This window comes from Pseudomonas tensinigenes (assembly GCF_014268445.2).
GTDB classification, from domain to species: Bacteria; Pseudomonadota; Gammaproteobacteria; order Pseudomonadales; family Pseudomonadaceae; genus Aquipseudomonas; species Aquipseudomonas tensinigenes.
Genome location: NZ_CP077089.1, coordinates 286394 through 341529 on the forward strand (window position 1 = coordinate 286394; position 55136 = coordinate 341529).

At 59.7% G+C, this 55136-nt stretch carries 55 protein-coding genes (2 of these 55 running past the window's edge); 21 read left to right on the plus strand and 34 right to left on the minus strand.

All coding sequences use genetic code 11. The features are described from left to right. The 3 genes from HU718_RS01285 to HU718_RS01295 form a co-directional block, all read right to left on the minus strand. Positions 1-254 carry the 5' portion of an inhibitor of vertebrate lysozyme family protein gene (locus HU718_RS01285; RefSeq protein WP_016986435.1) on the minus strand. The gene continues 211 nt to the left of window position 1, outside the view, so the window shows 254 of its 465 coding nt (coding positions 1-254); its start codon is at positions 252-254; its stop codon lies off the left edge, out of view. Between the two features lie 2 nt (positions 255-256). Continuing rightward, positions 257-421, minus strand: a complete 165-nt coding sequence (locus HU718_RS01290) for a DUF1328 domain-containing protein (RefSeq protein ID WP_003177151.1) — start codon at positions 419-421, stop codon at positions 257-259. A 73-nt stretch (positions 422-494) separates the two neighbouring features. Further along, a complete protein-coding gene (locus HU718_RS01295) occupies positions 495-779 on the minus strand; it encodes a hypothetical protein (protein WP_150708328.1) in 285 nt (94 codons plus the stop codon). Positions 780-1206: 427 nt separating this feature from the next. Here HU718_RS01295 and algB point away from each other — a divergent pair, with 427 nt between their 5' ends. Both algB and HU718_RS01305 read left to right on the plus strand, forming a co-directional pair. Further along, positions 1207-2553 (plus strand): sigma-54-dependent response regulator transcription factor AlgB, encoded by a 1347-nt coding sequence (algB, locus tag HU718_RS01300; protein ID WP_025112294.1) that lies wholly within the window; start codon positions 1207-1209, stop codon positions 2551-2553. A gap of 10 nt (positions 2554-2563) precedes the next feature. Further along, on the plus strand, positions 2564-4354 hold the full coding sequence (locus HU718_RS01305; RefSeq protein WP_186613148.1) for an ATP-binding protein: 1791 nt from the start codon (positions 2564-2566) through the stop codon (positions 4352-4354). Here the strand turns inward: HU718_RS01305 and HU718_RS01310 are convergent. The 7 genes from HU718_RS01310 to HU718_RS01340 all read right to left on the minus strand — a co-directional run bounded on the left by HU718_RS01310 (position 4351) and on the right by HU718_RS01340 (position 11655). Then, positions 4351-5964: an EAL domain-containing protein gene (locus tag HU718_RS01310; protein WP_150708330.1), complete on the minus strand. Its 1614-nt coding sequence runs from the start codon at positions 5962-5964 to the stop codon at positions 4351-4353. The two genes, HU718_RS01305 and HU718_RS01310, sit on opposite strands and share 4 nt — an antisense overlap. Before the next feature lie 76 nt (positions 5965-6040). Next, entirely contained in the window at positions 6041-6823 is a 783-nt protein-coding gene (locus HU718_RS01315; protein WP_150730894.1) for an N-acetylmuramoyl-L-alanine amidase, read from the minus strand. A 101-nt stretch (positions 6824-6924) separates the two neighbouring features. Next, a complete protein-coding gene (locus HU718_RS01320; protein ID WP_186613146.1) occupies positions 6925-8991 on the minus strand; it encodes a GGDEF domain-containing protein in 2067 nt (688 codons plus the stop codon). Next, positions 8988-9866 (minus strand): endonuclease/exonuclease/phosphatase family protein, encoded by an 879-nt coding sequence (locus HU718_RS01325; protein ID WP_095119648.1) that lies wholly within the window; start codon positions 9864-9866, stop codon positions 8988-8990. Before HU718_RS01325 ends, HU718_RS01320 begins: the two co-directional genes overlap by 4 nt. A gap of 14 nt (positions 9867-9880) precedes the next feature. Then, the gene (locus HU718_RS01330) at positions 9881-10522 is read right to left on the minus strand and encodes a thiol:disulfide interchange protein DsbA/DsbL (RefSeq protein WP_016986442.1); all 642 of its coding nucleotides are present in this window, start codon (positions 10520-10522) and stop codon (positions 9881-9883) included. 187 nt (positions 10523-10709) lie between these two features. Continuing rightward, positions 10710-11321, minus strand: coding sequence for a c-type cytochrome (locus HU718_RS01335; RefSeq protein ID WP_016986443.1), 612 nt, complete (start codon positions 11319-11321; stop codon positions 10710-10712). Positions 11322-11364: 43 nt separating this feature from the next. Beyond that, complete coding sequence (locus HU718_RS01340; protein WP_016986444.1) at positions 11365-11655, minus strand: c-type cytochrome; 291 nt, start codon at positions 11653-11655, stop codon at positions 11365-11367. A gap of 191 nt (positions 11656-11846) precedes the next feature. On the opposite strand from HU718_RS01340, the gene yihA reads away from it, so the two are divergent. Next, positions 11847-12488: a ribosome biogenesis GTP-binding protein YihA/YsxC gene (gene yihA, locus HU718_RS01345; RefSeq protein WP_007911767.1), complete on the plus strand. Its 642-nt coding sequence runs from the start codon at positions 11847-11849 to the stop codon at positions 12486-12488. A 409-nt stretch (positions 12489-12897) separates the two neighbouring features. On the opposite strand, the gene polA is transcribed toward yihA, so the two are convergent. Continuing rightward, on the minus strand, positions 12898-15702 hold the full coding sequence (polA, locus tag HU718_RS01350; protein WP_186613145.1) for a DNA polymerase I: 2805 nt from the start codon (positions 15700-15702) through the stop codon (positions 12898-12900). Between the two features lie 74 nt (positions 15703-15776). Here polA and HU718_RS01355 point away from each other — a divergent pair, with 74 nt between their 5' ends. Together HU718_RS01355 and HU718_RS01360 are read left to right on the plus strand one after the other, a co-directional pair. After that, on the plus strand, positions 15777-16073 hold the full coding sequence (locus HU718_RS01355) for a DUF2782 domain-containing protein (RefSeq protein ID WP_008081231.1): 297 nt from the start codon (positions 15777-15779) through the stop codon (positions 16071-16073). A gap of 61 nt (positions 16074-16134) precedes the next feature. Further along, positions 16135-17088 (plus strand): homoserine kinase, encoded by a 954-nt coding sequence (locus tag HU718_RS01360; protein ID WP_186613143.1) that lies wholly within the window; start codon positions 16135-16137, stop codon positions 17086-17088. A 91-nt stretch (positions 17089-17179) separates the two neighbouring features. Here the strand turns inward: HU718_RS01360 and HU718_RS01365 are convergent, their stop codons facing one another. Continuing rightward, the gene (locus HU718_RS01365; RefSeq protein ID WP_127925312.1) at positions 17180-18100 is read right to left on the minus strand and encodes a zinc ABC transporter substrate-binding protein; all 921 of its coding nucleotides are present in this window, start codon (positions 18098-18100) and stop codon (positions 17180-17182) included. A 66-nt stretch (positions 18101-18166) separates the two neighbouring features. Here HU718_RS01365 and HU718_RS01370 point away from each other — a divergent pair, with 66 nt between their 5' ends. Genes HU718_RS01370 through HU718_RS01385 form a run of 4 tightly spaced genes read left to right on the plus strand, consistent with a single transcriptional unit; the run spans position 18167 to position 20966 of the window. Next, entirely contained in the window at positions 18167-18649 is a 483-nt protein-coding gene (locus HU718_RS01370) for a Fur family transcriptional regulator (protein WP_007911760.1), read from the plus strand. Then, positions 18649-19434, plus strand: coding sequence for a zinc ABC transporter ATP-binding protein ZnuC (gene znuC / locus HU718_RS01375; RefSeq protein ID WP_007911759.1), 786 nt, complete (start codon positions 18649-18651; stop codon positions 19432-19434). Before HU718_RS01370 ends, znuC begins: the two co-directional genes overlap by 1 nt. Next, entirely contained in the window at positions 19427-20215 is a 789-nt protein-coding gene (znuB, locus tag HU718_RS01380; protein WP_007911758.1) for a zinc ABC transporter permease subunit ZnuB, read from the plus strand. Before znuC ends, znuB begins: the two co-directional genes overlap by 8 nt. A gap of 37 nt (positions 20216-20252) precedes the next feature. Beyond that, positions 20253-20966: a PA5502 family lipoprotein gene (locus HU718_RS01385; RefSeq protein ID WP_186613141.1), complete on the plus strand. Its 714-nt coding sequence runs from the start codon at positions 20253-20255 to the stop codon at positions 20964-20966. Between the two features lie 81 nt (positions 20967-21047). Here the strand turns inward: HU718_RS01385 and katE are convergent, their stop codons facing one another. After that, positions 21048-23189, minus strand: a complete 2142-nt coding sequence (gene katE, locus HU718_RS01390) for a catalase HPII (protein ID WP_186613415.1) — start codon at positions 23187-23189, stop codon at positions 21048-21050. Positions 23190-23449: 260 nt separating this feature from the next. Between katE and HU718_RS01395 the strand changes: the two genes are divergently transcribed. The 3 genes from HU718_RS01395 (at position 23450) to HU718_RS01405 (ending at position 25978) form a co-directional block, all read left to right on the plus strand. Next, positions 23450-24457: a methionine ABC transporter ATP-binding protein gene (locus tag HU718_RS01395; protein ID WP_186613139.1), complete on the plus strand. Its 1008-nt coding sequence runs from the start codon at positions 23450-23452 to the stop codon at positions 24455-24457. Further along, the gene (locus HU718_RS01400; protein WP_016986455.1) at positions 24457-25131 is read left to right on the plus strand and encodes a methionine ABC transporter permease; all 675 of its coding nucleotides are present in this window, start codon (positions 24457-24459) and stop codon (positions 25129-25131) included. Before HU718_RS01395 ends, HU718_RS01400 begins: the two co-directional genes overlap by 1 nt. Before the next feature lie 76 nt (positions 25132-25207). After that, entirely contained in the window at positions 25208-25978 is a 771-nt protein-coding gene (locus HU718_RS01405) for a MetQ/NlpA family ABC transporter substrate-binding protein (RefSeq protein WP_102902569.1), read from the plus strand. A 340-nt stretch (positions 25979-26318) separates the two neighbouring features. On the opposite strand, the gene HU718_RS01410 is transcribed toward HU718_RS01405, so the two are convergent. From HU718_RS01410 to HU718_RS01430, 5 genes are read right to left on the minus strand one after another with little or no spacing between them, the layout of a single operon-like run. Continuing rightward, positions 26319-26954, minus strand: coding sequence for an SCO family protein (locus tag HU718_RS01410; RefSeq protein ID WP_008081211.1), 636 nt, complete (start codon positions 26952-26954; stop codon positions 26319-26321). Continuing rightward, positions 26951-27850 (minus strand): heme o synthase, encoded by a 900-nt coding sequence (cyoE, locus tag HU718_RS01415; protein WP_077575206.1) that lies wholly within the window; start codon positions 27848-27850, stop codon positions 26951-26953. Before cyoE ends, HU718_RS01410 begins: the two co-directional genes overlap by 4 nt. Further along, the gene (locus HU718_RS01420; RefSeq protein WP_186613137.1) at positions 27838-28917 is read right to left on the minus strand and encodes a COX15/CtaA family protein; all 1080 of its coding nucleotides are present in this window, start codon (positions 28915-28917) and stop codon (positions 27838-27840) included. Before HU718_RS01420 ends, cyoE begins: the two co-directional genes overlap by 13 nt. 10 nt (positions 28918-28927) lie before the next feature. Further along, positions 28928-29521: a PA_0111/PP_0108 family redox-active disulfide protein gene (locus HU718_RS01425; protein WP_095119897.1), complete on the minus strand. Its 594-nt coding sequence runs from the start codon at positions 29519-29521 to the stop codon at positions 28928-28930. Then, the gene (locus tag HU718_RS01430; protein ID WP_186613135.1) at positions 29487-30227 is read right to left on the minus strand and encodes an SURF1 family protein; all 741 of its coding nucleotides are present in this window, start codon (positions 30225-30227) and stop codon (positions 29487-29489) included. Before HU718_RS01430 ends, HU718_RS01425 begins: the two co-directional genes overlap by 35 nt. A 71-nt stretch (positions 30228-30298) precedes the next feature. Here HU718_RS01430 and HU718_RS01435 point away from each other — a divergent pair, with 71 nt between their 5' ends. Next, positions 30299-30502: a twin transmembrane helix small protein gene (locus HU718_RS01435; RefSeq protein WP_102902573.1), complete on the plus strand. Its 204-nt coding sequence runs from the start codon at positions 30299-30301 to the stop codon at positions 30500-30502. 55 nt (positions 30503-30557) lie between these two features. Here the strand turns inward: HU718_RS01435 and HU718_RS01440 are convergent, their stop codons facing one another. From HU718_RS01440 to coxB, 4 genes are all read right to left on the minus strand, one after another. Continuing rightward, positions 30558-31445, minus strand: a complete 888-nt coding sequence (locus HU718_RS01440; protein ID WP_095119637.1) for a cytochrome c oxidase subunit 3 — start codon at positions 31443-31445, stop codon at positions 30558-30560. Between the two features lie 25 nt (positions 31446-31470). Continuing rightward, positions 31471-32022, minus strand: coding sequence for a cytochrome c oxidase assembly protein (locus tag HU718_RS01445; protein ID WP_102902574.1), 552 nt, complete (start codon positions 32020-32022; stop codon positions 31471-31473). 126 nt (positions 32023-32148) lie between these two features. Then, positions 32149-33735 carry a cytochrome c oxidase subunit I gene (gene ctaD / locus HU718_RS01450; RefSeq protein ID WP_095119635.1) on the minus strand — a complete coding sequence of 529 codons (1587 nt, stop codon included), beginning with the start codon at positions 33733-33735 and terminating at the stop codon, positions 32149-32151. Positions 33736-33817: 82 nt separating this feature from the next. Beyond that, the gene (coxB, locus tag HU718_RS01455; RefSeq protein WP_150708342.1) at positions 33818-34945 is read right to left on the minus strand and encodes a cytochrome c oxidase subunit II; all 1128 of its coding nucleotides are present in this window, start codon (positions 34943-34945) and stop codon (positions 33818-33820) included. Between the two features lie 369 nt (positions 34946-35314). Here coxB and HU718_RS01460 point away from each other — a divergent pair, with 369 nt between their 5' ends. Continuing rightward, positions 35315-35965: a hypothetical protein gene (locus HU718_RS01460; protein WP_150708343.1), complete on the plus strand. Its 651-nt coding sequence runs from the start codon at positions 35315-35317 to the stop codon at positions 35963-35965. A gap of 135 nt (positions 35966-36100) precedes the next feature. Here HU718_RS01460 and HU718_RS01465 read toward each other — a convergent pair whose 3' ends face one another. Both HU718_RS01465 and HU718_RS01470 read right to left on the minus strand, forming a co-directional pair. Next, positions 36101-37627, minus strand: a complete 1527-nt coding sequence (locus tag HU718_RS01465; RefSeq protein WP_016983437.1) for a SulP family inorganic anion transporter — start codon at positions 37625-37627, stop codon at positions 36101-36103. Positions 37628-37717: 90 nt separating this feature from the next. Continuing rightward, complete coding sequence (locus HU718_RS01470; RefSeq protein WP_007911720.1) at positions 37718-38446, minus strand: carbonic anhydrase; 729 nt, start codon at positions 38444-38446, stop codon at positions 37718-37720. A gap of 473 nt (positions 38447-38919) precedes the next feature. On the opposite strand from HU718_RS01470, the gene HU718_RS01475 reads away from it, so the two are divergent. Beyond that, positions 38920-39249, plus strand: a complete 330-nt coding sequence (locus tag HU718_RS01475; RefSeq protein WP_016983438.1) for a hypothetical protein — start codon at positions 38920-38922, stop codon at positions 39247-39249. Between the two features lie 102 nt (positions 39250-39351). On the opposite strand, the gene HU718_RS01480 is transcribed toward HU718_RS01475, so the two are convergent. The 4 genes from HU718_RS01480 to HU718_RS01495 form a co-directional block, all read right to left on the minus strand. Beyond that, a complete protein-coding gene (locus HU718_RS01480; RefSeq protein WP_150730885.1) occupies positions 39352-40410 on the minus strand; it encodes a PA0069 family radical SAM protein in 1059 nt (352 codons plus the stop codon). 74 nt (positions 40411-40484) lie between these two features. Next, a complete protein-coding gene (locus HU718_RS01485) occupies positions 40485-41786 on the minus strand; it encodes a c-type cytochrome (protein ID WP_186613133.1) in 1302 nt (433 codons plus the stop codon). 12 nt (positions 41787-41798) lie between these two features. Beyond that, entirely contained in the window at positions 41799-43583 is a 1785-nt protein-coding gene (locus tag HU718_RS01490) for a GMC family oxidoreductase (protein ID WP_016983441.1), read from the minus strand. A gap of 2 nt (positions 43584-43585) precedes the next feature. Further along, the gene (locus HU718_RS01495; RefSeq protein ID WP_102902581.1) at positions 43586-44332 is read right to left on the minus strand and encodes a gluconate 2-dehydrogenase subunit 3 family protein; all 747 of its coding nucleotides are present in this window, start codon (positions 44330-44332) and stop codon (positions 43586-43588) included. A 302-nt stretch (positions 44333-44634) separates the two neighbouring features. On the opposite strand from HU718_RS01495, the gene HU718_RS01500 reads away from it, so the two are divergent. Beyond that, on the plus strand, positions 44635-45279 hold the full coding sequence (locus HU718_RS01500; RefSeq protein ID WP_186613131.1) for a dual specificity protein phosphatase family protein: 645 nt from the start codon (positions 44635-44637) through the stop codon (positions 45277-45279). Here the strand turns inward: HU718_RS01500 and HU718_RS01505 are convergent. From HU718_RS01505 to prlC, 3 genes are all read right to left on the minus strand, one after another. Next, the gene (locus HU718_RS01505; protein ID WP_186613129.1) at positions 45266-47311 is read right to left on the minus strand and encodes a M3 family metallopeptidase; all 2046 of its coding nucleotides are present in this window, start codon (positions 47309-47311) and stop codon (positions 45266-45268) included. The genes HU718_RS01500 and HU718_RS01505 overlap by 14 nt on opposite strands. A 111-nt stretch (positions 47312-47422) precedes the next feature. Next, complete coding sequence (locus tag HU718_RS01510) at positions 47423-47713, minus strand: YheV family putative zinc ribbon protein (protein WP_016983445.1); 291 nt, start codon at positions 47711-47713, stop codon at positions 47423-47425. Then, a complete protein-coding gene (gene prlC, locus HU718_RS01515; protein ID WP_186613127.1) occupies positions 47710-49761 on the minus strand; it encodes an oligopeptidase A in 2052 nt (683 codons plus the stop codon). The genes HU718_RS01510 and prlC overlap by 4 nt, the downstream gene beginning before the upstream one ends. Positions 49762-49849: 88 nt before the next feature. On the opposite strand from prlC, the gene HU718_RS01520 reads away from it, so the two are divergent. After that, positions 49850-50395: a gamma carbonic anhydrase family protein gene (locus HU718_RS01520; RefSeq protein WP_186613125.1), complete on the plus strand. Its 546-nt coding sequence runs from the start codon at positions 49850-49852 to the stop codon at positions 50393-50395. A 29-nt stretch (positions 50396-50424) separates the two neighbouring features. Further along, positions 50425-51075, plus strand: a complete 651-nt coding sequence (locus HU718_RS01525; RefSeq protein ID WP_150708352.1) for an HAD family hydrolase — start codon at positions 50425-50427, stop codon at positions 51073-51075. Positions 51076-51168: 93 nt separating this feature from the next. Here HU718_RS01525 and HU718_RS01530 read toward each other — a convergent pair whose 3' ends face one another. Continuing rightward, the gene (locus HU718_RS01530; RefSeq protein ID WP_186613123.1) at positions 51169-52251 is read right to left on the minus strand and encodes an aminopeptidase; all 1083 of its coding nucleotides are present in this window, start codon (positions 52249-52251) and stop codon (positions 51169-51171) included. 59 nt (positions 52252-52310) lie between these two features. On the opposite strand from HU718_RS01530, the gene HU718_RS01535 reads away from it, so the two are divergent. After that, positions 52311-52733 carry a PA0061/PA0062 family lipoprotein gene (locus HU718_RS01535; RefSeq protein ID WP_150708354.1) on the plus strand — a complete coding sequence of 141 codons (423 nt, stop codon included), beginning with the start codon at positions 52311-52313 and terminating at the stop codon, positions 52731-52733. 40 nt (positions 52734-52773) lie between these two features. Next, a complete protein-coding gene (locus tag HU718_RS01540; RefSeq protein WP_150708355.1) occupies positions 52774-53193 on the plus strand; it encodes a PA0061/PA0062 family lipoprotein in 420 nt (139 codons plus the stop codon). Between the two features lie 6 nt (positions 53194-53199). On the opposite strand, the gene HU718_RS01545 is transcribed toward HU718_RS01540, so the two are convergent. Further along, positions 53200-53439 carry a DUF1161 domain-containing protein gene (locus tag HU718_RS01545; protein ID WP_186613121.1) on the minus strand — a complete coding sequence of 80 codons (240 nt, stop codon included), beginning with the start codon at positions 53437-53439 and terminating at the stop codon, positions 53200-53202. Positions 53440-53680: 241 nt separating this feature from the next. Continuing rightward, positions 53681-54112: an OsmC family protein gene (locus HU718_RS01550; RefSeq protein WP_034152273.1), complete on the minus strand. Its 432-nt coding sequence runs from the start codon at positions 54110-54112 to the stop codon at positions 53681-53683. Between the two features lie 241 nt (positions 54113-54353). Here HU718_RS01550 and HU718_RS01555 point away from each other — a divergent pair, with 241 nt between their 5' ends. Beyond that, positions 54354-55136, plus strand: the 5' portion of a protein-coding gene (locus HU718_RS01555) for an LLM class flavin-dependent oxidoreductase (RefSeq protein ID WP_186613119.1). It continues 219 nt past the right edge of the window; 783 of the gene's 1002 nt are visible here — the first part of the coding sequence; its start codon is at positions 54354-54356; its stop codon lies beyond the right edge, outside the window.

Consider the following 55136-nt stretch of genomic DNA (forward strand, 5'->3'; position numbering starts at 1 on the left):
TCGCAGAGCGGTCCGACCAGATATTGATCGCCATCTTCAGTCACGGCATTCATCTGCTGGTCAGGCGTGCCGGACAGGTTCATCACCCATTCCGGCAGGCGTTCTTCCTTCTTCACCACGCCTTCCCAGGTTTCGCGATATTGCGGGTCGGAACTCAGGAGTTCGTTGACCCGCGTCTGGCCGTCATTGGCCGCCATCGCCATGGCACTGCCGCCCAGAAGCAGGGCGGCTGCCAGTGTCTTTAACGCACTCATCGTTAACCTCGGCCGCGACGGCCAAAGAAGAAGGAAGCGATGAACATCACCAGGAACACGACAAAGAGAATCTTGGCGATACCCGTGGCGGTGCCCGCGATACCACCGAAGCCCAGTACTGCAGCGATGATGGCAATGATCAAGAATGTAATTGCCCAGCTCAACATGGTGATTCTCCTTACTTCTCTATTTGGGGGTGTTACGTGTTCCGACGCGTTGCGTCTGAATCTGTTCAATCAATTAGAAAACCCAGCGCTCTTCACGTGGCATCTGATCCTGTGGTTGCACTTGATCGACGTCCATCATGCGCATCGAGGTGCTTTCGGTATGGCTGCTGCTGACGGCGCTGAAGTGCACTTGTGTCGCATGCTGCACCGAGATCAACGGCTCTGAGCGCTGACTGTTTTCCCAGCTCAGGTACTGCTGGCAGGCAATCAGGGTGATCAACAGCGCAAGTACGCCGAACAGACCTTGCTGGATGTGCAGTGGCGAGATACGCACTTGGGCGGCACGTTGGCGAGTCATCCTGGGTTCCTCACTCTTATTCGGTTGGGGCAGTTCTGATCTGCCCGGGATGAGTGAGGTATTGCAGCCTGCATGCCAGTTTTTTATTTGAAAAATATTCAATAAAATCAATGACTTGTAAGCAAGATGAAAAAAGTCCGCGACGCATCCTGCACGATGGGTCATCTGGGATCGTGCGCAATGCACGATTTTTTCGTAGGAGATTTCAATCTTATGGAATTGAGAGCAGGGCGCAGATGTCAGAAAAGTACGCAGGGAATGCCCTGCAAATCGGTGATTGTTTAAAAAATCAACAAAACCAATAACTTGGCTGTAAAGGCAGGAGAGAGCTACCCTCCTATGGCTGGCATCGTTCAGAATCAACCATGCAACTTGCCCGATTTCTCCGGGACTAACATAAGACCAATCACTATGGAGCGTAGGAAAAATGGAATCTGCCACTGAGCATCAAGGCCGCATTCTGCTGGTGGACGATGAGTCCGCCATCCTGCGTACCTTCCGTTATTGCCTCGAAGATGAAGGCTATACGGTTGCCACAGCCAACAGCGCGGCTCAGGCTGACGCCTTGTTGCAACGCCAGGTCTTCGACCTGTGCTTCCTTGATTTACGCCTGGGCGAAGACAATGGGCTCGACGTGTTGGCGCAGATGCGCATTCAGGCGCCGTGGATGCGCGTGGTGATTGTTACCGCGCATTCGGCTGTCGATACTGCCGTCGATGCGATCCAGGCAGGCGCTGCCGACTATCTGGTCAAGCCGTGCAGCCCGGATCAACTGCGTCTGGCCACCGCCAAGCAACTGGAAGTGCGCCAACTGTCCGCGCGTCTTGAAGCGCTTGAAGGCGAGATACGCAAACCGAAGGACGGTCTCGATTCCCACAGCCCGGCGATGAAGGTCGTACTGGAAACGGCTCGCCAGGTTGCCAGCACTGACGCCAACATTCTTATCCTCGGCGAGTCCGGCACTGGTAAAGGTGAGCTGGCCCGGGCTATTCACGGCTGGAGTAAACGCGAGAAGAAATCCTGCGTGACCATCAACTGCCCGTCGTTGACCGCAGAATTGATGGAAAGCGAGTTGTTCGGCCACAGCCGTGGTGCGTTTACCGGTGCCAGCGAAAGCACCTTGGGTCGAGTCAATCAGGCCGACGGCGGCACACTGTTTCTCGACGAGATCGGCGATTTTCCCCTGACCTTGCAACCGAAGTTGCTGCGTTTTATTCAGGACAAGGAATACGAACGGGTAGGGGATCCCGTCACCCGTCGCGCCGACGTACGCATTTTGGCGGCGACCAACCTCAATCTGGAGGACATGGTCCGTGACGGCCGCTTCCGTGAAGACTTGCTCTATCGACTGAACGTCATCACCTTGCACTTGCCGCCACTGCGCGAACGTGCCGAGGACATTCTCACCCTGGCCGACCGTTTCCTCGCGCGCTTCGTCAAGGAATATGCACGTCCGGCGCGCGGCTTCAGCGACGAGGCCCGTGAAGCGCTGCTCGGTTACCGCTGGCCGGGCAACATTCGTGAGCTGCGCAACGTGGTCGAGCGGGCGAGCATCATCTGCCCGCAGGAGCGCGTGGAGATCAGCCATCTCGGCATGGCCGAGCAACCGGCCAACAACGCGCCACGAGTGGGCGCGGCATTGAGTCTGGATGAGCTGGAGAAAGCTCACATCGGTGCAGTTCTGGCCACCGCCGGAACCCTGGACCAAGCAGCCAAAACCCTGGGCATTGACGCCTCGACCCTGTATCGCAAGCGCAAGCAGTACAACCTGTGAGTGCCGGGCGATGAAACTGGCGATGAAGTTGCGGACCCGGTTGTTTCTGAGTATCTCCGCACTGATCACCGTGGCCTTGCTCGGGCTGTTGCTCGGGCTGGTCAGCGTGATGCAGATGGCCGGAACGCAAGAAGCTTTGGTGCGCAGCAACTTCGTCACTTTGGATCTGGGGCTCAAGTTGCGGCAGACGCTGGGTGATCAACTGATCATCATGCTCGCGGAAAAGCCTGATCCCGTGGCGTTCGAAGCGTCGAAGCAGCATTACTTCGAGTTGCTGGACCAAGGCATCGCCCAAGAACAAGAGGGCGATGGCCGGCTATATGGCTTCAGTCGGGCAAAAGCGGATTATCTGAGCTTTCTGGAAGCATTCGATTTGTCGCGTGACCCGGCCGGCTCCATAAGCAGCAGCGCTGACTTCAGGGAGCGCTTCAACACGCTGCGCAACGGACTGATCACCGAGCACAAGCATGCACTGGACAACATCAACGCGGTACAGAGTGAGGCGCGTGACCGAGCCTTGTTGATTGCGGGTCTGCTGGGATTTGTCGGATTGGCGGTGCTGATCATCGGTTTCATCACGGCCCACGGCATTGCCCGGCGTTTTGGCGCGCCGATCGAGGCTCTGGCGAAAGCGGCGGACAATATCGGCCAAGGCAATTTTGAAGTAACCCTGCCGATTTCTTCGGCGATGGAGATGAATCTGCTGACCAAACGCTTCGGCCTGATGGCCGAGGCACTGCGCGAGCATCAGGCGACCAATGTCGACGAATTGCTCGCCGGTCAGCAACGCTTGCAGGCGGTGCTCGACAGTATCGATGACGGTTTGCTGATGATCGACCGACAAGGGCATCTGGAGCACCTCAATCCGGTCGCCCAGCGACAATTGGGCTGGGAGGATGATCGTCTCGGTCAGGGGCTGGGCACGGCGCTGGAGCGCCCAGAGCTGGATGCGCAGCTGCAACTGGTGCTGCGTGGCGGCACCCTCGAGCGGGCGCCGGAGGATTTGAGTATCGAGGTCGACGGCGAATCCCGCCTGCTGACTTATAGCCTGACCCCGGTCAGTCACACCCAAGGCCATATCCTCGGCGCGGTGATGGTGTTGCACGACGTCACCGAGCAGCGCGCCTTCGAACGGGTACGCAGTGAATTCGTCTTGCGCGCCTCCCATGAACTGCGCACGCCGGTCACCGGCATGCACATGGCGTTCGGTTTGTTCCGCGAACGGGCGAAGTTTCCAGCGGAGTCGCGCGAGGCTGATCTGCTCGACACTGTGAACGAGGAAATGCAGCGCCTGATGCAGTTGATCAATGACCTGCTCAACTTCTCGCGTTATCAGAACGGCCTGCAGAAACTCACGCTGGCGCCGTGCTCCATCGAAGATTTGCTCGAGCAGGCGCAATTGCGCTTTGCCGATTCGGCGGCGGCCAAGGGCATCGCCCTGAATGTCGAAGTGCAGGGGCCGCTGCCACGTTTGCAGGCGGATCAGGCGCAGCTCGATCGCGTGCTCGACAACCTGATCGACAACGCGCTGCGTCATACCGCCAGCGACGGTCAGATCCGTTTACAGGCGCGTCGACATGGCGAGCGGGTGATCATCAGCGTCGAGGACAATGGCGAAGGCATTGCCTACGGCCAGCAAGGCCGAATCTTCGAGCCGTTCGTGCAGGTCGGCCGCAAAAAGGGCGGTGCCGGGCTTGGTCTGGCGCTGTGCAAGGAAATCGTCCAGCTGCATGGCGGACGTATGGGGGTTTATTCGCGGCCGGGGCAGGGCACGCAGTTCTATATGGCGCTCGCCGTTTAGGCTTCGTCGTCCATGCGCCTTCCCGCGAGGCGTCGGCCACGGGTGATCAACTCAATGAATTGCACCGCGCTCAGCGCATGGGCGAACAACCAGCCCTGACCGAACTTCACTCCTTCGCTGCTGAGCAATTGCGCCTGTGATTCCAGCTCGATGCCTTCGGCAATCACTTTCAGATCCAGCGCCTGGGCCATGTGAATGATGTGCGGGGCGACGCCGCTGCTCGCCGCGTCGTGGCCCAGTGCATCAATGAACGCCTTGTCGATTTTCAGGCAATCGACCGGCAAGGTCTGCAGGTAGGCGAGGCTGCAATAGCCGGTGCCGAAGTCATCAATCAGCACTTGATGGCCGACATCGCGCAAGGCTTGCAGGTTTTCCCGCGCCACCACCACATCAATCAACCCGCGTTCGGTGACCTCGAAGGCAATCTGCCGCGCGGCGACTCGATGCAATGTGAGCAAGCGCGCCATGACCAGACCGATGCGCGGCACCATCACGTCGCAGGCTGCGAGGTTGACCGAGATATACAGCTGCGGATTGGCACGCAGCAACTGGCCCAATTGCTCCAGCAGACGCTGCAGGACGAAATCGGTCATCTGGCGGATTTGCCCGGTATTTTCCGCCATGGGGATAAACAGGTCAGGGCTGGTCAGTGTGCCGTCCGGGCGGCGCCAGCGCAGCAGGGCTTCGGCGCCCACGCAGTTGCGGCTGTCGAGATCGAAGATCGGCTGATAGAGCACCTGCAACTCACCGCGACGAATCGCGCCGTGAAGCTCGGCGTCCATCGACTGACGCTGGCGCACCAGCAGGAAAACGAAGAATCCCGAAAAGGCGCCAAGCAGCACACAAGCCGGGACCATCCACCACCAGATGGCAGGAATATGCATACCGGTTCTGGGTGTGATCAGCACCAGCTGATATTCCGGGTTGTCGGTGGGCATGCGATAGATCAGCCGGGTTTGTGTGACTTGCAAGGCATCGCGGCTTTTCGGTGGCCATTGTTCCGTGGGTGGCCAGGCTTGCGCCAGGCCGAGTACCGGAATGGCCCGGGTGCCGTGATCGAGTACTACCAAAAGGCTGCTGCCGGGCGACAGATCGACCATGTCGGTCAGGTGCCCGCGCGAAGTGGCTACGCGGAAATTGCCGCGCCCCAGCATCAGCGCCGCGCGGTTTTCATCGGGTTCGGTGGTGGTGTTCAGCCAATAGCTGTAAGTCGGCCCTTTGATATCCGGCGCCCGCACTACCGACACGCCTTCCTGACGCGGACGGTTGGAGCAGATCCGTGACGCGTCCATATAGGCCGCTTCATAGACAAAGCGATAGTTGAAGGTGACTTGCTGCAGGGTGGCGATCATTTCATCGTCACAACTGCGGAGCGGCTGGGCTTCGAGGTCGTCGAGACTTTCACGCAACTGGCCGAATAATTGTTCGAGGCGGGCGAGGAAACGCTCGCCTTGCGCGTTCATTTCCTGACTTTCGCTTTGCTCGACCTGACGCATTGCCACGAACATACCGCCGGCGATCAGCAGGCTGGCACTGAGGACAGCCGCGATCATCGCCAAAAACCAGGGGCGATAAAACCAGCTACGCAGCGTCTCTCGGGTAGCAACCATTATGGAATATCCGAAGAATTACCAATGAGTTATAGCTGCTGATTGCGATTTCGCCCTGACCGTCGGGCGGGCGTCATTATTTTGTCTGGTTCAGTACCAGCAACAGCGCTGCCGTTTGCGCATCCGGCGTGCCATCGAAGCGCGAAGGGCGGAAGTGCATCTGGAAGGCCGCGAGGACATGGCGCGTTGCGACATCCAGCTCGCCGGTCTGCGGCGTGTCGTAACCAAGGTGCGCCAATTGCGCCTGGAACCAACTGATGCTCGGCAGCTCGCCGTTGTTGAAGAGCATTTGCTGGCGCGCCACGGCTTGTTCATTTGGCCACAGGCCCAAACCCTCGGCGGCGAGGCGTTTCCACGGGAACAACGGCCCTGGATCAAGCTTGCGAAGAGGCGCGATGTCGCTATGGCCGATGATGTGCTGCGGGCTGATGCCGTTGCGTTTGCTGATGTCCTTGAGCAGTACGATCAGCGAATGAATCTGCGCTTCGCTGTACGGATACCACAGCCGTCCGGTCGGCGTGTCCTTGAACCCCGGATTGACGATTTCAATGCCGATCGAGCTGGAATTGAGCCAGGTACGGCCCTGCCATTGGCTCTCGCCGGCGTGCCAGGCGCGCTGGTTTTCGTCCATCAGCTTGTAGATGGTGCCGCTCTTGTCGTCGCCGATCAGGTAATGGCTGCTGACTTCGCCGTGGGTCAGCAATTGCAGCGAGCGCTCCAGCGAGGCCGACGTGTAATGCACGACCACAAACTGAATGCGGCTGTCGTAATTGGCCGAAGGATGGCTGGTGTTGTAGCGCGGGCCGCTGGCACAACCGGCCAGAACGAGCAGCGAAGCGAGGAGGGCAAAGAATTTCATGGCAGAGGGCAGTACACGCAAGACAGTAATGCAACAGTGTAACGTACTGCCTTGCGTCTCGACGGTCAGTGGGCGGATTTAAACAAAATGGAACAAATTGCTCAGCCCAGCTCGACCCGATTGCGTCCCGCATTTTTCGCCCGGTACAACGCCTGATCGGCTCTTTTCAGCACCAGATCGCTGTGTTCTCCGGCACGGAATGTCGCCAGCCCCATGGAAATGGTGATGGTCACCCGCTCGCCCTTGAAGTGGAACGGGCAGGCTTCGATGGCGGCGCGCAGGGTTTCCAGCAGCTTGGCGCCGAGCGCTGGCGGGGTCGCCGGCATCAGCAGAACGAACTCCTCACCGCCGAACCGGGCGATGAAGTCCGAGCCGCGCAGGCGTTTGCGCAGCACGGTGGCGATGATTTTCAGCACTTTGTCGCCGGCCAGATGGCCGTAGTTATCGTTGATCCGTTTGAAGTGATCCAGATCGAGCATCGCCAGGCTCAGGGTGTTGCCGTGCTGCTGCCACTGCTTGATCTCATGCTCGAGGCGTTCGCTCCACGCAGCGCGATTGGGCAGGCCGGTGAGCGGATCGATCAAGGCTTTCTGTCTTTGTACTTCAAGATGTTCGCGGAAACCCTGGGCTTCCTGCTCCATATGCGCCACGCGTTCGGACAGGCTTTTCAGCCGCGTGGCGACTTCTTGCTCGCGGGCATCGCGCTGCTTCTGGTGCTGGTCCATAGTGCCGAGCAGGCCTTCGAGATGGTTCTCCAGCACTTGCTTGAGGTCATCCAGATCCGCAGCTTCCTGCATGCTGGTCTGCAAGCCGTCGACCTGCTCACGGATTTGCGTGTCCATCGCTCGCGCTGCCGAGCTGTTATCGGCGTGACCTTCACTGGCCGCTTGCAGGTTGCTCTGGAACGCTTCGAGGCGTTCGTTGAGCTGTTGCAGATAGGCTTCGAATTCATGCTGACCGCTGTCAGTGATCGCCAGCATCAACGTGGCGAGATCGTCGAGGATCGGGATCAGTTCGTACCAGTTCAAGCCGTGCTTGAGCCGTTCACGCATCGCTTCGGCTTGAGGACGGTGACGTTCGGGCAGGGTCAGGTCGTCGAGCAGCCCGATCAGGGTGTCTTCGATGTGCTTGGCCACGGAGCTGTAGGACGGCTCTGGAGTGTCCGGCAGGGCGAACAGGATGTCGTGCTCGGGTTGCTCCGGGTCGATGGCCGCCAGTGCCTGAGCAATCGGTTCGGGCAGGGGCAGGCTGTCGAGGATCAGCGGTGTCGGGTCGCCGGGGTGGATCAATTCGTCGGGGTTGAAGCCGGAGACCGTGACTGGTGTCGGCGTGACACTCGGCGCCATGGCAACTTCAGGTTCGGCCTGCGCTGCTTCAGCGGCAACGGGCGCTGCTGCGCTGGCGAGGGGTGGTTGAAACGCAACCACGTCAGGTTCCGGCTGAGGCTCCGAGAGCGGTGGGGGAATCTCAGTCGCGGGCTCGAGTTGTTTGATCACGGCGGCGGTGATGACCGGGCCTGCAACAGCGGCAGTCTGCAAGGGCGCTGGTTCTGGCTCGGCTTCTGATGCGACAGGCGCTTGCGCATCACGTGGTGCCGGAGTTGGCGCGGGTGCTTCTGCGCTCGGGGCTGGCGCTTCTTCGCTGTCACGGCTACCAAACAAACGCTGCAACAATCCTGGGCGTCCCGGTTCGGCTGGCGTTTCCAGCTGACTCAAAGCCTTGCCCTGCAAACCGCTGAGCTCACTTAACAGCAATGGCATTTCCCGCGCCGAACCGACGCGGCCATCCAGTTGTTTGGCGAATTTCTTCAGTGGCTGAGCGACTTCACGCGGCAACGGCAAAGCCTGCAACTGGGTGACCAGCGACGTCAGCGCGGTACTGACCTGATCGATACGGGTTTCGCGGCGCTGCTCGGAATCGAGCACGGCTTTTTCCAGGCGCGGCAGCAGGGCGGCCAGGCCAGCGTCCATGTCGTCGGTGCGCACCACGTCGCGCATCTCTTTCATGCACTGATCAACGACTTTATCGGTGCCTTCAGCCGCCAGTGTGCTGCGCACCAGACCGCGACGCAGCAAGTCGAGCCTGGCGGCCCAGCGGCGTTCGAGTTTGTCCTGTTGTTCGATGCTTTTGAGGTACTTCTCTTTCCAGCGCTGGGCGTCGTCGCTCATTCAGGGGTTCCGCGAGGGGCAGGACTCAACGCGGGCAATGCATCGGCCGTGAGCGAACCCGGCAGACGAATCTCTACCGCGACCGGCAGGTGATCGGAAATCGGTTGGGCCAGCACTTCGACCTTTTCCAGGGTCAGGGTCGGGCTGAGCAAAATATGATCAAGGCAACGCTGAGGACGCCAGCTGGGGAATGTCGCTTCCACCTGCGGGGCCAGCAGGCCGAGATCGCGTAATGGAGAATGTTGTAGCAGATCGCTGGCGTGGGTGTTCATGTCACCCATCAACACTTGGTGTTTATAGCCACCGATCAGCTCACGAATATAGGCCAGCTGCAGGCTGCGGGTTCGCGCGCCAAGAGCCAGGTGCATCATTACCACCACCAGCGCTTCGGGGCCTTCGCCGAAACGCAGAAGGATCGCGCCGCGACCTTTCGGGCCGGGCAGCGGGTGATCTTCAATCGCCGACGGTTTCAGGCGACTGAGCACACCATTGCTGTGCTGGGCCAGCCGACCGAGGTTGCGATTGAGTTGTTGGTACCAGTAGGGGAAGGCGCCGAGATGGGCCAGGTGTTCAACCTGATTGACATAGCCTGAACGCAGGCTGCCGCCATCGGCTTCCTGCAGCGCGACCAGATCGAAGTCGCCGAGCAGGTCGCCGATCTTTTGCAGATTGCCTGAGCGCCCGGTGTGCGGCAGCAGATGCTGCCAGCTGCGGGTCAGGTAATGTCGATAACGCTCGGTGCTGATGCCGACCTGGATATTGAAACTGAGCAGACGCAAACGCTGGTCTGCGGGCAGGCCCGTGGACTCCAGGTGATGCTCGTTGACCTGCGGATCATGCAGGCCAACGATGCGCTCCGACTTCCAGCGGCGCATGGCAGTTGCCGCGCTTAGTTGGCAGCAGCCTTGGTTGCCGCTCGCTCTTTGGCGACCAGTTGGTCAGCCAGTTGCAGCGCTTGCTCGGCACCACCGGCAGAGCCGATGTCGAAGCGGTATTTGCCGTTGACGATCATGGTTGGCACGCCAGTGATTTCATACTTTTTGGCCAGTTCACGGGCCTTGACGATCTGGCCTTTGATGGCGAACGAATCGAAGGTGGCGAGGAATTTGTCCTTGTCCACGCCTTGGGTGGCGAGGAAGTCAGCCATGTCGTTCTTGTCGGTCAGCTTCTTGTGTTCTTTCTGGATTGCGTTGAACACGGCGTTGTGAACCTTGTGCTCGACACCCATCGCTTCCAGGGTCAGGAACATTTGACCGTGAGCGTCCCACGGGCCGCCGAACATGGCCGGGATACGCACGAAGTTGACGTCCTTGGGCAGTTTTTCAACCCATGGGTTGATCACCGGCTCAAACGCGTAGCAATGCGGGCAGCCATACCAGAACAGCTCGACCACTTCGATCTTGCCAGGCTCTGCAACCGGCACCGGGTTGGCCAGTTCCACGTAAGGGGCGGCAGGTGCTTCGGCGGCTTGAGCGGTCACACCGAACAGGCTGGCAGCGACGAGGGCGGCGCTGATGATCAGATTACGCATGCTTTACTCCTGGACAATTTTGGTCGCCTCGCGCGACCTGTTTTCAGACAGATCCTGGCGGGCATGAGTTCTGTAGTGTAACGGCAGCGGCCACAAAAAAGGGCGGCCAAAGCCACCCTTTTTATACTTGCTGCGACGGATTAATCGAGCGTTAACGTTGCGCGAGATCTATCGCTGCCAAATGCTCTTAGTGCAGACCTTGAATGTAGCTGGAGACCGCGGCGATGTCTTCGTCGCTCAGGCGCTTGGCGATGGTCTGCATGGTCATCGTGTCGCCGTCGTTGTTGCGACCGCCTTCTTCCTTGCGGAAATCGGTCAGCTGCTTGGCGATGTATTGAGCGTGTTGGCCACCCAGATGCGGGAAGCCGGCCGCGGCGTTGCCGGCGCCGTTCGGTGAGTGACAGCCGGTGCAGGCTGGCAGGCCTTTGGCGAGGTTGCCGCCACGGAACAGCGCTTCACCGCGAGCGACGATCTTCGGATCGGCGGCGCCGACGCTGCCTTTCTGGCTGGCGAAGTAGGCGGCGATGTCGGCCAGGTCCTGATCGCTCAGGTTGGTCAGCAGGCCGGTCATTTCCAGAACGGTGCGCTTGCCCGACTTGATGTCGTGCAGTTGCTTGGTCAGGTAGCGTTCACCTTGACCGGCCAGTTTCGGAAAGTTTGGCGCCATGCTGTTGCCGTCCGGGCCATGGCAGGCTCCGCAAACGGCGGCTTTTGCCTGGCCCGCTGCGGCATCACCGGCAGCATGGGCGAAACCTGAGATTCCCACGGTCAACAGCAGACTCACGATCAATTTGTTCATCAGCTAATCCAACTACGGCTAAGGGTTAAGTTATGGACCGGGTTTACTCGCTCATCCAAAGGATGATGGCTTGGTAATCCTCGGCACTGCAGTCCATGCACAAACCACGCGGCGGCATCGCCTTGAAACCCTGGGTCACGTGTTGCACCAGCGTCCCCATACCTTTCGCCAACCTCGGCGTCCAAGCTTCCTGATCGCCTCTTTCGGGCGCCATGGGTAGTTGGCCGGAATGACAGGCACCACAAACACGGTTGTACACGGCTTCCGGATCCTGTGTAGCCTGTGCGCTGTAAAGCGGCATCAAGACTCCGGCAGCCAGCAGCCATTTCGTCATAAAACGACCTTTTCAGGGTTGAGAGCGTTCTGCGTTCTAATGCGCAATCAAAGTCTGTCGCTCTCGTGAACTTCATCCTTCGCTGGGACAAAGCACACACAAAATCTGCGGCATTATATACTGGCGTCACTGAAACGGAAGCGACACCGCGTTCCGCGCCCAATCCCGGCGCCGCCCACATCGGAAATCCCATGCAACTCAAGAATCCCATCCTCGGCCTGTGCCAACAGTCCACGTTCATGCTCAGTGCCGCCAAAGTCGATCAATGCCCTGACGACGAAGGCTTCGAAGTAGCGTTTGCCGGTCGTTCCAACGCCGGCAAATCCAGCGCACTGAACACCCTGACTCACGCCAGCCTGGCGCGTACCTCGAAAACCCCGGGTCGCACACAGCTGTTGAACTTCTTCAAGCTAGACGAAGATCGCCGTCTGGTCGACCTGCCGGGCTACGGTTACGCAAAAGTACCGATCCCGCTGAAGATGCACTGGCAGCGTCACCTTGAGGCGTACCTCGGTGGCCGTGAGAGTTTGAAGGGTTTGATTCTGATGATGGACATCCGTCATCCAATGACCGACTTCGACCTGCTGATGCTCGACTGGGCTGTTGCGGCCGGCATGCCGATGCACATCCTGCTGACCAAGGCCGACAAGCTCACCTACGGCGCAGCCAAGAACACCCTGCTCAAAGTGCAGTCGGAAATCCGCAAGGGCTGGGGCGATCTGGTCACCATCCAGCTGTTCTCCGCGCCAAAACGAATGGGCCTGGAAGAGGCCTACACTGTACTGGCCGGCTGGATGGAACTGGCAGACAAAGGCGCCGAGGCGGCTGAGTAATCAGGGATCTGGAAAATTGGCTGTGGTGCGCGCAGGCAAGGCGGAAGTGCAGCTCGAAAGCGGAGTTCAGGGGCCTAAATGAGCATTTCGAGCTGCACTTCCAACGCAGCCTGAGCGTGCCACAGCCGATTTTTGGGCAAAAAAAGCCCCGGATTTCATTGGGGAGGGAGAAATTCCGGGGTTTAAGTTCCGAACCGCTAGGGCGGGGTTCAGATATCTGCCAACACTTAACACAACATAGGAGCATCGAAGGGCTTCACCAGCCATTCAGTATCTCTGAGTGGTGTCCTTCAGATTAGTTCAGATTTTTTTCAAAAAGCTTTGGAATAATCTCAAGCGCTTTTAGAAATAAGCAGATTTTACCGGCGTTGCCGCGACTACAAGTCGCGGCAAACCGTGTTCAAAAGGCTCAGTGAGCCTCATCCCAATTGTTGCCCACACCCACTTCGACCAGCAGCGGCACATCCAGTTTCGCCGCTTCGCTCATGTGCACGCGGATCTCGGCACTGACCTGTTCGACCAGATCCTCACGAACCTCCAGCACCAGTTCATCGTGTACCTGCAGGATGACTTTGGCGTCCAGCCCGGACGTCGCCAGCCAGTTATCCACAGCCACCATGGCTTTCTTGATGATGTCCGCGGCCGTGCCTTGCATCGGCGCGTTGATCGCCGTGCGCTCGGCGGCAGCGCGCTCCTGCGGCTTGTTCGAGTTGATTTCCGGCAGGTACAGACGACGACCGAAGAACGTCTCGACATAACCCTGATCCGCCGCCTGCGCGCGGGTGCGCTCCATGTACTCGCGAACGCCTGGATAACGGGCGAAGTAGGTGTCGATGTAAGCCTTGGCGGTCTTGGTGTCGACACCGATGTCCTTGCCGAGCTTCTGCGCACCCATGCCGTAGATCAGGCCGAAGTTGATCGCCTTGGCGCCACGGCGCTGGTCGGAGGTCACTTCGTTGAGTTCGACCTTGAACACTTCGGCAGCGGTGGCGGTGTGCACGTCCAGGTTGTTGCGGAAGGCATTCATCAGGCCTTCGTCCTTGGACAGGTGCGCCATGATCCGCAGCTCGATCTGCGAATAGTCCGCCGCCAGCAGTTTATAGCCCTTCGGCGCGACGAACGCCTGACGGATGCGTCGACCTTCAGCGGTGCGTACCGGGATGTTCTGCAGGTTCGGATCGCTAGAGGACAAGCGCCCGGTCGACGCCACAGCCTGATGATACGAAGTGTGAATACGCCCGGTGCGCGGGTTGATCTGCTCCGGCAGGCGATCGGTGTAAGTGCTTTTCAGCTTGCTCATCGAGCGGTGCTCCATCAGCACCTTCGGCAAGCGGTGATCGTCTTCGGCGAGTTTCGCCAACACTTCTTCAGCGGTGGACGGTTGGCCCTTGGCGGTCTTCTTCAATACTGGCAGGCCGAGTTTCTCGTAGAGAATCACGCCCAGTTGTTTCGGCGAGCCAAGGTTGAATTCTTCCCCGGCGATTTCGAAGGCTTCGCGCTCAAGTGCGACCATTTTGTTGCCCAGTTCGATGCTCTGGATGCCCAGCAGCTCCGCGTCGACGAACGCGCCCTGGCGTTCGATGCGCGCGAGAACCGGCACCAGCGGAATCTCGATGTCGGTCAAAACGCTGGCCAGACTCGGGATGGCGCTGAGCTTTTCGAACAGCGTCTGGTGCAAGCGCAGGGTGATGTCGGCATCTTCGGCGGCGTACGGGCCGGCCTGTTCCAGCGCGATCTGGTCGAAGGTCAGCTGCTTGGCGCCTTTGCCGGCGATGTCCTGGAAGCTCACGGTGGTGTGGTCCAGGTACTTCTGCGCGAGGCTGTCCATGTCGTGACGGGTGGCGGTGGAGTTGAGTACGTAAGACTCAAGCATCGTGTCGAAGGCGATACCGCGCACGTTGATGCCTTGGTTCTGATCGCCGCCGATGGCGCAGTTGGCCAAAATGTTCATGTCGAACTTGGCGTGCTGGCCGACCTTCAGCTTGCTTGGGTCTTCGAGAATCGGCTTGAGTGCGCGCAGCACGGTGTCGCGATCCAGCTGTTCCGGCACGCCGATGTAGGAGTGGGTCAGCGGGATATACGCGGCTTCGTTGGCCTGCACGGCGAACGACAGGCCGACCAGTTGCGCCTGTTGCGCGTCGATGCCGGTGGTTTCAGTGTCGAAGGCGAACAGCTTGGCGTTGTTCAACTTTTCCAGCCAGACATCAAAACGCGCTTGATTGAGGATCGTCTCGTACGCGGCTTCGGTCGGAGCAGCGGGAGTTTCGATATCTGGCGCGCTGAACAGATCGCCGGCCGGCGCAGGTTCGCTGGCTGCGCTCAGTTCCAGACGTTTGGCGTCGCGATCCAGATCATTGATCCAGCTTTTGAATTCCAGCAGGGAGTACAGCTCGTAGAGCTTGGCCGGGTCTTCCGCGCCCATCTGCAGGTCGTCGAGTTCGACGTCCAGCGGCACGTCGACCTTGATGGTCGCCAGTTGATAGGAGAGGAACGCCATCTCCTTGTGCTCTTCAAGCTTGGCCGGCAGGGTTTTCGCGCCGCGAATCGGCAGGGTCGGAACGATGTCGAGATTGGCGTACAGCTCGGTAAGGCCGCCGTTGACCCCGACCAGCAAGCCGGAAGCGGTCTTCGGGCCAATGCCCGGCACACCCGGAATGTTGTCGGACGAATCGCCCATCAGCGCCAGATAATCGATGATCTGCTCCGGTGCGACGCCGAATTTCTCCTTCACGCCTTCCACGTCCATCGAACTACCGGACATGGTGTTGACCAAGGTAATGTGGCCATCGACCAGTTGCGCCATGTCCTTGTCGCCGGTGGAGATCACCACCGGACGATCCGCCGCCGCGCTGCTGCGGGCGAGGGTGCCGATCACGTCGTCGGCCTCGACGCCTTCTACGCACAGCAGCGGGAAGCCGAGGGCGATCACGCTCTGGTGTAGCGGCTCGATCTGCACGCGCATGTCGTCGGGCATGCTTGGGCGGTTGGCTTTGTATTCGGCGTACATCTCATCGCGAAATGTCCCGCCCTTGGCGTCGAACACCACGGCGAACGGGCTGTCCGGGTACTGCTTGCGCAGACTCTTGAGCATGTTCAGCACGCCTTTGACCGCACCGGTCGGCAGGCCTTTGGAAGTGGTCAGTGGTGGCAGCGCGTGAAAGGCGCGGTACAGGTAAGACGAACCGTCCACCAGGACGAGGGGGGCTTGGCTCATGAGCAGGATCAACCTTTTCGGCGGGTCCGGCGCTAGAATAGCGGGACCGTTGACGACAAAGGGACAAGGTTATCATGCGTACGTTAAATCGCTTGCTGCTGGTCGGTCTGATTGCTGCCTCACCGTTGGCCGCGATGGCGGCGGATGATGCGCCCGCTTCGGAGCCGGAAGTTACGATCAACACGCACACGGAAGGTGACAAGGTCATCCAGGAATACAGTCGCAGTGGCTTCGTCTATGCGATCAAGGTCACGCCAAAGGGTGGCAAACCGTATTTCCTGGTGCGCGCCGATGGTACGGACGCGAACTACATTCGCTCCGACCAGCCGGATATGCTGATTCCGTCGTGGGAAATCTTTACCTGGAAGTAAGATTCCCGACTTTTAATCGGCGTCGTCTGACCGCGACGCCTGAACTGAGCAGTTTTTAACCATGTCTGTGTTCACTCCCCTGGCTCGGCCCGAGCTGGAAACCTTTCTCGCCCCTTACGGGCTTGGCTGTCTGCTTGATTTCCAGGGGATCGCCGCCGGCAGCGAAAACACCAACTTCTTTATCAGCCTGGAGCAGGGCGAATTCGTCCTGACCCTGGTCGAGCGCGGCCCGGTGCAGGAGATGCCGTTCTTCATCGACCTGCTCGATGTCCTGCACGAAGCCGATCTGCCGGTGCCGTACGCGTTGCGCACCACTGACGGCGTGGCGCTGCGTGAGCTGAAAGGCAAACCGGCACTGTTGCAACCGCGCCTGTCCGGCAAGCACATCAAGATCGCCAACGCGCAGCATTGCGCGCAGGTCGGCGAGTTGCAGGCGCACTTGCACCTGGCGACCCAGGGCGAGCGCATGATCAAGCGCAAGACCGACCGTGGCCTCGACTGGATGCTGGAGGAGGGCACGGAGTTTCTTTCGCACCTGAGCGATGAACCGCGTGCGCTGCTGCAACAGGCGTTGGACGAGATTACCGAGCGCAAAGACAAGATTCTTGCGCTGCCCCGGGCGAACATCCACGCCGACCTGTTCCGCGACAACGCGATGTTCGAAGGCACGCACCTGACCGGGCTGATTGACTTCTACAATGCTTGCTCGGGGCCGATGCTGTATGACGTGGCGATTGCCTTGAACGACTGGTGTTCGGACGAGGACGGTTTGATCGATGGGCCGCGTGCTCGCGCATTCCTTGGCGCTTATGCGGCGCTGCGCCCGTTTACGGCGGCGGAAGCTGAGTTGTGGCCGACCATGCTGCGTGTGGCCTGTGTGCGATTCTGGCTGTCGCGGTTGATCGCGGCGGAGCAGTTCGCCGGGCAGGACGTGTTGATTCACGATCCGCGGGAGTTTGAGCAGCGCTTGGCGCAGCGGCAGCAGGTCAGTACACCGTTGCCTTTCGCCCTTTAAAAGCTTCGCGAGCAGGCTCGCTCCCACAGGATTTCGGTGATCCTGTGGGAGCGAGCCTGCTCGCGAATGGGGGCAACACCGATGCCGGGGGTTACAGAGATTCCAGGCACCCGGCCAAATCGTTACCCAGCTTCTCCAATACCTGCTCATAGCCCTGAGCCGTCGCCGGGGTGTACCCGCCCAACGCATCCAGTTCAGCCAGTTTCACCGGCAAACCCGCCACCAGGGTTTCGGCCAGACGCGGACGCAATGGCGGCTCACTGAACACACAAGTCTTGCCCACTTCCTGCAATCGCTTGCGCATCGCCGCAACATGCTGCGCACCGGGCTGCACTTCGGCGGCCACGCTGAACACACCGGCATGCTTCAGGCCATAAGCCTCTTCAAAGTAATCAAACGCTTCGTGGAAGACGAAGTAGGGCTTGCCTTCAACACTGGCCAGACGCTTCTTCAAACGCTGATCCAGTGCGTCCAGACGTTCGTCAAACGCCTTGGCGTTCTTCTGATAGCGCTCGGCATTAGCCGGATCTGCGGTGCTCAAGTCAGCGGCCATCTTGTCGGCAATCACCCGCGCATTCACCGGCGATAGCCACAAATGCGCATCCAGCGTGCCCGGACGATGATCGTGATCATGCTCGTCGGCGTCTTCGGCGTGGGAATGGCTGTCCTCAGCAAAACGCCGCAATTTCATCCCCGGCAAATCCTGCACCGCGACGCTCGGCAGCGTCCGACCATTCAGCACGCGTGGCAGAAAGCCTTCCATGTCCGGGCCGATCCAGTACAGCAGATCGACCGACTGCACCTTCCGTACGTCGGATGGCCGCAACGCGTAATTGTGCGGCGAGGCACCCGGCGGCAGCAGCACTTCGGGAATCGCCACGCCGTCCTGCACCGCCGCTGCAATCAGCTGCAACGGTTTGATGCTGGTGAGGACTTTGACCTCGGCCTGAGCCGAACCGATCAGCAGAAAACTGGCGACAAAAGCCACAAAAACAGAAAAAAGTCGGGACACGATGACCACTCAAGGAGGCGAGAACGGGTAACATAATAACGTCTCTATCAAAACTCGTCGCCGCCCATGCCTATTACACCGATTGCCAGCCGTCCCCACGACCACTCTCATTGCGTGCACAGCGCTTTGTCCGAGGCCGATACCTTGTGCGCCCAGAAAGGCTTGCGCCTGACCGCGTTGCGCCGCCGGGTGCTGGAACTGGTGTGGCAGAGTCACAAGCCGCTGGGCGCCTACGACATTCTCGCTGTACTCAGCGAGCAGGACGGCCGCCGCGCCGCGCCGCCAACCGTGTACCGCGCGCTGGATTTCCTTTTGGAAAACGGCCTGGTGCACCGCATCTCTTCGCTGAACGCCTTCGTCGGCTGCGTCCATCCGGAGCACGCGCATCAGGGCCAGTTCCTGATCTGCCGCGATTGCCACGCTGCCATCGAGCTTGAGCAAAAAGTGATCAGCGACGCGATCATCAACAGCGCCAAAGACGTCGGTTTCATCGTCGAAGCCCAGACCGTCGAAGTCGTCGGCCTGTGCTCCGGTTGCCAGGGGGCTTGATGAGCAACGCGCTGATCCGTCTGGAGCAGGTCGCCGTCACATTTGCCGGGCAGGCTGTGCTGGACAATATCGAGCTGAGCGTCGAGCCGGGGCAGATCGTCACCCTGATCGGCCCCAATGGCGCCGGCAAGACCACGCTGGTGCGCGCCGTGCTGGGCCTGTTGAAACCGGACAGCGGCAGCGTCTGGCGCAAACCGAAACTGCGCGTCGGTTACATGCCGCAAAAACTCCACGTCGATCCGACTCTTCCGCTGTCGGTGCTGCGTTTTCTGCGGCTGGTGCCGGGCGTTGATCGTCCGCGTGCGCTGGCCGCGCTGAAAGAGGTCGGCGCTGAACACGTTATCGACAGCCCTGTGCAAAGCGTTTCCGGCGGTGAAATGCAGCGTGTGCTGCTGGCGCGGGCACTGCTGCGGGAGCCGGAATTGCTGGTGCTCGACGAGCCGGTGCAAGGCGTCGACGTCGCCGGGCAGGCCGAGCTGTACAGCCTGATCACCCGTTTGCGCGACCGCCATGGCTGCGGCGTGCTGATGGTGTCCCACGATTTGCATCTGGTGATGAGCACCACCGACCAAGTGGTCTGCCTCAACCGTCACGTCTGCTGCTCCGGGCATCCCGAGCAGGTCAGTGGCGATCCGGCGTTTGTCGAGCTGTTCGGCAAGAACGCGCAGAGCCTGGCGGTCTATCACCACCATCACGACCACGCTCACGACCTGCACGGCTCGGTGGTCAAAGGGCCGGTTATTGGCCAACCTCACGTTCACGGAGACAACTGCAAGCATGGCTGATTTTCTGTTGTATGCCCTGCTTGCAGGTCTGGCGTTGGCGATTGTTGCAGGTCCGCTGGGTTCGTTCGTGGTCTGGCGGCGCATGGCCTATTTCGGCGACACCTTGTCCCACGCCGCGTTACTCGGTGTGGCGTTGGGCTTTTTGCTGGATGTCAGCCCGACGGTCGCGGTCACCGTAGGCTGCCTGTTGCTGGCGGTGCTGCTGGTCACGCTGCAACAGCGTCAACCGCTGGCGTCTGACACGCTTTTGGGAATTCTCGCACCAAGCACGCTCTCTCTCGGTCTGGTGGTACTAAGCTTCATGCATGAAGTGCGGATCGACCTGATGGCCTATCTGTTCGGCGACCTGCTGGCGATCAGCCCGACCGATCTGGCGTGGATCCTTGGCGGCAGTGCGGCGGTGCTGGTGTTGCTGGTAACGCTGTGGCGGCCATTGCTGGCGATCACCGTGCACGAAGAGCTGGCCAAGGTTGAAGGCCTGCCGGTGGCGGGCCTGCGCATGGCGCTGATGCTGTTGATTGCGGTAGTAATCGCGGTGGCGATGAAAATCGTCGGGGTGTTGCTGATTACCTCGCTGTTGATCATTCCCGCCGCTGCGGCACAGCGTCACGCCCGCTCGCCGGAGCAGATGGCACTGGGCGCGAGCCTGCTGGGCATGCTTGCGGTGTGTGGCGGGCTGGCGCTGTCGTGGTTCAAGGACACCCCGGCGGGGCCGTCAATCGTTGTGACGGCGGCCGCACTGTTTCTGCTGAGTTTTGTTCTGCCCCGTCGCGGGGTGTAGACTTGGCCGCTTTTTGCGCAAATAGAGAGTCGCAGGAATGAAGCCGTTCGCCTCCCGTTATCTGCTCCTTGTCGCATTTTCAGTGCTGCTGGGCGCCTGCCAAAGTACGCCGCCGGTGGCTGAAGTCCCCGATGCGCGGGCTACGGCCATCGCACAGCTGGAACAAAGCCTGGCCAGCAGCGAATTGGCCACTGCCGAAGATCAGTTGGCCGCTTTGCAGAAAGAAACCCCCAACGACCAATCCCTTGAGCAGTACCAGCGCCAATTGGCCGAGGCGTATCTGCGTCGCAGCCAGATCGTGCTGCAGAAGGGCGATGTGAATGCCGCCGCCACGGCGCTGAGCCGTGCCCGTGCGTTGATGCCGAAAGCGCCGGCGCTGACTGGTGGCGTGAATGGCGCCATCACTGAAGCGCGCAAGGCTGAGCTGGAAAAGGCTGAAGCGGCGCTGTTGGCAGCCGAAGCCAAGCCGAAAGCCAAGGTGATCGATCCGACTGCCGAGAGCACTACGGTGGCGCTGAACATCACCGATAGTCGCAAACTTCGCAGGCAACTGGATGCGATCGCTGCGGATGTGGTGAATTATGAGTGTGCCGTCACTATTCAGGCGCCGCGTACCAATGACTATCCGTGGTTGGCGACGTTGCTGAGCAAGCGGGTGAAGAGACTGAACCCGGATTTTGAGCTGAAGATTGTGAAGCAGACCGTGCGCACCGTGCCTGCGCAGATGGTTCTGAGCCCGCGTAAACCGTAAAAAGATCGCAGCCTGCGGCAGCTCCAACATGGGATTGAGGTACACCCTGTAGGAGCTGCCGAAGGCTGCGATCTTTTGCTTTTAAGCCGGAATGGCTTTGGCCTTAGGCTCCCGCGCCCAAACCCGATGCTGCCCGATCGCGGCGAAGAACGGCTTGGTCAACGACGGCACATCCTTGCCTTGCAGCAACCCGGCATCCGCCTCCAGCTTCAGCAAATCCTGCAATTGCTTGGCATCGCCGTGCAGCGCAATCGCCTTCAAATGCTTGTACGCCTCCAGCAGGTAATGCAGCGCAACGCCGTCACCGCTCAACGCCTTCACCGATGCCGCGCCACCCGGCACGAACACCGCGTCAAAAATCACCGACGGCATGCCTTCCATGGACGCATCCACTGGCAGGCTTTTCCCGTCAGCGGTCTTCACTGGCGCCGAAGTCGGCCCCAGCAACTTGGCATGCGCACCTTCAGCGGCCAATGCCTTCTTCATTGCATCAATCGCGGCACCATCGACGCCGTTGGCAGCTAGAATCGCCACTTTTCGGGTTTTGATGTTTTCTGGCAGCAAATTAACCTGGCTCAATGATGGCGAGTGATCGAAAGACACCTTGCGCGCATCCACCGTGCCTTTGGTAGGTGCAGGCAGACCTAGATTAGCCGCCACGCGCTTGGCCAGTTCCAGATCGATGTTGGCCAGAATCTCGTTCACTTCCCGCGCACGGATGAATTCGCGCTCAACCTTGCCCAGCTCGAAGCTGTAAGCGGCAATGATGTGCTCCTTCTCGTGATCGCTCATGCTGTTGAAGAACAACGTCGCCTGAGAGAAGTGATCGCTGAACGACTCGCTGCGCTGGCGGATCTTGTTTGCGTCGATGCGCTCTGGATAACTTTCAAAACCACCGTCCTGAGCCGCTGGCGGCGTTTCTTTCGGCCAGCCGCCATCAATCGAGTTCGGCTCGTAAGAGGCACGACCCTTGTCGATCACCGAACGGTGCTGGGCATCACGCTGGCCATTGTGGAACGGCGCCACCGGGCGGTTGATCGGCAACTCGTGAAAATTCGGTCCACCGAGTCGGCTGATTTGCGTGTCGGTGTAGGAAAACAGCCGACCTTGCAGCAACGGGTCGTTGGAGAAGTCGATGCCCGGCACGATGTGGCCAGGGCAGAACGCGACCTGCTCGGTCTCGGCGAAGAAGTTGTCCGGGTTGCGGTTCAGGGTCATTTTGCCCAGCGGCGTGATCGGCACGATTTCTTCGGGGATCAGCTTGGTCGGGTCGAGGATGTCGAAATCGAAGTCGTGCTCGTTTTCCTCCTCAATGATCTGTACACCGAGTTCCCACTCCGGATAGTCGCCCATCTCGATCGCTTCCCAGAGGTCGCGACGGTGGTAGTCAGTGTCTTTACCGGCAAGCTTCTGCGCCTCGTCCCATACCAGCGAGCACGTGCCGGCGGTTGGGCGCCAGTGAAATTTGACGAAGCGCGATTTGCCTTCAGCGTTGATCAAACGGAAGGTGTGTACACCGAAGCCCTGCATGCTGCGCAGGCTTTTCGGGATCGCCCGGTCGGACATCGCCCAGATGACCATGTGCGCTGATTCCGGCACCAGCGAGACGAAATCCCAGAACGTATCGTGGGCAGAGCCACCGGTAGGGATTTCATTATGCGGCTCAGGTTTCACCGCGTGGACGAAGTCGGGAAACTTGATCGCGTCCTGAATGAAAAACACCGGCATGTTGTTGCCGACAAGGTCGAAGTTGCCTTCATCGGTGAAGAACTTCACTGCGAAGCCACGCACGTCACGCACGGTGTCGCCGGAACCACGTGGGCCCTGCACCGTGGAAAAGCGCACGAATACCGGGGTCTTTTTCCCTGGATCCTGTAGGAAACCGGCCTTGGTCAGCTCCGAATGGTTCTCGTATGCTTGAAAGAAACCATGGGCGCCAGTGCCGCGCGCGTGAACGATGCGTTCCGGGATCCGCTCATGGTCAAAATGCGTGATCTTTTCCCGCATGATGAAGTCTTCAAGCAGCGACGGCCCGCGCGGCCCGGCCTTAAGGGTGTTCTGATTATCGGCGATCTTCACACCCTGGTTGGTGCGCAGGGCCTGGCCGGTGGCATCGGAGCGAAATTTTTCCAGGCTGTCGAGTTTGGCGTTGGTGTTGGCACGATCCGGGGTATCGGTTCCGGCCATCTGGCTTTTATCGGTCGTAGGCTTCTTGCTCATCAGTCGTAAACTCCTCGGTTGACCCCGATGCTGGCCGGGGACTCTTGAGTGGTTCCCGGGCACGGCACCCAGGGTTTTCAAGTCGCTTACTTAGTGACTGATGGGCTGCTTTGGACGTTCCTTTTTTATGACCTTTGATCTTGTTATTGCCAAATCGAAGGTTAATTGCGAAATAAATGCTAAGAACCTCTATACGGACAGGCTAAAATGCGCGCCCGGCTAACCGCTGATCCTTTTCTAACGCGCCCCACAAGGTTCGCTACGTGATCGAGTTTCAAAACGTCCACAAGACTTACCGCGTCGCCGGTAAGGACATTCCCGCGCTGCATCCGACCAGTCTCGCCATCGAGAACGGGCAGGTGTTCGGCCTCATCGGCCATTCCGGCGCGGGCAAAAGTACCCTGCTGCGTCTGATCAATCGCCTGGAAGACTCCAGCGGCGGCAAGATCATCGTCGACGGCGAAGAAGTCACCGCGCTGGACGCCAACGGCCTGCGCCGTTTCCGCCAGCAAGTCGGGATGATCTTCCAGCACTTCAACCTGCTCGCTTCCAAGACCGTGGCCGACAACGTTGCGTTGCCGCTGACCCTGGCCGGCGAACTGTCGGGCGGCGAGATTGACAAGCGTGTTGCCGAATTGCTGGCGCGGGTCGGTCTGTCTGACCACGCCAAGAAGTATCCGGCGCAATTGTCCGGCGGCCAGAAGCAGCGCGTCGGCATCGCCCGCGCCCTGGCGACCAAGCCGAAGATTCTGTTGTGCGACGAGGCCACCAGTGCCCTCGACCCGCAGACCACGGCGTCGGTCCTGCAACTGCTGGCCGAGATCAACCGCGAGCTGAAACTGACCATCGTCCTGATCACCCACGAGATGGACGTCATCCGTCGCGTCTGCGATCAAGTGGCGGTGATGGATGCCGGCGTGATCGTTGAGCAAGGTTCGGTGGCCGATGTGTTCCTGCATCCGCAGCACCCGACCACCAAGCGTTTCGTCCAGGAAAGCGAGCAGATCGACGAAAGCGAGCAACGTGATGACTTTGCTCACGTGCCGGGGCGCATCGTGCGTCTGACCTTCCAGGGCGAAGCGACCTACGCGCCGCTGCTCGGTACCGTCGCCCGGGAAACCGGCGTCGACTACAGCATCCTTGCCGGTCGTATCGACCGCATCAAAGACATTCCGTACGGGCAATTGACCCTCGCCGTCACCGGTGGCGACATGGAAGCGGCCTTCGCCCGCTTCACCGCCGCTGACGTTCACATGGAGGTATTGCGCTAATGGAAGACCTGATCAGTTTCTTCACCAACATCGACTGGTACGAAATCTGGCTGGCCACCGGCGACACCATGCTGATGCTCGGCGGTTCGCTGCTGTTCACCGTGTTGCTGGGCCTGCCGCTGGGCGTGTTGCTGTTCCTCTGCAGCCCGCGTCAGTTGCTGGAAAACCGCGGCCTCTACGCGTTCATGTCGCTGGCGGTGAACATCTTGCGTTCGTTGCCGTTCATTATTCTGTTGATCGTGATGATCCCGTTCACCGTGCTGATCACCGGCACCTCGCTGGGCGTGGCCGGTGCGATTCCGCCGTTGGTAGTCGGTGCCACACCGTTCTTCGCGCGTCTGGTGGAAACCGCGCTGCGTGAAGTCGATCGCGGGATCATCGAAGCGACCCAGTCGATGGGCGCGACCACGCGGCAGATCATCATGAACGCCTTGCTGCCGGAAGCCCGTCCGGGCATCTTCGCGGCGATTACGGTGACGGCGATTACACTGGTGTCCTACACGGCAATGGCCGGTGTGGTCGGTGCCGGTGGTCTGGGTGACCTGGCGATTCGTTTCGGCTACCAGCGTTTCCAGACTGACGTGATGATCGTCACTGTGGTGTTGCTGCTGATTCTGGTGCAAGTGCTGCAGATGGTGGGCGACCGTTTGGTCGTGCATTTTTCGCGCAAATAAGCGGTTTTGTATTGAACAGATGAGCCGGCCATTCGCTGGCAGGCGCCAGACGGGCGCCTCATAAGGAGTTAGCTGAATGAAAAAACTGATCGCTGCTTTTGCTGCCGTTGCAGCATTCTCGGCCCACGCCGAAACCCTGACCGTTGCCGCCACTCCGGTGCCGCACGCGGAAATCCTCGAGTTCGTGAAGCCGGCACTGGCCAAAGAAGGCGTGGATCTGAAGGTCAAGGTCTTCACCGACTACATTCAGCCGAACGTACAGGTCGCGGAAAAGCGCCTGGACGCTAACTTCTTCCAGCACCAGCCGTACCTCGATGAGTTCAACAAGGCCAAGGGCACCAGCCTGGTCGCCGTGACCGGTGTGCACCTGGAGCCACTGGGCGCCTACTCGAGCAAGCTCAAGGACCTGAAGGATCTGCCAAGCGGCGCCAACGTGGTGATCCCGAACGACGCCACCAACGGCGGCCGTGCGCTGTTGCTGCTGGCCAAGGCTGGCGTGATCACCCTGAAGGATCCGACCAACATCCTGTCGACCGTCAAAGACATCGCGACCAACCCGAAAGACCTGAAGATCCGTGAACTGGAAGCCGCGACCATCCCGCGCGTGCTGACCCAGGTCGATCTGGCGCTGATCAACACCAACTACGCGCTGGAAGCCAAGCTCGATCCGTCCAAGGATGCGCTGGTGATCGAAGGTAACGACTCGCCGTACGTGAACATCCTCGTGTCCCGCGCGGACAACAAGGACAGCGACGCGATGAAGAAACTCGCTGCTGCGCTGCACAGCCCGGAAGTGAAGAAGTTCATTACCGAGAAGTACAAGGGTGCGGTATTGCCGGCGTTCTGATTCAGGAATGCTGCAACGAAAAGGGGACGCCATGCGCGTCCCCTTTTTTGTGTCTGGTGCTTGGCTTTGGAACTGTTGTGAAGCTGCCCCTCACCCCAGCCCTCTCCCGGAGGGAGAGGGGGCCGACCGAGGTGTCGGGCGTCATACATCGACCTGAAAGATCCAGTCGATTATGGATTCGGCACAGCACATCGATCTGAACGATCTTGGCGATTATGGCTTCAGCACAGCGATTACAGGTCGGCGTATTTCGTCAGCATCCCCCAATCAGTCCCCTCTCCCTCTGGGCGGTCCGACGTTTCGGGAGGGCTAGGGTGAGGGGCTTTTCGCTCTTCAGCTTTTATTTGCGGTTAAGCATCACCGGCAACTGTGCAACCAGTTTGGCGTTGTTCAACGGCGCTCGAATAAACCCACGCTGCGTCCCGTCCGGCCCGATCACCGCCAGATTGCCGCTATGGTCGACGGTGTAATTCGGCTTACTGGTGTCCGCCGGAATAAACGGAATACTCACCGCGTTCGCCACCTTCTGCAGCTCTTCAATCGAGGTCGGTGTCAGGCCAATGAACTGCGGATCAAAGTAGCCCAGATACTGCTTCAACTGCTTCGGGTTATCGCGGTTCGGGTCAACGCTGACCAGCACGATCTGCAACTTGTCCACAGCGTCCTTGGGCAGTTCGCTTTTGATCTGGCGCAGCTGTGCGAGGGTGGTCGGGCAGATGTCCGGGCAGAAGGTGTAGCCGAAAAACAGCAGACTCCACTTACCTTTGAGCTCGTTGATCGCCACCGGCTTGCCGTCCTGATCGGTCATCGTCACGTCCGGCAGATTGCGGCTCTGCGGCAGCAGAATAATGCCGGCGTCGATCAACGCAGTCGGGTCGCCCTGGCCCTTGCCGCTCAGCACTTTGTTGACGGTAAGTCCCAGGATCAGCGCGATCACGGCGACGAGGATGAAGACGGTTTTCTGGGTTCGAGTCATAGGTTCAACAGTAAGTAGTGGTCTACGAGCAGGGCGATGAACAGCAGAAACAAGTACCAGATAGAGTACTTGAAGGTGTTGATCGCCGCGTGCGGCCGAGTGCCACGGTACAGCACCACGGCCCATTGCAGAAACCTTGCGCCGAGGGCGAGCGCGCAAATCAGGTAGAGCATGCCGCTCATGTGAATCACGTACGGCAGCAGACTCACCGCCAGCAGAGCGAAGGTGTAGAGCAGAATGTGCACTTTGGTGTAGTGCTCGCCGTGGGTGACCGGCAGCATCGGGATGTCGGCCTTGGCGTATTCCTCCTTGCGATGGATCGCCAGCGCCCAGAAGTGCGGCGGGGTCCAGGCGAAGATGATCAGCACCAGCAACAACGGTTCGGCGCTGACATGGCCGGTGGCAGCGGTCCAGCCGAGCAGCGGCGGGGCGGCGCCGGCAAGGCCTCCGATGACGATGTTCTGTGGCGTCGCACGCTTGAGGAAACCGGTGTAGATCACCGCGTAACCGAGCAGCGAAGCCAGGGTCAGCCAAGCGGTCAGCGGATTGGTGAAGGTCAGCAACAAGGCCTGACCGAGCAGTGCCAGCACCAGTGCAAACGTCAGCGCTGCCGCCGGTGAAACCCGGCCCTCAGCCAGCGGCCGTTTATGCGTGCGCGCCATCACCGCATCGATACGCCGATCGACCACATGATTGACCGCCGCCGCGCCACCAGCACACAGGGCAATCCCCAGATTGCCGAACACCAGCACCGTCCACGGCACCCCGGCGCGGGTCGCGAGGAACATGCCGACCAGCGAGGTGATGAGCATCAGCACCACGACTTTCGGTTTGGTCAGTTCCAGATAATCACGCCAGATCGCCTGATGCGGACGTTCGCCAATCAGAATCGCCACGGCGTTTCTCCTTTAATAGTGATGGGCGCGGCCGCGTGTTTGCGCGGGCTCAGACGCCAGCGTGCGAGCACCGGTTGTTTGACCCGAACCAGACTGGTGCGCGCGTGGTAATTGACCAGCACCATGGTCAGCAACAGCGCCGCACCGCCAGCGTTATGCGCGACCGCCACTGGCAGCGGCAGATGGAACAAGACATTGCTGATGCCGAGGGTGATTTGTGCGGTGAGGGCGATCAGTACCAGACCAGCCAAGCGAGTCATGCCAACCACTTTCAACTGCCAGGCCAGACCGAGCAAAACAAACGTCACCAGCAGCGCGCCGATGCGGTGAGTCAGGTGAATCGCCGTGCGCGCATCGCTGTCGAGTTGTCCGCCCAAGTAATTCGGGCCGATGTGTTGAGTCAGGTGAAAACCATTGGCGAAATCCGCTGGCGGCAACCATTGCCCGTGGCAGGTCGGAAAATCGATGCACGCCACCGCCGCGTAGTTGGAACTGACCCAGCCACCCAGCGCGATCTGGCCAATCACCAGCAACAATCCCGCCGTCGCCCAATACTGCAGACGCTTGGGTACGGTCAGCGCCGGCAGCACGCCGGACAATCTAAGCGTCATCAAAAACAACAGACTCAGCGTCGCAAACCCGCCGAGCAAATGCCCGGTGACCACTTGCGGCCAGAGCTTGAGCGTCACCGTCCACATGCCGAACGCTGCTTGCGCAAACACCACCGCCAGCAGAAACAGCGGCAGCTTCAACGGCTGCCCCGGATGACGCCGATTGACCCACGCGCGCCCGGCGAGAATCGAAATCAGCAGGCCGAGGGTGCCGGCGAAATAGCGGTGAATCATCTCGTTCCAGCCCTTGTGCGCCTCCACCGGCGAGTCGGGGTAATGCAGTTCGGCATGAGCCAGTTGGGCTTCGCTTTTCGGCACGCTGATAAAGCCGTAGCAGCCCGGCCAGTCCGGACAGCCGAGGCCGGCGTGGGTCAGGCGCGTATAGGCGCCGAGCAGCACCACAATCAGTGCCAGCAGGGTGGCAAACAGCGCGAGGCGAAATCCAGGTTTGGCCATGACGATGCCCTTATCCGATGTTCGACAGTTTCAGCAGGTGCCGCAGGTCGTTGAGCAGATCCTTGCCTTTCACATTCGGCTCGTAGCGCAGCACGAGGTTGCCGTGCGGATCGATGATCCACAGCTGCGGCGTGGCTTTGTCGCCAGTGGTTTTGCTGAACACACCAGCGTCCAGCGGATAGCGTTGCAGTTGTGGATATTCACGGGTCAGCTTGGCTTCGTAATCGGCGCTCACCGGTTGCGCCACGGCGAGGGCATGGCTGGCGCGGCCAGCCTCGCGACCGAGGCCGATCTGGATCTGCCGCGCCAGATACACCAGTTGCTGGCAATCCACCGCGCAATCCTTCGGCGCGGTGACCAGCATCTGCCAGCGTTGTTCATCGGCTTGCACGCCGAGGTCGGCGCGGGTCTGGCCGTTGCCGATCAGCTCACCGTGATAGCTGCGACCTTCCGGCACCCAGAACTGCAATTTGTACATGCCGGTGGCGAGCAGCATCGGGCCGACCACACCGAGCACAATCAGCAACAGCTGAATGCGCCCGCGACGGCGACTGGCGGCAGGTTTCGCCTCAGACATGCTGGGTGGATTCATGGCCGTTCCCATGGTGTTTCTCCTTTGCGTTGTGCAAGCCCAAATAGATGTAGAGGCCGAGCAGGGCGGTGGCCATGGCGAACCACTGCACGGCGTAACCGAGGTGTTTTTCCGGGCCCATGGCGACCACCGGCCAATCGGCCTCGTAGCTGGCCGGGCCGGGTTCGGCGCGTAATTCGTAGGCGAAGCCGTCGCGCTCGAGGGTTTTCCACAGCTTGGCCGGGTCGACGGCAGTGATGGTTTGCGGCCAGGTGTTGCTGACCGGATCGGCGTGCAACTGGAAAGTAGCGCCGGGGGCGACGTAGACCCAGGCGTCGATATTCAGCGCATCGGCAGGTGTGGAAAATTGTGGCGGCACGCGGCGGTCCGGCCACGGCAACCAGCCGCGATTGACCAGCAGCCACAAACCGCTGCGTTGGTCCTGAAACGGTTGCAGCAGCTCGACGCCGACCTTGCCGTTTCGCTGACGGTTATCCAGGAGCAAGCTGTGCGCGGCATCGAACTGGCCGTGCAGATGCACACGGCGATAGGCCGGATCGGCGCTGCTCAGCAACTCGCTGCTGGCCATCGGTTGCGCGGCGCGGCGTTCGGCGTAGCTGGCGAGCAGGGCGGTTTTCTCGGCGCCCCGGCTCAGTTGCCAGTAGCCCAGCGACACCAGCAGCGGCAGCAACAACGCCACCACCACGGTCGGTATCACGCCCGGGCGAAAGCGCTTCATGGCCGCGCCACAAAGTCAGTCGTTGCGATCGCTATACTCAACTGCATCGCCTGTCCCCCGGAGTTCTTCCCATGCTCAAAACAGCGATCGTCCTGATGCTGATTGCCACGGTGATCAGCCTGTTCAGCGGCCTGTTTTTCCTGGTCAAGGACGACAGCAGCTCGAATCGCCTGGTCATCGCCTTGAGTGTTCGGGTGGCATTGGCCGCTGCTACCGTCGGCTTGATCGCCTGGGGCTTTTACAGCGGCCAACTGGTGTCCCACGTTACGTGGTAGCTACGAGCTTATAGCCTCTAGCTGCAAGCTTGAAACTTGCGGCTTGCAGCTGCTGTTAAAGCACATAAACGAAGATAAACAGGCCGATCCACACCACGTCGACGAAGTGCCAATACCAGCTCGCCGCTTCGAAACCGAACTGGTGCTCGTTGTCGAAATGGCCCTTCATGATGCGCATCAGCATCACGAACAGAATGATCGTGCCGATGGTCACGTGGGCGCCGTGGAATCCGGTGAGCATGAAGAACGTCGCGCCATAAATGCCCGAACCGAGGGTCAGGCCCAGTTCGTGATAGGCGTGGATGTATTCCTCAGCCTGGAAACCGAGAAACGCGCAGCCGAGCAGCACGGTGATCGCCAGCCAGATTTTCAGCGCGCCGCGATGGCCCTTCTTCAAGGCGTGGTGGGCGATGGTGATGGTCACGCTGGAGCTGACCAGCAGAATCGTGTTGATCAGCGGCAGGCCCCACGGGCTGATGATGTCCTTAGGCGGCGGGAACAGTTTCGGATCCGGCGTGTGCAGCAGCGGCCAGGTGAACTGGAAATTCGGCCAGAGCATGTGCGCGATACCTTTGGTACCTTCACCGCCGAGCGCCGGCCCAGAGATGTGTCGCACGTAAAACAGCGCACCGAAGAAGGCGATGAAGAACATCACCTCGGAGAAGATGAACCAACTCATGCCCCAGCGGAACGAGCGATCCAGCTGCGCGCTGTAGAGTCCCGCGCGGCTTTCCTTGATCACCGTGCCGAACCAGCCGAACAGCATGTACGCCACCAGCAGGCCACCGATGAAAAAGATCAGCGGGCCGTGGGATTCCGGGCGCGCGGCCTTCAGATCGTTGAACCAGGTGGCCAGGCCGTACACGGTGACGAGCATCCCGACCGTGGCAATGATCGGCCATTTGCTTTGGGCCGGAACGAAATAATGCTCATGAGTTGCCATTTATTGTTCTCCTTATCGGGCACGCTCAACCGCCAGTGTTTGCAGCCACCGGCGGATGTCGGGCGGTGATATCGAACAGCGTGTAGGACAGCGTCAGGTGCTTCACATCCTTGGGCATGTCGCGGTCAACAATGAAGCGCACCGGCATCTCGATCTGCTGACCGGGCTGCAGCACCTGCTGGGTAAAACAAAAGCATTCGGTCTTGTGGAAATACGCTGCCGCGTTGCTCGGCGCGATACTCGGCACGGCTTGCGCACTCATCGGTTTGTCGGTGGGGTTGCGCGCGATGAAAATCATCTCGTTGACCGCGCCGGGGTTGGCGGTGAGTTCGTCATGCTTGGGGTAGAAGTCCCATGGCATATCGGCGGTGTTGGTCGACAGGAATTGCACGCGCACCTGGCGTGAGGTGTCGACGACCTGCTCACCCTCGTACTGCCCGGCAGTCTTGCCGTTGATGCCGAAGGCCTTGCACATCACGTCGTAGATCGGCACCAGGGCAAAACCGAAGACGAACATCGCCACCACCACCCCGAGCAGGCGGGTGACCAGTTTTTTCATCGAGATCGAGTCAGCCATGATTCGTGCCTCTCATCAGATCCCTTGTGGGAGCGAGCCTGCTCGCGAAGCAGACAACTCGGTGCATCAGATGAACCGCGTCATCGTTCTTCGCGAGCAGGCTCGCTCCCACAGGGAGATCTGTGTTCATTTCACTTCCGGCGGTGTGGTGAAGGTGTGATACGGCGCCGGTGACGGCACGCTCCACTCCAGACCTTCCGCACCATCCCAAGGCTTGGCCGGTGCAGGTTCGCCACCCCGAATGGTCTTGATCACGATGAACAGGAAGAAGATCTGCGTGGCACCGAACATGAACGCGCCGATCGACGAAACCATATTGAAGTCGGCGAACTGCAGGTTGTAGTCCGGGATCCGTCGCGGCATCCCCGCCAGGCCCACGAAGTGCATCGGGAAGAAGGTCAGGTTCATGCCGACGAACGACAGCCAGAAATGCAGCTTGCCGAGGGTTTCGTCGTACATGTGCCCGGTCCATTTCGGCAACCAGTAATAGGCCGAGGCGAAGATCCCGAAGATCGCCCCCGGCACCAGCACATAGTGGAAGTGCGCGACCACAAAGTAGGTGTCCTGGTACTGGAAGTCCGCCGGGGCGATGGCCAGCATCAGCCCGGAGAAACCGCCGATGGAAAACAGGATCACGAACGCCACTGCAAACAGCATCGGCGTCTCGAAGGTCATTGAGCCTTGCCACATGGTGCTGGCCCAGTTGAACACCTTGACTCCGGTCGGCACGGCGATGAGCATGGTCGCGTACATGAAGAACAATTCGCCCACCAACGGAATGCCGACCACGAACATGTGGTGCGCCCAGACGATGAACGACAGGAACGCGATGCTCGCTGTGGCGTAGACCATCGAGGTGTAGCCGAACAGCGGTTTGCGCGCGAAGGTCGGGATGATCTGGCTGACCGCGCCGAACGCCGGCAGGATCATGATGTACACCTCAGGGTGGCCGAAGAACCAGAACACATGCTGGAACAGTACCGGGTCACCGCCACCGGCAGCGCTGAAGAAACTGGTGCCGAAGTGGATGTCCATCAGCATCATCGTCACGCACCCGGCCAGCACCGGCATCACCGCGATCAGCAGGAACGCGGTGATCAGCCAGGTCCAGACGAACAGCGGCATTTTCATCAGCGTCATGCCGGGGGCGCGCAGGTTGAGAATGGTCGCGATCACGTTGATCGCGCCCATGATCGAACTGATCCCCATCAGGTGGATGGCAAAGATGAAGAAGGTCACGCTTTCCGGCGCGTAAGTCGTCGACAGCGGTGCGTAAAAGGTCCAGCCGAAGTTCGGCCCGCCACCGGGGCTGAACAGGGTCGAGACCAGCAGCAGAAACGCCGCCGGCAGCAGCCAGAAGCTGAAGTTGTTCATCCGTGGCAGGGCCATGTCTGGCGCGCCGACCATCAGTGGGATCATCCAGTTGGCGAGGCCGACGAACGCCGGCATCACCGCACCGAAAACCATCACCAGACCATGCATGGTGGTCATCTGGTTGAAGAAGGCCGGCTCGACGATCTGCAAACCGGGCTGGAACAGCTCGGCACGGATCACCATGGCGAACGAGCCGCCAAGCAGGAACATCAGGAACGCAAACCACAGGTACAGCGTGCCGATGTCTTTGTGGTTGGTGGTCAGTACCCAGCGCATCAGGCCTTTGGCGGGGCCGTGGGCGTGGTCGGCATGACCGTGGTCATCGATGACAGCGCTCATGGCCGGTCTCCTTTACGTGAGTGGGCGGGGCGGGCCGGGGCGTGGTGCCCCGGCCGGTTCACGAAGTACGCGATAGACCGGCTCATTTGCTTTCCGCCTGTTTCAGCTCCAGCACTTCTTTTGGCGTGACCATGTCGCCCTTGTTGTTGCCCCAGGCGTTACGTTCGTAGGTCACGACCGCTGCGATATCGACTTCCGACAGCTGTTTGCCGAATGCCGCCATGGCGGTGCCGGGTTTGCCGTGGAAGACAATGCTCAAGTGATCCTTGATCGGGCCGGTGGCAATTTTCGAGCCCTTGAGTGCCGGGAACATCGGCGGCAGGCCTTGGCCTTCGGCCTGGTGACAGGCAACGCAGGTGGTGTGATAAACCTTGTCGCCGCGCTCCTTGAGTTCGTCGAGGGTCCAATCCTTGCTGGTCAGCTCTTTAAGCTGCGCGGCCTCGGCCTTGCGCTCGGCGAGCCACTTCTCGTAATCGGCCTTGTCCTTGACCTCGACCACGATCGGCATAAAGCCGTGATCCTTGCCGCAAAGTTCGGCGCACTGGCCACGGTAAAGCCCGGGCTTGTCGACACGCGTCCAGGCCTCATTGACGAACCCCGGGATCGCATCGCGCTTGACCGCGAAGGCCGGCACCCACCAGGAATGGATAACGTCGGCGGAGGTCACGAGGAAGCGCACCTTGGCCCCGGTCGGCAGCACCAATGGCTTGTCGACCTCAAGCAAGTAGTGCTCGCCCTTGGCTTCCTTGTTGTGGATCTGTTCGGCGGGGGTGGCCAGGTTGCTGAAGAACTCGACGTCCTGGCCCAGGTATTTGTAGTGCCACTTCCACTGATAACCGGTGACCTGGATATCGATGTCCGGCTCACTGGTGTCGTACATCTTGATCAGGGTGGCAGTCGCCGGTACGGCCATGGCCACCAGAATCAGCAGCGGCACGACGGTCCACATGATTTCGACGCCGGTGCTTTCGTGGAATTTTGCGGCGACCTGCCCGGTAGAACGGCGGTGCACCATCATCGACCAGAACATGGCGCCGAAGACGATGATCCCGATCACCACACAGATCCAGAAAATGGTCATGTGCAGGTCGAATACTGCGTGACTGATTTCAGTCGCTCCAGGCGCCATATTCACAGTCCAGGCGGCGTGCGCCGGGCTGAAAATCGACCACAACAGGAGGCCCATCCAGACGTGTGGATGTCGCATCATTGCGGGTTCCCCTTATCGTTCTTGTTATCCCGCCGGCTTTCGCCTGCGGCAAGGGAGCGGCTGCATCAGACTACGAACTTGAATCGCCGGGCCTTGCTGCGGGTGCAGTCGGGCGTCATCAGCTAACTCCATTCACTGGCGAGTATAGACAGCGACTGAGAATTGCAATGTGAGGACGTAAATCAACTGAAACAGCCGGGACTTGCGTTCAAGGGCACGAATGGAGAAGGATGCAGACGAGTGGTGGCAAACCGATATAACGCAGGTGCATCAAGGATGAAATAATTATGACAAATGCGTCTTAGCATTTTTCGTAAGCCAGCTAAGTTATGTCTTCCCTATTTCATTGCCTTGTTTCCTGGAGTTTTCATGAACACCGCCGCATTGCGCGAGCAGATCCAAAAAGCCCAACAACACGAAAAAGACACCGGCCTGCTGACCCGTCAGCTGGAAAGCAAGCTGCCTCATTTACACCCGGCGATCCAATTGCCGGAAGCCGACGCCAATGGTGTGCTGACGCGTTTTGTCGCCGCCTACATTGATGAAGTGCCAGACCTGCTGGATGCAGCCAATGAAGTTGCCAGGGAAGCGGGAATCGAATCACAGATCAAACCGGTGCTGAAAATCGCCGAGCAGTATTTCCTCCAGCCGCCAGCCATCATGGCCGGGCACGTTGGCCTGGACAGCCTGCTTGACGAAGCCTATCTGGCGCACCGTTTTGTCGAAGAGGTCAACGACCTGTACATCAAGCATTTCGGCCAGCCATTGATCCCCTTGGACATGACGGTCGCCAACTTGATTGCTCACCAATTGATCGGTGAGGAATTTGCCAACCAACTGGACGAAGCGGTGCATCACGCCATTGACGAGATGCTCAACGATGAGAGTTTTGCCCTGGAATCGGTAGAGGTCTACCGCGAAAAACTCAGCAGCCCGGACACCGGCGCCGCGTGGAAACGCTGGCCGTGCATGGGGCGGCGACTGGGTGTGGGTCTGGAACTCGATCAGCCTGCTGCGTAAGCCTCATACGCCATAGATCCAATGTGGGAGCGAGCCTGCTCGCGAATGCGGTCGATCATTCAACATCTCTGTTGGCTGATCCACCGCTTTCGCGAGCAGGCTCGCTCCCACAAGGTTTATCGCAACAGGGCGTTTTTAGCCGGCAGCGCCGATACCGGTAGTGGTTCGAATCCGTCCTTCAAGCCTGCGCTTCAACCCGCGCGACTCAATCAACAGCTTCGACCCCTTCGCCGCATTCGCCCGGCCCCACTCTTCCAGCAACTCCAGACACGAATGGTCGATGTAGCTCAGGTTATTGAGCGGCACATGCACCGTCGTTCCCTGCGGAATACTGCCCAGCACTTGCGTCAGCGCCGGCACCTTGAGGAATGTCGCCGCGCCGACCAGACGCAACTCCATCTCACCGTCCTGGGGCAGATCGATCAGACTGATCTTCAACCGCGACGCCTTGAACGCCAGTTTCAACATCGTCAGACCGAAACCGATCAACACGCCCGTCAGCAGGTCAGTGAAGATGATCGCCAGCGCTGTCGCCGCATAGGTGAACATCGGCATGCGCCCATAACGTCCCAGGCCTCGAAACGCTTTGAGATCGACCAGTTTGAACCCGGTGTAAACCAGCACACCGGCCAGACTCGCCACCGGAATGCTTTGCAGCACACTCGACAGCAACAGCACGAACGCCAGCAGCCACAGACCATGGAAGATCGTCGAATAACGCGTGGTCGCGCCGGCCTGGACGTTGGCCGAACTGCGCACGATTACCCCGGTCATCGGTAGCGCGCCGAGCAGACCGCAGAGCATGTTGCCGACACCTTGCGCCGACAGTTCGCGGTCGAAATCCGAACGCACGCCGCTGTGCATGCGATCCACCGCTGCGGCAGACAACAACGTTTCCGCGCTGGCGATAAACGCCACCGCAAACGCAGCAATCAGCAGAGTCGGATCGGCAAGGCTAAGCAGGTCCGCAGGTTTCAACCAATCGATGGCCTCCGCCAGATTCGCCGGTACTTCAACGCGCTTGACCTGCAAAGCGAGCAACAGACTTGCCCCGGTCGCCAGACCGACACCGAGCAATGCACCCGGAACGAAGCGCAACGAATGTGGGCGGAATTTTTCCCATAGCCACATCACCGCAATCGTCGACAGTCCGAGCAGTCCGGCCTGCCAGCCGAACGACGGCAAGGCCTGCGCCACTGCCGCCGGGAACGCCGTAAGGTTATCCAGGCCAGAAGGCTTCGGTGATGCATCGAGCATCACATGCACCTGCGACAGCACGATCAATACGCCAATCCCCGCCAGCATGCCGTAGACCACCGCTGGCGCCGTGACCCGAAACCAGCAACCGAGCTTCAAGCGCCCGGCGACCAGTTGCAGGAAACCGGCGAGCAGCAGAATCGGCCCGAGCATCTCGATGCCGTGCTGGCGTACCAGTTCAAAGACCAACACCGCTAGGCCCGCAGCCGGCCCGCTGACCTGCAACGGCGAGCCCGCCAGCCAACCGACCACCAGACCGCCGATGATCCCGGTGATCAAACCCTTGGCCGGTGGCAACCCTGACGCAATCGCGATACCCATGCACAGCGGCAACGCGACCAGAAACACAACCACTGAAGCGAGCAACTCCCGTGGCAACACCGCTTTCAATTGAGCCGCACGCATGGCGATTCTCCCGAAGTTTTCTTCAGGCATGGCTTCGCCGAACCGCTGAAACAGCGGCCGGCGTCAAACCACACAGATGTTTAGGAAGATTTAGAAGCGCGCTTTGGGCGTCGCCACCGGAATCGGATGGCTACCGTCGAGCGGCAGGAAACGGCCCTGATCCGCGTCGTAAGCTTTGATTTCGCTGGTTTCGATGTCGTAGACCCAGCCATGGATGAACAAATGACCGTTCGCCATGCGCGAGGCTACCGAAGGATGGGTACGCAAGTGCTGCAATTGGGCGATGACGTTTTCCTCGGTGAGGATCGGCATGCTTTCTTTTTCGTCGGCGCAGTTACAGTTCTCATGCACCATGGTTTTCGCGACTTCAGCGTGGCGCAGCCAGGCTTTGACCGTCGGCATTTTTTCCAGGCTGTCCGGATTGAGCACTGCACGCATGGCGCCGCAATCGGAGTGGCCGCAGATAATGATGTGCTGCACGCCGAGCGCCAGTACCGCGTATTCGATCGCGGTGGAAACGCCGCCGTTCATCTGCCCGTAAGGCGGCACGACGTTGCCGACGTTACGGGTCACGAACAGATCGCCGGGCGAGCTGTGGGTAATCAGCTCGGGGACGATGCGCGAGTCGGCGCAGGTGATGAACATCGCCTTGGGCGCCTGGGCCGTGGCGAGTTTCTTGAAGAGTTCTTCCTGCTGTGGGAAGACCTCATGATGAAAATGCAAAAAGCCGTCTACGATCTGGCGCAGCGCTGCATCGGCGGATTCCGCTTCAGGGGTTTGCGCCGACGCAGCCAACGGCTGTTTATCCTTGTCACTCATGATTCATCCTCTTTGGCGGATTAGGGGAGTCGTTCCCATGTATTCCGGTATGAAGCCAGTGGCTGTTTAAAACATCCGGGTCATCCCGACCCGTCAGTCACTCGATGAACAAGGTAGCCGCCGAAACTTAACTCAAACTGAATCAAACGCTCTAGAACGTGTGTTCCAGGTCACAAAAAACGTGACTGGGTGTTTTCCGCGGAAGGATTCCAACCCCTCAACCATAGGCCAATTGTCGCTAAATCAAAGACATCTGGCGACCCGGCGGACAGAAGGCGGATCAACAATCCCTGCGTGCGCGTGCGTATGCCCGTTCCGTCCGGTGCAGGTATGGTCCGATCTGTTCAAGAGGTCAGGCAACAAGACTCCTTGCGATACATATTTTACGAAACAGATGTCCGATGGTTTTTTATCAATCGGCTCGTAATATGAGGGCTGCCATGATGGCAAATCAGATAAAAATGGAGTTTTAAATGACAAGTATTGCGCGTGGAAAAAGTATTCGAGGCATCTTCCTCGATCGCACAGTGATTGAGGGTTTACACGCTAACGGTTCAAGATCTGACATTTTGATTACGATGCAATTGGCGACCAAACAAGAGCATCGCGACCCGCTCACTAATGAAGTGACGGAGACGCTGGTAGATTCCAGGATAGTAGGGGCCATCTCGCGCAATCGCGGTAGAACTTTTAACGTTGCACCTGTCGCAAGCGACATCGACGGCGACGGCGATATTGATTCTCAAGACACAGCGAAACTGGCAGCCCTGGCCAAGGCGTATAACAGTATTATCAAGCCCTGAGTCATCGCCGAGGTCAGCGTGAACTTTCATGTTGGCCTCGGCTTTGAAGTTTCATTCCTTCCTTTCGATTGGTGCGTTGACTCAGCGCTTAGCCAGTTGCTCTTAGATCAATGCCATCTGGCGACCCGGCGGACAGAAGGCCGTGCAATCGAGGTTGTAGCCTTCGCGATGATTCATGCCAAGACGCTTTATGGCTTTGGCAAATCGCTGCGCGAGCAGGTCGGCGAACACCCCTTCACCACGCATCCGCGCCCCGAAACGGCTGTCGTAGAGGTCGCCGCCACGGCTCTGGCGGATCAGGCTCAGCACATGCGCGGCGCGTTGCGGATAGTGCGCTGCCAGCCATTCTTCGAACAGTGGCGCCACTTCCAGCGGCAGACGCAACATCATGTAGGCAGCGCTTTGCGCACCGGCGGCGTGGGCTTCGGTGAGCAGGTTTTCGATTTCGCTGTCGTTGATCATCGGGATCATCGGCGAACACAGCACGCCCACCGGAATGCCGGCCTCGCGCATCACCCGAATGGCTCGCAACCGCGCTTTGGGTGCGGCGGCACGCGGTTCCAGGATGCGTTTGAGCTCGTCATCCAGCGTGGTCAGGCTGATCATCACGGCTACCAGCCGTTGCTCTGCCAACCGAGTGAGCAGGTCGAGGTCGCGCAGGATCAGCGAACCCTTGGTGACGATGGTCACTGGGTGCCGATAGCGCAAGAGCACCTCAAGGGTCTGGCGGGTGATCTTGTATTCGCGCTCGATCGGCTGATATGGATCGGTGTTGGAACCCAGATTGATCGGTGCGCATTGATAGCCTTTTTTCCCGAGCTGTTCTTCCAGCACTTGGGCGGCGTTGGTCTTGGCGATCAGTTTCGTTTCGAAATCCAGCCCGGGTGACATGTCCCAATAGGCGTGGCTGGGCCGCGCATAACAATAGATGCAGCCGTGTTCGCAGCCTCGATAGGGGTTGATCGAACGGTCGAAAGGCAGATCCGGTGAAGTGTTGCGGGTAATGATGGTTTTGGCGGTTTCGATCATCACTTCAGTACCTTGCGTCAGCGGCACTTCCTGAAACCAGCCGTCATCCTCGGCCACCGAACGGTTCGGTGCGAAGCGGTTGTGCGGGTTGGTCGCGGTGCCGCGACCGCGAGGTGGCAATGGAGTAGACATGAAAACGCCCCGATACTGTATATGCACACAGTATCGGGGCGTTGCGCGTCTGGCTAGTGCCGTCGGGCGACTGGTCAGTTGTGTTGCGTCACCTGACCGAGGTCATCGCTGGAGGTGTGTTTCATATCTTCCTTGCGCAGTTCGGCGACATCGGCGACCTTCACCGGCGCGCCTTTGTTGCCCCAGCTGCCACGGATGAAACTCACGACGTCCGCCACTTCCTGATCCGACAGGCGCCAGGCGAAACCCGGCATGGTGAAGGTCGAAGGCGCAGTGTGCGTCGCTGGCAGCGTACCGCCCTTGAGCACGATATGGATCAGCGAAGTCGGATCGTCCGATTGCAGCACCGGATTGCCCGCCAGCGCCGGGAACACGCGGGTATAGCCGTGGCCGTCGGTGCGATGGCACGCCGCGCAGTTGTCGATGTACACGGCCGCTCCGCGCTGGCTGTCGTCACCATTCCACAGGGCTTTGGCGGCTTTCTCATCGTACTGATGCGGTTGATCGTTCGGATCAGTGGCCGGCAGCGATTTGAGGTAGCGGGCAATCGCTGTCAGGTCGGCATCGGTCATGTATTGCATGCTGTGGGTGACCACATCGCTCATCCCGCCGAACACCGCGCTGCGATCGCTGCGCCCGGTCTTGAGGAACTGCACCAGTTGCTCCTCGCTCCAACTGCCCAGACCGTCCTTGTGATCACCGCGCAGGCTTTTGGCGATCCAGCCTTCCAGCGGCGCACTGCCGGCGAGGAAGTTACTGCCATCGGCCGCGCTCAAGGATTTTTCCTGCATGGTCAGCGCGCGCGGTGTGTGACAGGCACCGCAATGGCCCAGGCCTTCGACCAGATAGGCGCCACGGTTGATGACGGCGTCGTCCCCGGTCGCCTTGTAGTCCTCGACCTTCGGCGCAAACATCCAGCGCCAACCCATCAGCGGCCAGCGCATGCTCAACGGCCACGGGATGTCGCTGGCCTTGTTCTCCTGCGCGACCGGTGCGACGCCGTGCATGAAGTACGCGTACAGCGCTTGCATGTCGGTTTCGCTGACACGGGCATAGGACGGATACGGCATCGCCGGGTACAAGGTACTACCGTTTTTGGCGACGCCATGGCGCACGGCCTGATCGAAGTCTTCGAAGCTGTATTCACCGACGCCGGTTTTATCCGGGGTGATGTTGGTCGAGTAGATCGTGCCGATCGGCGTTTCCATCGGCAGACCACCGGCGAACGGTTTGCCGTTCTTGGCGGTGTGGCACGCCACGCAGTCACCGGCGCGGGCAAGGTATTCGCCTTGTTTGATCAAAGCTTGATCAACGTCGGCCGCATGGATCGAGGCACTGCCGAGCAGCGCCAAAGTCGCGATAACGAGATTTTTCATGGTCGTCGCTCCTTAAGCCTGAACCAGCGGGCCGGGGTTTTTCAGGTACTGCTCGCGGATCGCCTTCGCCGACCAATAGGTCAGTGCGGCAACCAGTCCGGTCGGGTTGTAGCCAAGACCCTGCGGGAACGCCGAGGCGCCAGGGACGAAGACGTTGTGCACGTCCCAGCTCTGCAAGTAGCGGTTCAGCGCGCTCTTCTTCGGATCGGTGCCCATGATCGCGCCACCGTTAAGGTGGGTGGTCTGGTAAGAGGCGGTGTTGAAGTGATCGCCGACCTTCTTGCCGATCACTGCAATCGCTTTCGGCCCCATTGCTTCAGCGACCTTGCCCATTTTCTCGACCATGAAGCGGTTCATCTTGATGTCGTTTTCCTGCCAGTCGAAGGTCATGCGCAGCAGCGGCAAACCGTAGGCATCGCGGTACACCGGATCGAGATCAAGGTAGTTGCCACGGTAGGACTGATGCGCACCGTGGGCGTCCATCGACACCTGGTGGGTGTAGTAATCGGCGGTCGCGCGTTTCCAAGCGCTGCCCCAGGCCGGAGTGCCCGGCGGGTTCGAGGTGCCGGCAATCGGCCGACTGCCGGCCTGGTTGACCCACATCGGCGAGCCACCGACGAAGCCGTGCGGGCCGTGGTCGAAGTTGTCGGCGTTGAAATCGTCCAGCGCCACGCCGTTACCGCCGGCACCGATGAAGTTGTTGGTGTGGGTGTCCTTGTCGAAGAACGCCTTGATGGTCGCCATGTTCTGGTAGGCGAAGTTACGCCCGACCACGCCTTCGCCGCTGATCGGGTCGTACGGTTTGCCGATGCCGGAGAGCAGCATCAGACGCACGTTGTGCAACTGGAACGCGCCGAGGATCACCAGATCCGCCGGTTGCTCGATCTCGCGACCCTGTCCGTCGATGTAGGTCACGCCGGTGGCTTTGGATTTCGTGCTGTCGAGGTTGACGCGCAGCACGTGCGAGTTAGGCCGCAGCTCGAAATTCGGCAGCGGTTTCAGCGCCGGCAGAATGTTCACGTTAGGCGACGCCTTGGAGTACATGTAGCAGACATAACCGCTGCAGAAACCACAGAAGTTGCACGGCCCCATTTGTGCGCCGTAAGGGTTGGTGTAAGGCCCGGAGGTATTTGCGGACGGCAGGTTGTAGGGTTTGTAGCCGACTTCTGTCGCCGCTTTGCCGAACAGTTGTGCGGAAACCGTATTCTTCTGCGCTTCCAGCGGGAACGGGTTGGAACGATCCGGCGCGTATGGATTGCCGCCCTTGCCCTGACCGACCAGTTGGCCCTTCACCGTCCAGGCCTGACCCGAGGTGCCGAAGACTTTTTCGGCGAAATCGAAAAACGGTTCCAGCTCTTCATAGCTGACGCCGAAGTCCTGGATGGTCATGTCCTTGGGGATAAAGCTTTTGCCGTAGCGCTCTTCGTAGTGGCTGCGCATGCGCAACTCGATCGGATCGACCCGGAAGTGCACACCCGACCAGTGCAGGCCGGCACCGCCGACGCCATTGCCCGGCAGGAACGCGCCCAACTGGCGGTTCGGCAGGGCGATGTCGTTGACGCTGTGGCGAATGGTGACGGTTTCTTTGGAGATGTCCTGAAAGAGTTTTTTGCGCACGCTGTAGGTGAGTTCGTCGATCACCTGCGGATAGTTGCCGTCGGGGTAGGTGTCCTGCATCGGCCCGCGCTCCAGCGCCAGCACGTTGAGGCCCGCTTCGGTCAGTTCCTTGGCCATGATCGCGCCGGTCCAGCCAAAACCGACGATGACTGCGTCAACCTTCTTCATTACCGTTGCCATGCTTACGCCCTCTCGCCGCGAATCGAAACTGCCGGGAAGGGGTATTGCTCGTTGCGTTCCACCCAATCCATGAAATCGGCGCGGGCGCCGGGGAAGCCGATCATGGTCCAGCCGACCATGCCTTTGTTGCCGCCGTGGATCGGGTCGCAGAAGAACCCTTCCTTGGTGTTTTGCAGCAGCAGATTGAAGAAAATCTTTGCCGGAACCGCGTCGAATTGCGGCTTGCCAGCTTCAAGTTGCTTGAGCAAATCGTCTCGGGTAGCGCTGTCTTGCTCAGCAAATACTTTACCGTTGAGGGATTTTGCCCACTGATCCGTGGCGGCGATGCCGAGGCGATAGATCTCTTTGGGTACCAGTTTGCTCTGCCAGCCCATCTCGGGAGCGGCGTCAGCATTGAACGGGCCCTGCATGTACCAAAGGGCACCGGCGGCGTACGGCGTGTTCATCTGGCGGTCGATGTATTCCGGTACACCGGCTTCGAGCGCACCCGGGCCTTGGGCATCGTTGGGAATCAATTGCGCGACGGCGGCATTGATAAACGCCCATTCCTCAGCCGTGAAATAGCTCGGTTGGTAAGCGCTGGCATCAGTGCGCACCGATTGCGGCGCGGGTGCAGCAGGTGCGGTTTCAGGTGCCGCTTGCAGGACGCTGCTGCCCAGACCGGTACCGGCCAAAGTGACAACCGGAATCAGGGTCAGGGATTTGCGCAAAAACTCACGCCGCGGGTTGTCTCGATCTTCATCAGACATGGGGTGCACCTCATCAGGCATTAGGAGACAGCCGCTTCTGCGAGCGGCTTGAGGAATTTTCGTCGAGACGGATCCGGTCTGACCCGGAGAAAGGGGACGCGTCTGCAACATGATGTGACAAATGGTAGCAGGCTAAGCTTCCGGATAAACCGATTCAGCGGAAAAAACACCGGTTTTCTTAATGGCAGTGCTGGAAAACATGCGGATTCACGTTTCTTTGACAGGCGCCTCACAGGGCTTTGACCGCCCGACGCCGAAGCTGTGTTTCTCCTCATCATGAATCCCGACACGGTCACCCCAGCATGTCCCGAGTGCGTTTTTTCCCGGCTTTGTGTTTATCGTTTTTAGCGCTGTTGCCCTCGATAGCAGTCCAGGCGCAGCCGGCATCGACGGTTCGCCCGACTGAGTGGGCGCAACCGGTCGAAGTGCAATACAACCTGTTCCAGATGTCGCCGACGCTCTATCGCAGCGCGTTGCCGGATGACGGCGCGGTGCCGTTGCTGAAAAATCTCAAGGTCGCCACGGTGATCAACTTTCTACCGGAAGCAGACAGCAACTGGTTGTCCGACTCCGGCATCAATCAAGTGCAATTGCCCTATCGCACCAATCACGTTGACGACGCCGATGTACTCAAGACCCTGCGTGCGATTCAGACTGCAGAGGCCAGCGGCCCGGTGCTGATGCATTGCAAGCACGGTTCTGACCGCACCGGGTTGATGGCGGCGATGTATCGCGTTGTGGTGCAGGGCTGGAGCAAAGAAGACGCCTTGAGCGAAATGACCCAGGGCGGCTTTGGTGAAAGCGGGCATTTTCGCGAGAGCGTGCGCTACATGATGCAGGCCGATGTCGACAAGCTGCGCACCGCGCTGGCTAATGGCGATTGCAGCACCAGCGCGTTCGCGACCTGCTCGATGAAGAGCTGGTTTCAGACGGTCAATCTGAAGTAACCGCAGGGGTCGCGGCTGCAAACAGTTGTGCATTGACCGGCTCGCCAAGAAACGCATGTGCCGAGTTCAGCAATGAGCGGGAATCGCCGGGGGAGAAGAACGCCTCGCGAAAATCCCGTCCCGTCTGGGTGGCGAACAGGCCTTCGCGTTGAAACCGTTTGAACACTTCGCTAGCCAGTACGCCTGACCATTTGTAGGCATAGACCGATGCCTCATAGCCGGTCGCCAGGTAGTCGAATCCATAGGCGAAGCGGTAATAGCCCGACATTTGCAGGTGCGGGTTCTCGCGTTGCACGTCCTCGAATATTTGCTCGATGCTGCGACCATCGCCATGGCTGCGATGTAACTGCAGATCGAATAATGCTGACATCAACAGCATGGCAGTTGTCCGGCTGGTGTGAGCACCAATGGCCGTCAGGGCTGTGTTGACTCGCGCCAACGTCAACCGCTCGCCGCTCTGATAATGAGCTCCCAGCCACACCAGAAACTCGGGTGACAGGCACCAGTGTTCGAACAGCTGCCCGGCGAACTCGGCCGTATCGCGGCCCAACTGGGATATCCCCGACAGGTTGCGATGGGGCGAGCGCGTCAGAACATGTTGCAAGCAGTGGCCGAACTCGTGGAACAGCACCCGCAGATTTTCGTGGGAGAGCAGGCAAGGATGCTCGTCTGTGGCGGCGGGAAAGTTGCTGTAAAGGTGGGCAATCGGCAGTGATGGGCGTCCTTCGGCATTGACCCGGCGGATGCGCAAGGCGCTGGTGAACGCGTAATCGGCGGCATCGTCGCGGTGATAAGGGTCGATGTAGATATGCCCGATCACTTGCCCGTGTTCGCGCACCTCCAATAGCCGAATGCTTTCATGCCAGTGCTCGGCAGACGTCTGTTCGATGATATCGACACCGAACATACGCTCGCTGAACTGACAGAGCCGGCGCAACGTACCCTCGAGCGGAAAATACTGACGCAGGCCCTTGAGTGCACCGTTCAATTGTTGGAGGCGTAACTGCTCGGCGAGAAAGTCTTCATCCCATGGCTGTACTGGCGCAATCCCCTGTGTCAGCGCGAATGCGTTCAGAGCCCGGGCGTCGCGCAGCAAGGCCGGCGTGTTCAACGCGGCTTGCTGGCGGACAAAGGTGCCGACTTGCTCAGGCGAGGTGGCCATGCGGTTTTCAAGGCGAAACTGGACGAAATTCTCGCACCCCAGCAATCTGGCTTTCTCGTGACGCAAGGCGACCAGCAACGTCAGCACCGGATCATTGTCGGCTTTGTCCGGCTGCCGGCCGCGATCGGATGCCCGGGTGAACCACGCAGTGAAATACTCTTCCCGCAGTGCCCTGTTTTGCCCATGAGTCATGATCTGCCGATAAGTGTTCTGATCCAGCGTGAGTCGCCAGCCGTCGTGTCCTGCCTCTTTGGCATTGAGCGCCAGGCGCGCCTTCACCGCAGCAGACAAACCATCGAGCTGCGTGACGTCGTCGATGCGTTTGTGCCATGCGGCGCTGGCCTGCTCCAGATTGCTCAGGAACAGTTGTTCCAGACGCCGGATATCGCGGTTCAGGCGGGCAAGTTTTTGCTGTTGCGCAGTTGGCAGCTCAATCCCGGACAAGCGGAACTTGCGCAGAATCTTCGCCAGCGAGGCTTGGCGCTGACCATCGAAACTTGCTGCGATCGAGCTGTTGGCTAGCCGTTGGTAAGTACGATACAACGCCAGATTGGCGGCCTTTTCGGCCCTGTATCGGTCCGCGGTGAGGCTGCACAAGGCGCTTTCCCTGAGCCAATCGACGTCGTCGACTTTGACCGTCGAGAGTATCTCGATGATGCCCATGGCTTCATCCAGACGAGCATCGGCTTCATCGACGGCCACCACCAGATCGTCCCAGCCCGGATGCTCGGTCTGGCTGGCGATTACTTGGGCAATGATCCGGCGGTTATCGGCAACGATCACGTTGATTGCCGGCCCCAGATGCTCGGCGCGTATCGCCGACCACGGTGGCAGGGTCCAGTGTTGTAACAGCGGATTGGTGTCAGGCATGGCGTCTTCCTTGAGGCGTGGCTGAAAGTGCCAGCCTAGGGAGAAAACGTAGGGGAAGGGCGGTACATAGTTACCACCTTCCACCAGCAAGTGGTGGAAGGTGGCAGTGGCTCAGTGTTGCTCGTCAGGCTTTTTTTTCAGTTTCGGATTGGGGAAGAACTGCACCGCCTGGACGGTCTTGTCCGCCGTCGGCTTGAGCGCGCTGGTGTTGACTCGCGTGCCCAACTCCTTGGGAACCGACAGGCCTTGTTCGTTCAGCGTATCCGAATAACCGCAGGCCACACATTCACGGTGCGGCACGCTGTCCTCGTTCCACATCATCAGCTTGTCCGGCTCGCTGCACGCCGGGCAGACTGCCCCGGCGATAAAGCGTTTCTTGGTAATCACAGGCCCCTCACTCATGCTGCCGCGTCCTCACTCAGGCCGCTGTGGCGCAACAGTGCGTCAATCGACGGCTCACGGCCACGGAAGTCGACGAACAGCACCATCGGCGCCTGCGAACCGCCGCGCGCCAGAATCGCTTCGCGGAAGGCGCGACCGGTTTCAGCGTTGAGCACGCCGTCTTCTTCGAATTTCGAGAAGGCATCCGCTGACAGCACTTCTGCCCACTTGTAGCTGTAGTAACCCGCCGCATAACCGCCGGCGAAGATGTGCGCGAAGCTGTTCGGAAAGCGGTTGTAGGCTGGCGGACGCATCACCGACACCTCATCACGCACGCCCTCGAGCACTTGCAGCGGACTGCGGCCGTCACCGTGGGTGGCGTGCAATTCGAAGTCGAACAGCGAGAACTCGAGCTGACGGACCATCATCAGGCCGGACTGGAAATTCTTCGCCGCGAGCATTTTTTCCAGCAGGTCCTGCGGCAGCGGCTCGCCGCTTTCGTAGTGACCGGAAATCAGCGCGAGGCCTTCCGGCTCCCAGCACCAGTTTTCCATGAACTGGCTCGGCAGCTCGACTGCGTCCCACGCCACGCCGTTGATCCCGGAAACACCGGCGTGATCCACGCGGGTCAGCAGGTGATGCAAACCATGGCCGAATTCGTGGAACAGCGTGGTCACTTCATCGTGGGTCAGCAGCGCAGGCTTGCCGCTGTCGGCCGGGGTGAAGTTGCACACCAGATTGGCCACCGGGCTTTGCAGCACGCCGTCGACGGTACGACGCCGATCGCGAGCGCCGTCCATCCACGCACCGCCTCGCTTGTTGGCGCGGGCATAGAGATCGAAGAAGAAGCGGCCGACGTGCTGACCGTTTTCCTTGATCTCGAACAGGCGCACGTCCGGGTGCCAGGTGTCGAAGCCTTTTTGCTCGGCGATTTCGATGCCGTACAGGCGCTGGACGATGGCGAACAGGCCGCCCAGCACTTTGTCGATCGGGAAGTAGGCACGCAGGGTTTCCTGGGCGACGCTGTAGCGTTGTTCACGCAGCTTCTCGCCGTAGAAACCGCTGTCCCAGCTTTGCAGATCGGCGCAGCCCTGTTCGGCGGCGTAAGCACGCAGCTGTTGCAGATCCTGCGCGGCGAACGGTTTGCTGCGCTTGGCCAGATCGCGCAGGAAGCTCAGCACCTGATCGCTGGACTCGGCCATTTTGGTGGCCAGGCTCAGTTCGGAGAAGCTGGCGAAACCCAGCAACTTGGCCAGTTCCTGGCGCAGGTCGAGGATCTCTTCCATCACCGGGCCGTTGTCGTTCTGGCCGGCATTCGGGCCTTGATCCGAGGCGCGGGTGCAGTAGGCGGCGTAGACTTCTTCACGCAGCGCACGATCTTGCGCGTAGGTCATCACCGCGTAGTAACTCGGGAATTCCAGGCTGATCAGCCAGCCGTCGAGGCCTTTGGCCTGTGCAGCGGCCGCCATCTGCGCCTTGGCCGAATCGGTCAGGCCGGCGAGGGCGGCTTCTTCGGTGACATGCTTGGTCCACGCCTGGGTGGCGTCGAGCAGTTGATTGGAGAAGCGGCTGCCCAGCTCGGACAGTTTGCTCTGCACTTCGGCATAGCGCTTCTGTTCGGCTTCCGGCAGGTCGATACCCGACAGACGGAAGTCACGCAGGGCGTGTTCCAGAATAGTCTTTTGCGCCACGTCGAAAGTGGCGGCTTCCGGGCTGTTGGCCAGCGCTTCATAAGCCTGGAACAGTTCGCGGTTCTGGCCCATCTCGGTGGAGTAGGCGCTCAGGGCTGGCAGGCACGACTCGTAGGCTTCACGCAGTTCGGCACTGTTGCACACGGCGTTGAGGTGGCTGACCGGGCTCCAGGCAGCGCCGAGGCGGTCATTGAGTTCGTCCATCGCCAGGACCAGGCCGGCCCATGTAGGGTTCTGGCCTTGAGTCTTGAGAATTTCGGCGATGGCGGCGCGGTTGTCGGCCAGGATCGTTTCGATGGCGGGCAGGACGTGTTCGGCACGGATCGTGGAGAACGGTGGCAGGTCGTAGGACTGCAGCAGAGGGTTGTTCACGCTCACGGTTGGCACCTTGGCTGGGGAAACATTGCCCCATCTTAATTACAATCGGCATTCACCGCAGCTATCGGCGACAGAGAGAGAAATTATCATGTCCGTTCGCAAGTACCAGAATCACACCCCCAGCCTGAGCAAAGGCGCGTTTGTCGACGCCTCGGCGGTGGTTATCGGCGACGTCGAAATCGGTGAAGACAGCTCCGTCTGGCCGCTGACTGTGATCCGTGGCGACATGCACCGCATCCGCATCGGTGCGCGCACCAGCGTCCAGGACGGTTGCGTGCTGCACATCACCCACGCCGGCCCGTTCAACCCGGACGGCTTCCCGCTGCTGATCGGCGACGACGTGACCATCGCCCACAAAGTCATGCTGCATGGCTGCACCGTCGGTAGCCGCGTGTTGATCGGCATGGGCAGCATTGTCATGGACGGCGCGGTAGTTGAAGACGACGTGATCATCGGCGCCGGCAGCCTGGTGCCGCCGGGCAAGCGCCTTGAAACTGGCTTCCTGTATGTCGGCAGCCCGGTGAAACAGGTTCGCCCGCTGACCGACAAGGAAAAAGCCTTCTTCACTTACAGCGCCGCCAACTACGTGAAGCTCAAGGACCTGCATCTGGCCGAAGGCTACGACACACTCTGAATCGAAATCGCGACCGCTCAGGAATACCCATGCATTACCAAACCGTACTGTTCGACCTCGATGGCACCCTGACCGACCCGCGTGAGGGCATCACCCGTTCCATCCAGTTCGCCCTCGCCAAGCTCGGTATCGATGAGCCTGATCTGACCAAACTCGAGCACTTCATCGGCCCGCCGTTGTTGCAGGCATTTATGCAGTTCTATGAGTTTGACGAGGCCAAGGCGTGGCAGGCGGTGAATTTCTATCGTGAGCGCTTCAAGGTAACTGGTCTGTATGAGAACCGCGTATTTGAGGGCGTGACGCCCTTGCTGGAAACCCTCAGTGGCCAAGGACGGCAGTTGTACATCGCCACCTCGAAGCCATGGGAATTTGCCCGCGAGATTGCCCGGCACTTTGATTTCGCCCGGCACTTCAAGGTGATCTATGGCAGCGAGCTGGACGGCACGCGGACCAACAAGGTTGAGCTGATTGCGCACTTGATGGCGGAAGAAGGGCTGGACCCGGCGAATACGCTGATGATCGGCGATCGTAAGCATGACCTGATCGGGGCGCGCAGCAATGGGTTGGATGCGGCGGCGGTCGGTTATGGGTTTGGCAGTTTTGAAGAGTTGAATGCCGAAGCCCCGGCTTATCACTTTGAAACGCTGGACGAGTTGCATCAGGCCTTTTTGCAGCGCTGATCAAATTGCTTTCGCGAGCAGGCTCGCTCCCACACTGGATTTGTATACGGCGCAAGTCCCCTGTGGGAGCGAGCCTGCTCGCGAAGGGGCCTGTTACGTCCTAGGTTGTGCCAGTGCTTTCAGCGCCGCTTTGCGCTCAGCCACCGGCAACCCACCCAACCGCTCAACCTCCGCATAAAACCTCAGCCAATCCCCCTCAACCTGCCTGAACAACGCCGCAAACGCCGGCACCCACTGGTCATACAGCCCAAACGGCAACAACCGCGCATTGTTCAGCGGCGCATTCACCCAGGCGTCATAACGCTTGTCCCCGGCCCACTGACTGTCCCTCATCAGCCGATAATCGCGGCGAAACTGCTCGAACTCGGCCGCTTTGCGTTCGCGCATCTGATCGATTGGCAGAGCCTGGGCATACAACTTTTCAAGCCTTGAACGCACATCAAGCACCAATTCAATGAACTGATCGCGTTGTTTCAGCCGTGAATCGGTATCCGCCGGCAACCCGCGAAACGCGCGCCACTGCCGCGTGCCTTCCTGTTCGACGAACGTGGCGAAGGACTCGTTGAACTCGGTGTCGTCTTTCACATAAAAGCGCTGATGCGCCAGTTCATGAAAGATCAGCGTGGCCAGGCGCTCATCGCCCCAGCCCATCATCGAGTTAAGGATCGGATCGTTGAACCAGCCCAGCGTTGAGTAAGCCTCAACGCCGCCAATCGAAACATCCATGCCCTGCAGGCGCTGAATCGCTGCTTCACCGCGCGCAGCGCTCTGGCTGTAGTAACCGCGATAGGCCACGCAACCGGCAATCGGGAAGCAATGGTTCTGCGGCGTCAGGGAGAACTCCTGAGTGGCGAACACATTCCACACCACATACGGTCGATGAATGTCGGCGTAAAGGCGATAGCTCTGGTTGTCCGGCAGGTGCAGATGCTCGCTGGCAAAGGCACGGGCCTTTTGTGACTGGGCCAGGTGCGCGCGCAGTGTCGCGTCGCGGCTCGGGTCGTTGATCACCTTTTCCACTGGCTCGCGCGCCCGCAGCAATTGCAGCTGACCGTTGGCCAACTGAGCGTAATAGCTGACGCTGGCGCAACCGTTGAGCAACAAAAACATCACACCCGGAAACAAAATCCGAAAAACGCGATCAAGTAACCCATGGCTTGCAAACGGCCTGATCACAATAAGAAATCCCCCGGAAAGTCTGCTCGCAAGACTATCCCGCCTTAAGGAGCACCGCTATGCGCATGTTGATGCTGACGGGAGGCCTGCTGACGCTGGCCGGTTGTGCCAATTTCGGAATGCCCGACCCTGATCCCTCGCAAGCCTGGATCGATCTCGATGCCCGGCAACAGGACACGACCCTGCAAGCGCTCAAGGTCGACAGCCAAGCCGCAATCGATAAACGATATTTCGAAGTACAGCCCGGCAGCCATGAATTGAAAGTGCGTTATCAATTCCCGGTTGAGGCGACCAACATCGGCCCTGACGCCGAGCCGTTGTGGCGCGATTGCCAGTTGAACGTGAAATTCAAGGATTTCAATGCTGGTCAGCGCTATCAGTTGCAGGCGGGCAGCATCGGTTTCCGGCCTTGGGCCAGGCTTTATGATGAGCAGCGCAAAGTCGTTGGGCAGGGCACACCGGCGGGCTGCCAGAAGACCTGATCGGCGGTATGCTGGATGTCCACATCAAAGGACATTGATCATGCGCAGGTTGACGTTGTTGCTGGTAGGAAGTGTGCTTGCCGGCTGTCAGAGCCCGCTGCCAGCGGTCGATCCGCAAATGGCCTGGGTCGACTTTTCGATGCCGACACCCGGTGGCAAGGTGCTGATGGCTGAACGCCTGGATAATCAGCGTCTGCGCGACGGGCGTTTTTTCCAGGTCACCCCGGGCAGCCATGAACTGACGGTGCGCTTCGATTTCGAGATTTTCGGCGGCGGTCAGGGAATGGATTCCGATCCGCAGGAGCGCCTGTGCTACATGACCGTGCCTTATGACCACTTCGAAGCCGGGCAACGTTACCGGCTCGAAGCACGGTCGCTGGCCTTCACGCCAAGCGCCCGATTGATCAATCGTCAGGGGCAGATCGTTGCCGAAGAACGGCAGATCAACTGCGTGCCTTAAGCGTTATCAGGAGTCGTTCTTCTGATAGATGATCGCTTTGGTGCCGTTCTCACACCAACCCACCACCATGGCGATGTCGTGTTTGGCCGCCTCTTCCTTGCTGACGATTTCCAGCGTGTACGAGGGCACGGCATTGGCCTGGATCTTGATTTCGATTTCTTTTCTCAGTTCTTCGCAGTCTTTCGGTGCTGCAACTACCGAGGTGGCCAGTGCACTGCAAAGGATCGCCAAGCCAATACGTTTCATGAGTGAAGCTCCCTGAGGCAGCGCGCACGGGTGTGCGCTGAAGCTGCTGTCGTGTATTCGATCATATTTTGACAGCGAGGGTTCTGCCTTCGCTCACAAGTTGTGCTGAAGGTTTCAAACCTTGTGTTGATTTTAAAATCACCTTCGCGAGCCTGCTCGCTCCCACATTGGAACTGTGTGCCACACGAATCCCTGTGGGAGCGAGCCTGCTCGCGAAGGCGCCAGATCAGTCAGCGCCGAATCAACTGACCAGCGAAGCCTCGAGGGTGATCTTCGCATTCAGTACCTTGGACACCGGGCACCCTTCCTTGGCCTTGTTGCTCAGCTCTTCGAACTGCGCCTGCGTCGCCCCCGGGATTTTCGCCTTGAGGATCAGCTTCACCGCGGTAATCGCGAACCCGCCATCGACCTGATCAAGGGTCACTTCCGCCTGAGTGTCGATGCTGTCAGCCTTGAGGCCCGCATCGCCCAAAATCATCGAAAACGCCATGGAAAAACAACCGGCATGCGCCGCGCCGATCAGTTCTTCCGGGTTGGTGCCCTTGCCACCCTCAAAGCGCGCCTTGAAACCGTAAGGTGCTTCTCTGAGGACCCCGGTTTCGGTGGAGATCGAGCCAATGCCGGTTTTCAGATCGCCTGCCCAATGTGCGGATGCTTTCTTCACGATAGCCATGTCTGCCTCCTCAAGATCTGACGCGGAAACGCCGCGCCGTCGTGGTTTTACTTGCAAGGCTTCTGAGGATAGACGCCGGAACAAAGTTCAGCCCGTCTGAATCGTTGACTTTTTTAGTAGGAAATTTCATCGCAGCTATTGAAACTCGGGTATATGCCCTCATTGCATAAAACACGCTTATGAATTCGGCAGGTTTTCGTTCGTATCAACAACCTGCCTCCCGACTCGGAGACGCAGGTTTATGAAGCAACTGTCCGACGTAAAATTTTCCACCCTCGATCTGGTGCCGGTGCGCGAGAACGGTAGCCCGGCGCAGTCGCTGCGCAACTCACTGGATCTGGCACAGCATGTCGAGAAATTCGGCTACACGCGGTTCTGGGTGGCGGAACACCACAACATGGACGGCATTGCCAGTTCCGCCACCTCGGTGCTGCTGGGTTATCTGGCGGGCGGGACGTCGACCATCCGCGTCGGCTCCGGCGGCGTGATGCTGCCCAACCATGCGCCGCTGGTGATCGCTGAGCAGTTCGGCACCCTGGAAAGCCTGTATCCGGGGCGGATCGATCTCGGTCTGGGCCGTGCACCTGGTTCCGATCAGATGACAGCTCGGGCGCTGCGCCGTGAACGCTCCGGCAGCGCTGATGATTTCCCTGAAGATGTCGCCGAACTGGTGCGCTTCCTTGGCCCGCGCACGCCGGATCAGCGCGTGATCGCTATGCCGGGCACGGGCACCAATGTGCCGATCTGGTTGCTTGGTTCCAGCCTGTTCAGTGCGCAACTGGCTGGTGAGCGCGGTTTGCCTTACGCCTTCGCCTCGCACTTCGCCCCGCGTTTCATGCACGAGGCGATTCGCGTTTATCGCAATCACTTCAAACCCTCGGCGGTGCTCGACAAGCCGTACGTGATGCTCGGCGTGCCGCTGGTGGCCGCCGATACTGATGAGCAAGCCGATTACCTGGCGACTTCGGTGTACCAGCGCATTCTCGCGTTGATGCGTGGGCAGAGCCTGGTGCAGCGTCCGCCG

Bases quoted from the DNA above. Each gene is read 5' to 3' on its own strand.
- HU718_RS01355 (WP_008081231.1), top strand. From the start codon at position 15,777: ATGCGTACGTTAAATCGCTTGCTGCTGGTCGGTCTGATTGCTGCCTCA.
- HU718_RS01330 (WP_016986442.1), bottom strand. From the start codon at position 10,522: ATGCGTAATCTGATCATCAGCGCCGCCCTCGTCGCTGCCAGCCTGTTC.
- HU718_RS01420 (WP_186613137.1), bottom strand. From the start codon at position 28,917: ATGGCCAAACCTGGATTTCGCCTCGCGCTGTTTGCCACCCTGCTGGCA.
- HU718_RS01460 (WP_150708343.1), top strand. From the start codon at position 35,315: ATGAACACCGCCGCATTGCGCGAGCAGATCCAAAAAGCCCAACAACAC.
- HU718_RS01465 (WP_016983437.1), bottom strand. From the start codon at position 37,627: ATGCGTGCGGCTCAATTGAAAGCGGTGTTGCCACGGGAGTTGCTCGCT.
- HU718_RS01435 (WP_102902573.1), top strand. From the start codon at position 30,299: ATGCTCAAAACAGCGATCGTCCTGATGCTGATTGCCACGGTGATCAGC.
- HU718_RS01320 (WP_186613146.1), bottom strand. From the start codon at position 8,991: ATGAGCGACGACGCCCAGCGCTGGAAAGAGAAGTACCTCAAAAGCATC.
- ctaD (WP_095119635.1), bottom strand. From the start codon at position 33,735: ATGAGCGCTGTCATCGATGACCACGGTCATGCCGACCACGCCCACGGC.
- HU718_RS01525 (WP_150708352.1), top strand. From the start codon at position 50,425: ATGCATTACCAAACCGTACTGTTCGACCTCGATGGCACCCTGACCGAC.
- HU718_RS01410 (WP_008081211.1), bottom strand. From the start codon at position 26,954: ATGACTCGAACCCAGAAAACCGTCTTCATCCTCGTCGCCGTGATCGCG.
- HU718_RS01425 (WP_095119897.1), bottom strand. From the start codon at position 29,521: ATGGGAACGGCCATGAATCCACCCAGCATGTCTGAGGCGAAACCTGCC.
- HU718_RS01535 (WP_150708354.1), top strand. From the start codon at position 52,311: ATGCGCATGTTGATGCTGACGGGAGGCCTGCTGACGCTGGCCGGTTGT.
- znuB (WP_007911758.1), top strand. From the start codon at position 19,427: ATGGCTGATTTTCTGTTGTATGCCCTGCTTGCAGGTCTGGCGTTGGCG.
- HU718_RS01485 (WP_186613133.1), bottom strand. From the start codon at position 41,786: ATGAAAAATCTCGTTATCGCGACTTTGGCGCTGCTCGGCAGTGCCTCG.
- HU718_RS01290 (WP_003177151.1), bottom strand. From the start codon at position 421: ATGTTGAGCTGGGCAATTACATTCTTGATCATTGCCATCATCGCTGCA.
- HU718_RS01405 (WP_102902569.1), top strand. From the start codon at position 25,208: ATGAAAAAACTGATCGCTGCTTTTGCTGCCGTTGCAGCATTCTCGGCC.
- HU718_RS01440 (WP_095119637.1), bottom strand. From the start codon at position 31,445: ATGGCAACTCATGAGCATTATTTCGTTCCGGCCCAAAGCAAATGGCCG.
- HU718_RS01400 (WP_016986455.1), top strand. From the start codon at position 24,457: ATGGAAGACCTGATCAGTTTCTTCACCAACATCGACTGGTACGAAATC.
- HU718_RS01370 (WP_007911760.1), top strand. From the start codon at position 18,167: ATGCCTATTACACCGATTGCCAGCCGTCCCCACGACCACTCTCATTGC.
- HU718_RS01295 (WP_150708328.1), bottom strand. From the start codon at position 779: ATGACTCGCCAACGTGCCGCCCAAGTGCGTATCTCGCCACTGCACATC.
- HU718_RS01540 (WP_150708355.1), top strand. From the start codon at position 52,774: ATGCGCAGGTTGACGTTGTTGCTGGTAGGAAGTGTGCTTGCCGGCTGT.
- HU718_RS01315 (WP_150730894.1), bottom strand. From the start codon at position 6,823: ATGAAATTCTTTGCCCTCCTCGCTTCGCTGCTCGTTCTGGCCGGTTGT.
- polA (WP_186613145.1), bottom strand. From the start codon at position 15,702: ATGAGCCAAGCCCCCCTCGTCCTGGTGGACGGTTCGTCTTACCTGTAC.
- znuC (WP_007911759.1), top strand. From the start codon at position 18,649: ATGAGCAACGCGCTGATCCGTCTGGAGCAGGTCGCCGTCACATTTGCC.
- HU718_RS01550 (WP_034152273.1), bottom strand. From the start codon at position 54,112: ATGGCTATCGTGAAGAAAGCATCCGCACATTGGGCAGGCGATCTGAAA.
- HU718_RS01335 (WP_016986443.1), bottom strand. From the start codon at position 11,321: ATGAACAAATTGATCGTGAGTCTGCTGTTGACCGTGGGAATCTCAGGT.
- HU718_RS01510 (WP_016983445.1), bottom strand. From the start codon at position 47,713: ATGAGTGAGGGGCCTGTGATTACCAAGAAACGCTTTATCGCCGGGGCA.
- HU718_RS01305 (WP_186613148.1), top strand. From the start codon at position 2,564: ATGAAACTGGCGATGAAGTTGCGGACCCGGTTGTTTCTGAGTATCTCC.
- HU718_RS01500 (WP_186613131.1), top strand. From the start codon at position 44,635: ATGTCCCGAGTGCGTTTTTTCCCGGCTTTGTGTTTATCGTTTTTAGCG.
- coxB (WP_150708342.1), bottom strand. From the start codon at position 34,945: ATGATGCGACATCCACACGTCTGGATGGGCCTCCTGTTGTGGTCGATT.
- HU718_RS01475 (WP_016983438.1), top strand. From the start codon at position 38,920: ATGACAAGTATTGCGCGTGGAAAAAGTATTCGAGGCATCTTCCTCGAT.
- yihA (WP_007911767.1), top strand. From the start codon at position 11,847: ATGCAACTCAAGAATCCCATCCTCGGCCTGTGCCAACAGTCCACGTTC.
- HU718_RS01470 (WP_007911720.1), bottom strand. From the start codon at position 38,446: ATGAGTGACAAGGATAAACAGCCGTTGGCTGCGTCGGCGCAAACCCCT.
- HU718_RS01360 (WP_186613143.1), top strand. From the start codon at position 16,135: ATGTCTGTGTTCACTCCCCTGGCTCGGCCCGAGCTGGAAACCTTTCTC.
- HU718_RS01340 (WP_016986444.1), bottom strand. From the start codon at position 11,655: ATGACGAAATGGCTGCTGGCTGCCGGAGTCTTGATGCCGCTTTACAGC.
- algB (WP_025112294.1), top strand. From the start codon at position 1,207: ATGGAATCTGCCACTGAGCATCAAGGCCGCATTCTGCTGGTGGACGAT.
- HU718_RS01445 (WP_102902574.1), bottom strand. From the start codon at position 32,022: ATGGCTGACTCGATCTCGATGAAAAAACTGGTCACCCGCCTGCTCGGG.
- HU718_RS01545 (WP_186613121.1), bottom strand. From the start codon at position 53,439: ATGAAACGTATTGGCTTGGCGATCCTTTGCAGTGCACTGGCCACCTCG.
- HU718_RS01310 (WP_150708330.1), bottom strand. From the start codon at position 5,964: ATGGTTGCTACCCGAGAGACGCTGCGTAGCTGGTTTTATCGCCCCTGG.
- HU718_RS01430 (WP_186613135.1), bottom strand. From the start codon at position 30,227: ATGAAGCGCTTTCGCCCGGGCGTGATACCGACCGTGGTGGTGGCGTTG.
- HU718_RS01495 (WP_102902581.1), bottom strand. From the start codon at position 44,332: ATGTCTGATGAAGATCGAGACAACCCGCGGCGTGAGTTTTTGCGCAAA.
- HU718_RS01490 (WP_016983441.1), bottom strand. From the start codon at position 43,583: ATGGCAACGGTAATGAAGAAGGTTGACGCAGTCATCGTCGGTTTTGGC.
- HU718_RS01520 (WP_186613125.1), top strand. From the start codon at position 49,850: ATGTCCGTTCGCAAGTACCAGAATCACACCCCCAGCCTGAGCAAAGGC.
- HU718_RS01385 (WP_186613141.1), top strand. From the start codon at position 20,253: ATGAAGCCGTTCGCCTCCCGTTATCTGCTCCTTGTCGCATTTTCAGTG.
- HU718_RS01325 (WP_095119648.1), bottom strand. From the start codon at position 9,866: ATGCGCCGCTGGAAGTCGGAGCGCATCGTTGGCCTGCATGATCCGCAG.
- HU718_RS01480 (WP_150730885.1), bottom strand. From the start codon at position 40,410: ATGTCTACTCCATTGCCACCTCGCGGTCGCGGCACCGCGACCAACCCG.
- HU718_RS01505 (WP_186613129.1), bottom strand. From the start codon at position 47,311: ATGCCTGACACCAATCCGCTGTTACAACACTGGACCCTGCCACCGTGG.